The following is a 56,730-nucleotide window of genomic DNA, read 5'->3' on the forward strand; positions in this document are numbered from 1 at the left end:
GGCGTCGTCCTGGCCGATGATCCGCTTGTGGAGCTCGTCCTCCATGCGGAGCAGGCGCTGCGACTCCTCCTCGGTCAGCTTGAAGACCGGGATGCCGGTGGCGGTCGCCAGGACCTCGGCGATGAGCTCCTGAGTGACCTCGGCCACGACGTCCATGTCGCCGGCCTTCCACTCCTTCTCCCGCCGCTCGCGCTTGAGCTGGAGCTGCTTCTCCTGGTCGCGGAGGGCAGCCGCCTTCTCGAAGTCCTGCGCGTCGATCGCGGACTCCTTGTCGCGACGGACGTTGGCGATCTTCTCGTCGTACTCGCGCAGGTCCGGCGGAGCGGTCATCCTGCGGATGCGCATCCGGGAACCGGCCTCGTCGATGAGGTCGATGGCCTTGTCGGGCAGGTAGCGGTCGCTGATGTAGCGGTCGGCCAGCTGCGCGGCGGCCACCAGCGCGTCGTCGGTGATGGACACGCGGTGGTGCGCCTCGTAGCGGTCGCGCAGACCCTTGAGGATCTCGATCGTGTGGCTGAGCGAGGGCTCGGCCACCTGGATCGGCTGGAACCGGCGCTCCAGCGCGGCGTCCTTCTCGAGGTACTTGCGGTACTCGTCGAGCGTGGTCGCGCCGATCGTCTGCAGCTCGCCGCGCGCCAGCATGGGCTTGAGGATGCTGGCCGCGTCGATCGCGCCCTCCGCGGCACCCGCGCCGACGAGCGTGTGCAGCTCGTCGATGAACAGGATGATGTCGCCGCGCGTGCGGATCTCCTTGAGCACCTTCTTCAGGCGCTCCTCGAAGTCACCGCGGTAACGGGAGCCTGCGACCAGGGCGCCGAGGTCAAGCGTGTAGAGCTGCTTGTCCTTCAGCGTCTCGGGCACCTCGCCCCTGACGATCTTCTGCGACAGGCCCTCGACGACGGCGGTCTTGCCGACGCCGGGCTCGCCGATGAGAACCGGGTTGTTCTTGGTCCTCCGGGAGAGGACCTGCATGACCCGCTCGATCTCCTTCTCGCGGCCGATGACCGGATCCAGCTTGCCCTCGCGGGCCGCCTGGGTCAGGTTGCGGCCGAACTGGTCGAGCACCAGGGAGGTCGACGGGGCCGACTCCTGCGGGCCGCCTGCCGCGGCCGGCTCCTTGCCCTGGTAACCGTGGAGCAACTGGATGACCTGCTGCCGGACACGGTTGAGATCAGCTCCAAGCTTGACCAGCACCTGGGCGGCCACACCCTCACCCTCGCGGATGAGCCCGAGCAGGATGTGCTCGGTGCCGATGTAGTTGTGGCCCAGCTGCAAAGCCTCACGGAGCGACAGCTCGAGGACCTTCTTGGCCCGCGGGGTGAACGGAATGTGCCCCGACGGAGCCGACTGGCCCTGGCCGATGATCTCCTCGACCTGCTGGCGCACACCCTCAAGGCTGATCCCGAGGCTCTCCAGAGCCTTGGCGGCCACGCCCTCACCTTCGTGGATCAAACCAAGAAGTATGTGCTCAGTGCCGATGTAGTTGTGGTTGAGCATCCTGGCCTCTTCTTGGGCCAAGACGACAACACGCCTCGCTCGGTCGGTGAACCTCTCGAACATCTCGTCGCTCCTCACAGAGCGGTCAGTCAGGTCCGGTAAATCCGGGCCCGTCATCCCGCATGCTAGCCCTGGCTCGGCGAACCGTGCCCTCTGCCACTGACACGCTCTATAGCAGAGACGTTCCCCGAGAGCAGGGCGTTCACCCTCATCCAACTACTGTTCGGGGGTGACGTGTTCCCGATACGCCGCAAGCGAACGATGTTTAGGACGCTTCGCGGAAGCGTCAAAAATTACCCCCTGCGGCGCACGCGGTACACACGGATCGGCCATCGGACGCGCCGGGGCGGAGCCAGCGTTGGGGCGCCACTTCGCCCGCACATCTCAGATGCCGCGTCCGTATCGTTACGTAATCATCCTACGTAGCGGAGGGCCGCCGTCCAAACGGCCGCTCTACGCCCTGAGCACAACGCGGCACCGGCGGCACAGCAAGGGAATCTTGCATCCGGTCAGCCCGGTTACCAACTTCATCTCGCATGATGAGACCACGCCTCGCTCGGCGCGCGGGATTCGCGGCACTTCTGCGCAGTTGGGAAGGCACGGCATTGTGCGTAGATGCCGGGGAACGGGGATTCTCCGAGCCGTGCTCGGGTTCGCGGGTTTTGCCCGCCGGCGGGGGATCCCGGCGCCCGCGGTATTGCCCGCCGCCGCACATCCCGTCCGTCACCGCTTTACCTTGGAGCCGGTCGCGGGTTTACGCTCAGTGAGATCACCCGTATACACCCGGCGGCGCCCGTAGATCACTTCCGGGCTATACGGCGCCGGATTTTCCGTCATGGCGCGTTCCATGAGCGCGTGGGGCCACTCGTGACGTACGGACGCGAGCGTACGTTGAATGAGGTATGGCCGCCCCACGCGGCTTTCGGCGCGCGACTGCGGCACCGCCACATATGTGGACGACCGCCGGTGAAACAGCGCCGCGGACGAAGCTCAACCCGCAGCCAAAACGCCCGCATATGTGCACATGGAAGATCACAGTCCGGGCGTCCGGCTTTCGAGTTCCGGCCCGGATAACGATCATGCGCTTATGGCGGCCGCCGGGGTCCTAGGCGAACGGCATAAGCGCATGGTCGATCGTCGGCTTGATCAGTGGGCCGCTTCGTACTTCTCGACGACCGTGGAGGCGATCCGCCCGCGCTCGCTGACCGGGAGGCCGTGAGCCTTGGCCCACTGCCGGATCTCCGAGCTCTTCTCGCGGGTCATCGCCCTGCTGCCGCCGCGACCGCGGCGACGTGTGGTGACGGCGCCTGCCCTGCGCGCATGCTGCACGAAAGGCGTGAGTGCGTCCCTCAGCTTCTTCGCGTTAAGGTCGCTGAGGTCAATCTCATAGGACGAGCCGTCAATAGCGAAGCTGACCGTCTCATTGGCCTCGCCCCCATCGAGGTCATCGATGAGAATCTCCTGGATCTGCTTGGCCATCTACGCAATCCTTTCGCGGAGCATTGTTTCATTCGCCTGCCCAAACATATACCCGGAAAGGCGCGGAGACAATTCAGCGCAGCGGGGATTCGGCTGACTGGCCGATCAGTTCTGCCCCTCGGGCCGATCCTCGCGGTTTCGGCGGCCTCCCAGGGCCTCGGATCGGACCAACTTCACTACGCCAAAGATGAAGGCACCCCCGACCACCGCCGGTGGGATGAGCGCTGACAATACGTCTGTTAGGGCTTCCATTCGTCCTCGCCTCCACGGCTTGCGGGGTTTCCGGGGCGCATTATGCGGATGGGAGCGCGCCCAGGAGGGGCGTTGCGGCCCTCACGACGCGCTAGGTGACTACCGTTCGCACCCGACCATAGCGGCGCACAGATGCCGTGCGCCTCGCAGGGCACCAACATCCGGCAACCCGGATGCCCCATAGCCTAATGCCAGTCTCTCCAGGCTCCTTACCGGATCAAGAGAAAATTTTTGGAATTGGCGTCCTGCCAGGCACGGGATGGATCAGCGAAGATCTTTTACCACGCGCGTTCCGGCCAGCCTGTCGTGCGGCCCGCGTTCCAGGGGCTTGTCGATCAGGATGAGCAGCCCCACGCAGAACAGGAGCATTCCCGCGACCAGATTGGCCACTGGAATGCCCATCAGCATGACGGGGCCCGGATAGACCAGGGACCGTTTGAGCAGCGCCCTGGAGGCGACGTGGGGCGGCGCCAGGCGAATCCCCATGATCGCCTTGCCGAACGTCCTGCCGCGCCGGTAATGGGCCCACCAGTCGTAGCCCGTATAAGCCAGCCCCGCCGCCAGCCACGCGAACGCACCGGGCAGCCGGCCGTCGAACGCCTCCAGCATCCCGACAGTTCGGAAGATGCCCCACAGGGCGATGAACAGAATGTAATAGAGCACCCCGAAGACGAACGCCTCAATCGCCCGGGCGGCGAGCCGTTCCCACCATTCCGCGGGCGGCGCGTCCGCCTGAGGCGGCGACCCGGCCATAACCCCACCTCGCGTCATCAGCGGCTCAGGTTCCCCATTTTGGTACGGCCTGTGCACACAAAACAGGGGCCGACGCGAAGCCGGCCCCTGCTTTTACCTGACGCTTGGACTACTTGATCTTCACCACTACGGTGTTCGAGAACTTGTCCGCGAACGTCTGCTGCAGCGGCTTGTCCCACAGCTGCGAGGCACCGTTGACGCCCACGGCCGCGTAGGCGAGCAGCGTGCTGATGAAGCCCAGCGGGATGGCGCCGAGCACATAACCGCCCCAGGTCAGGCCGGCACGCTTGAGCGCCACGTCGGTCGGCAGACCGCCCGGCGGCAGGCCCTGGCCCACGGGGACGACCTTGATGCCCATGACCATCTTGCCGACGGTCTGGCCCTTCGCCTTCAGCAGGAAGAAGTCGTAGCCGACCCATATTGCGGTCACGATGATCGTCGCCAGGATGCCCACGATCACGCTCGAGAAGACACCGCTGCTGGCGCCGCTGCTCGAGACGTAGCTGGCCACGAAGATCGCCGTCATGATGGCGGTGATGACCAGGTTCACGATGAAGAGGATGACGCCGTCGATGAGCCTGGCCACCAGACGCTGCCACCACTCCGCCAGGGGGGCCGGAGCGCCGGGCGGCTGCACGCCCACGGGCCCGGGCTGGCCGTAGGCCTGACCGTAGCCGGGCTGGCCGTACTGCTGCGCCTGCCCGTAACCCTGCTGGCCGTACTGCTGCTGCCCGTACTGCTGGTCGCCGTAGCCCTGCTGGGCGTATCCGGGCTGGGACTGCTGCCCGTAGCCCTGCTGGCCGTAGTCGGGCTGCGACTGCTGCTGCTGCCCGTAGCCCTGCTGGCCGTAGTCCGGCTGGGACTGCGGCTGCTGGCCGTACTGCTGCTGGCCGTAGTCCGGCTGGGACTGCGGCTGCTGGCCGTACTGCTGCTGGCCGTAGTCCGGCTGGGACTGCGGCTGCTGCCCGTACTGCTGGCCGTAGCCCTGCTGTCCCGACTGCGGCTGCTGGCCGTAGCCCGGCTGGGACTGGGCCTGCTGGCCGTAACCGGGCTGGGACTGCTGCTGGCCGTACTGCTGCCCGTAGTCGGGCTGGGACTGGGCCTGCTGGCCGTAGCCCTGCTGTCCCGACTGGGGCTGCTGCCCGTAGCCCTGCTGCTGCCCGTACTGCTGACCGTAGTCAGGCTGGGACTGCTGCTGCTGGCCGTATTGGGGTTGCTGGCCGTAGCCCTGCTGGGCCTGCTGGCCGTAGCCGGGCTGGGACTGCTGCTGCTGCCCGTACTGGGGTTGCTGACCGTACTGCTGCTGCCCGTACTGGGGTTGCTGACCGTATTGCTGCTGCTGACCGTACTGGGGCTGCTGGCCGTAGCCCTGCTGCCCGTAGGCGTCGTCCGCCCGGTAGCCGATCACAGTCGCGTCCGGGTCGGGCTCGCCGGGGTGGCGGCCCTGGTTCTGCTGCCCGTAATAGGGAGGCGCAGAGTTGTCGCCGGATTCGTCCTGTGGATACGGCGGCTGTCCGGTGCTCACCGTGTCACCTCGCTTCGAGTGCGCATGTGGCACGTGTCAGGACACATGCCTGTGCTGCCCAACGTATCGACATAGGTATCAACAATCACCTTTCCATCTGGTCAAGGTCCACGTCACCCGATGTCAGGTGGAGCAGCATGCGGGTGTTTCCCAGCGTGTTCGGCTTGACGTGTTCAAGATCCAAAAACTCCGCCACACCCTCGTCGTACGAGGCCAGCAGTTCGGCGTAGACCTCGGGTGAGACCGGCGTGCCCTGAATCGGGCGGAACCCGAGCCGCGCGAAGAAGTCGACCTCAAAAGTAAGACAGAATACACGTCGCAGACCCAAATCCTTGGCCTGCTGGATGAGCGCGGAGACGATCCGGTGGCCGACGCCCATCCCCCGGCACTCGGGATCCACCGCCACCGTGCGGACCTCCGCGAGGTCCTCCCAGAGCACGTGAAGCGCGCCGCAGCCGACGACCTGCCCGCCTCGCTCGGCCACCCAGAACTCCTGTACGTCCTCGTACAGCGTCACCGTGGCCTTCTCCAGGAGTCGAGGCCCCGCCCCCGCGTAGGTGTCGACCAGGCGCCTGACCGTGCGTACGTCGGGCGTGCGGGCACGCCGGACCACCACCGCGGTCTCGGGCACTGTCAGCTCGGCCACCTGCTCCATGGTTCTCCAGGGTACAGATCTCATTACGGCTCAGCCCTAACTCCCATGTCTCGGCCCATCTTGTTACATCTCGTGGTCAGCTCGGCACGGGACGGGCGCGGCCAGCTCGCGCCCGCCGAAAGCGCGGACGAATGGGGCATAGGGCCTCTTCTGCACGGGTGCCCACGAGATCACCTTGTGACCCTTCGGTTGTGAAACCTCTACAGACTTGGCAGTTCTGGTTGAGCACGAACCCGGAGTGCATTAGTGTCCAGCGACAATGTTCCCCGCGTGTCGCGCGGGAGACACGCCCAATTCTCGCAAGGGAAGCCGGGGAACCGCCGGTGGCGACTGCGACGCCACCACCGGGGTGAATCCGAGTCTCTCGGTAGGGCTGCTCCGGCCCGAACCCGTCAGCTAACCCGGTAGGCGTCGACGAGAGGAGCTGGTTGGTGAAGCCCACGCTCAGCGGTGGGGGGAAGTCGGCGGGCAAGCACGCCCGCCCTCCGGAACGGGCTCGGCGACCGCGCCGCATCGGTGTGGTGAGTCTCACAGTCGCCGCGCTGCTGTTCGCCATCCCCGTCGGTCCGGCGTCCGCGGATCCCGAGCCCTCGCTGAAAGAGCTCGCCAACCAGGCCACGAAGCTGCACACCGACATCGAGACGCTGACCGAGCAGTACAACGGCCAGCGGGAGAAGCTCAAGACCGCCAAGAAGGCCGCTGAGGCGGCGCAGAAGACATTGACGAGCAGCGAGTCGGATCTGGCCACCAAGCGCGCGAGGGCCGTCGCGCTGGCCCAGAACGCCTACATCACCGGTGGCCTGAAGACCCTCGCCTTCGCCACCTCGGACGACCCCGAGGGCTTCCTCAACCGCGCCGCGACCTCGTACGCGCTGCAGACCGAGCAGGGCGAGGAGATCAACCAGCTCACCAAGGCGATGGACACGGCCACCCGCGCCAAGGAGAGCGCCACGGCCCGCATCGACGAGGTCCAGAAGCTCGTCACCGAGCTCGACGGCAAGCGCGACAGGATCACGAAGCTGGTCGCGAAGGTCGAGAGCAGCCTGTTCAGGCGGGCCCTGGGCGAGGCCGGGCGCCCCGGCACGCGGGCCGTGCGGGTCAACCTGCCGATCCCGGGCTCGGGGAAGGCCGCGGAGGCCGCGCGGTGGGCGCTCACGCAGCAGCTCAAGCCGTACGTCTGGGGCGCCGAGGGTCCCAGCTCCTACGACTGCTCCGGGCTCGTCATGGCGGCGTTCCAGCGGGTGGGCATCTCGCTGCCGCACTACACCGGCGACCAGTGGACGGCCGGCCGGCACATCTCGCGCGAGGAACTCCGGCCGGGCGACCTGGTGTTCTTCTACAGCGACCTGCACCACGTGGGCATCTACATCGGCGGGGGCATGATGGTGCACGCCCCGCAGACGGGTGACGTCGTACGGATCGCGTCGATCGCGAGGCGGCCGTTCGCCGGCGCGGTGCGCATCGCCGACTGAGCGCGGCACCCCGGCGGTCCGCCGCGGCTAGATCAGCTGGCGGCGGGCTGCCCAGGCCACGGCCTCGATCGCTGTGGCCACGCCTATGCGATCGCAGATGCCCCGCAATCTTCGGCGAACCGTGCGCCCGCTGATATCCAGCCGCCGCCCTACCCGATCGACCGTGACTCCCTTGGCCAACTCCGCCAGCAACGCCAAATCAGCATGGCTGAGCTCAACGCCTTCAGTGAGCACATCCATCGGGAGCCCTCCCCCCAACAGCAGAACTTGGACCTCACAGACGGGCCAAAGCCGCTCCTCGCAGACGGTAAACGCATCCTGGAAAGGTCGTCAAGCATGACAATGGCCGCACTTGACGAGCGCTATTGACATGATCCGTTATATATGACGTACTCGCGATATGTCAGAACGTAGAGTGATCACATTGGGGCTTCCGGAATGACCCTGACCTGCGTTCCAGTTTTCGATCAGCGTGGTATGGATATTCCCCATGATCGATACATCTATGGCGTGATCTTTCCACCATGGGATCAGCCACCAATCGCTCGCTTTGTACGGCGTGACCATGCGATCCGACAACCCAGGTCAGATGGTTGATTAAGGCGACGTGATCAATCCACTGGGGGAATCTCCACCCTGGGATCCGACCGTGTGGAGGGCCCCGAGTGTGCCGGGCGACCTCGATTCCGGGTGCGCGTGAGCGGCGCGGGGCGCGGTGGTCACAGGGGTGGCCGGAGCACTGCGGGCAGGCGCTGACCCGGGCCCCGGCGACCTTGACGCGATGCTTACAAGCGGCTTCGGATCGAGAACCGGGCGGCCCGGAAGCCGGATTCGCGACGGCGATGATCGCTCAGGCGTTGGCGGCGTCGTAGCGGCCCCTGGCGGCCTCGACGTCCTCCATGTGGGTCTCGGCCCAGCTCTTGATCGCGGCCACCAACGGCATCAGGCTCTCGCCCAGCGGCGTGAGCGCGTAGTCCACGCGTACCGGCACCGAAGGGGTGAGCGTGCGCGAGACCAGGCCGTCGCGCTCAAGGCCCCGCAGGGTCTGCGTGAGCATCTTCTGGCTGACGCCCGCGAGGCGCCTGGACAGGTCGCTGTAGCGGCGCGGACCCTCCGAGAGCGCCGTGAGCAGGAGGGTGACCCATTTGTCGCTGAGGGTGTCGAGCAGCTTCCTGGAGGGGCACTCGGCGAAGTAGGCGTCGAAGACCTGCCGGGCCTCGTCGCGCTGCTCCGCCGCCGTCTTCGTGGCCACTCGCACACCCCTTCCCCGGCTCCCACTTACCAGGAGAGAGTAGAGCGCCCGGGGCGGGCGCTCCAAGACGCGGCTCAGTGGGTGGGCTTGACCAGCGGGAACAGGATGGTCTCGCGGATGTTCTTGCCGGTGAAGGCCATGATCATCCGGTCGATCCCCGCGCCCATGCCCCCCGTGGGCGGCATCGCGTACTCGAGGGCCTGCAGGAAGTCCTCGTCCAGCTGCATCGCCTCGAGGTCGCCCCCGGCGGCCAGCAGGGACTGCTCCACCAGGCGGCGGCGCTGCTCGATCGGGTCGATCAGCTCCGAGTAGGCGGTGCCCAGCTCCGTGCCGAAGCCGATCAGGTCCCACTTCTCGGTCAGCAGCGGGTTGTCCCGGTGCTGGCGGGTCAGCGGCGAGGTCTCCAGCGGGTAGTCCATGACGAACGTGGGCTGGACCAGCGTGTGCTCCACCAGGGCCTCGAAGAGCTCCTGCACGAGCTTGCCCTGACCCCACTTCGGGTCCCAGTGGATCTCGCGCCGGTCGGCGATCTTGCGCAGCTCCTCCAGGCCGGTCGAGGTGGTGATCTCCTCGCCCACGGCCTCCGACACCGCGCCGTACAGGGTGATGCGCGGCCACCGGGCGATCCCGAGGTCGACCTCCACCCCGTCGTGGACGACCACCGTGGTGTCCAGGGCGGCCACGACGGCCTTCTGGTACATCCGCTGGGTCAGGTCGGCCATGTCGTTGTAGTCGAGGTAGGTGCCGTACGCCTCGAGCATCGTGAACTCGGGGTTGTGCGTGGAGTCGGCGCCTTCGTTGCGGAAGTTCCGGTTGATCTCGAAGACCTTCTCGATGCCCCCGACCACGAGCCGCTTGAGGTAGAGCTCGATCGCGATGCGAAGGTAGAGCTCCATGTCGTAGGCGTTGATGTGGGTCTTGAAGGGCCGGGCCGCCGCGCCGCCGTGGATGGGCTGCAGCATGGGCGTCTCGACCTCGAGGTAGCCCTCCTCGTGCCAGAAGTCGCGCACCGCGCGAACCGTGGCGCTGCGCAGGCGGGCCATCTTCCGCGACTCGTCGTTGACGATGAGGTCGACGTAGCGCTGGCGGACGCGCGCCTCCGGGTCGGTGAGCCCGACGTGCTTCTCCGGCAGCGGGCGCAGGCACTTGGCGGTGATCTGCCAGCTGTCGGCGAGGATGGACAGCTCGCCGCGCCGCGAGGTGATGACCTCGCCGGTCACGCCCACGTGGTCGCCCAGGTCGACGTCGCGCTTCCACGCGGCCAGCGAGTCCTCGCCCACCTTGTCGAGCGAGATCATGACCTGCAGGTCGGCGCCGCCGTCGCGGAGCGTGGCGAAGCAGAGCTTGCCGCCCACGCGGTTGAGCATGACGCGCCCCGCGACCGCGACCGTGTCACCGGTGGCGGTGTCGGGCTCCAGGCCCTGGTATTTCTCCCGGACCTCGGCGTTGGTGGCCGTACGGGGGAAATTCACCGGGTAAGGGTCGACGCCCTCGCTGCGAAGGCGGTCGAGCTTCTCCCTCCGGATGCGCATCTGCTCGGGAAGTTCGTCGCTCACAACAACAAAGGGTAGGGGATATGGCGACCTGCAAGGGTTCGTCGGCACGCTGCAGGACCGCTGCAAGAGCCCTCTTCTATCAATGTCTCACGAGCTCAGGGGGGAACCGGCAGGGAGCCGGTCCAAGGGGAGCTCAAGGAGAGAAGATGTTGAAGAAGATCGCGACAGGCTTCCTCGCCGTCGCCGCCACCAGCGCCGTGGCCCTGTCGTTGCCTTCCGTCGCCAGCGCCAGCACGGTCGGCGCCGCCGGCTACGACAACGACTACTCCGACTACTGGAGCCCCGTCTACTCCAAGAACGGCCTGGCGAAGTCGCAGGGCTGGATCGGCGTCAGCTGGGACGAGGACGGCGAGTCGAACGAGGTCACCGTCAGAGGCCGGCTCTACGACCTGGACAACCGTGACGAGGACGAGGGCGGCAAGTGCGCATTCGTGAAGTTCGAGGCCAGCGACTTCGACCACGACTGGTCACCGGTCTACTCCAAGAAGTACTGCGGCTTCCCCGGCTACAAGAAGTTCAGCTTCTCGGAGAACGACGTCTTCAGCGTGCGGGTGAAGGTCTGCCAGATCGGCCAGCACAGCAACTACCCCACGAAGTGCGGCCGCTGGGAGTACCTCTACACCGCCGAGAGCGAGTGACGAGTCGTCCCCGGACGCGCGAGCGGCCTCCCACCCCGGCGGGAGGCCGCTTTTCCGTGTCGGGGATCAGGTGGTGTTCCTGTTGTAGATCAGGCGCAGGCCCATGAGCGTCAGCCACGGCTCGTGCACGTCGATGGAGCGCGACTCGCCCACCACCAGCGCGGCGTGCCCGCCCGTGGCCACCACCGTCACCTCGTCGGGGTCGTCGGCCAGCTCGGCCGCCATCCGCTCCACGATCCCGTCCACCTGGCCCGCGAAGCCGTAGATGATGCCGGCCTGCAGGGCCTCCACCGTGTTCTTGGCGATCACCGAGCGCGGCCTGACCAGCTCCACCTTGTGCAGCTGCGCCCCGGCGGCGGCCAGCGCGTCGACCGAGATCTCGATGCCGGGAGCGGTCACCGCGCCGACGTACTCGCCCTTGGCCGACACCGCGTCGAACGACGTCGCGGTGCCGAAGTCGACGATGACGCAGGGGCCGCCGTACTGGTCGATGGCCGCCAGCGCGTTCACGATGCGGTCGCTGCCGACCTCCTTGGGGTTGTCCATGCGTACGGGCACCCCGGTGCGGATGCCCGGCTCCACGATCACCGCAGTCACGTCGCCGTAGTAGCGGCGGCACATCTCACGCATCTCGTTGAGCACGCTCGGAACGGTCGAACAGATGGCGATGCCGTCGATGTCGGCTCCCTTGAGCAGCGGCGACTGTGCCAGCAACCCTTGGAGGACAACCGCGATCTCGTCGGCGGTGCGGCGGGCGTCGGTGGCCAGCCGCCAATGCTCGATGACGTCCTCACCCTCGAACAGCCCGAGCATCGTGTGCGTGTTGCCGACGTCGATCGTGAGCAGCATCAATTACCCCCGCAGATCCAATGCGATGTCCAGAGCCGGCGCAGAGTGCGTCAGCGCTCCCACCGCCAGATAGTCAACGCCAGTTTCGGCCACACGACGAGCCGATTCCAAGGTCAATCCCCCGCTGGCTTCGAGCGCAACCCTCTTCTCTGCCCGATTTTTCACGACATGTACGGCGCGGGCCGTGTCCTCGATCGTGAAGTTGTCCAACAGGATCTCCTCGGCCCCTTCGTCGAGCACGGCCTCCAGTTGGTCGAGCCGGTCGATCTCCACCTCGATCGGCAGATCGGGGTAGCGCTCCCTGACCGCCCTGAACGCCTCGGCCACCCCGCCGGCCGCCACGACGTGGTTGTCCTTGATCAACGCGGCGTCCGACAGCGACATCCGGTGGTTCACGCCGCCGCCGCAGCGCACCGCGTACTTCTCCAGCGCCCGCAGCCCCGGCAGCGTCTTGCGGCTGTCCCGCACGCGCGCCGCCGTGCCGCTGATCGCCTCCACCCACCTGCCGGTCAGCGTGGCCACCCCGGACAGGTGCGTGAGCAGGTTGAGCGCGGTGCGCTCGGCGGTCAGCAGGGCCCGTACCGGTCCCTCGACCGTCATCAGCACGTCGCCGGCCCGCACGCGCTCGCCGTCCTTGGCCCTCCTCTCGGTACGGGCGGCGCCCAGCCGGACGAACACCGCCTCCGCGACCGCCAGCCCCGCCACGACGCCGTCCTTGCGGGCCACCACGTCGGCCGCCGAACGCTGCTCCGCCGGGATCGTGGCCAGGCTCGTCACGTCGCCGGCCTCCTGCAGGTCCTCGGCCAGCGCCCGGTCGATCAGCGCGTCCACCTCGGCCGGGTCCAGCCCGGCGGCGGTGAGCTCCTGCGCCAGGCGCGGCGGCATCACGTCGCCGTGAGGTGTGTACGTCATGCGGGGGCCCTCCTCGGTCAGGGTCACGTCCAGGTGGCCCAGCCATTCGTTGTCGTCACGGGTGTCGTAGTCCTCGCGCCAGTGCGAGCCGCGGGTCTCGAGCCTGGCCGCCGCCGCCCGGGTGAGCACGGTGGCGACGGTGAGCAGGTTCGTGGCCTCCCAGGACTCGGTGCAGGCAGGCACCTCGACCGGCGTCCAGCGGGCGTCGCGCAGCGCCCTGGCCGTGGCCAGCAGCGACTCGCGGCTGCGCAGCACGCTCGCCCCGGTGCTCATGTGCGCCTGGATCCTGGGCCTGACCCTCGGGTCCACCAGCCCGGAGGCGGCGCCCCCCTCGACCGGCTCGCCCGGCGCGGGGCGTACCGCCTGGATGTCCTCGGCGATGCGCTCGGCGAAGACGAGCCCTTCCAGCAGGGAGTTGGAGGCCAGCCGGTTGGCGCCGTGCACGCCGGTGCAGGCCACCTCGCCGCACGCGTACAGGCCCTCGATCGAGGTACGGCCGCGCAGGTCCGCCATGACGCCGCCGCTGGCGTAATGGGCGGCCGGGGCCACGGGGATCGGCTCGGTGGCCGGGTCGATGCCGTGCTCGCGGCAGACGGCGTAGATCGTGGGGAAGCGGGTCTCCCACTTCTCGCGGCCGAAGTGGCGCCCGTCGAGGAACATGTGGTCGCGGCCCGTCTCGCGTATCCTGCGCATGATCGCCTTGGCCACGACGTCGCGCGGCGCCAGATCGGCCAGCTCGTGCGCGCCCTGCATGAACCTGACGCCCTCGTGGTCGACCAGGTACGCGCCCTCGCCCCTGACCGCCTCCGAGATCAGCGGCTGCTGGCCCGTCGAGCCCTCGCCGAGCCACAGCACGGTCGGATGGAACTGCACGAATTCGATGTCGCGCACCACGGCCCCCGCCCGCAGCGCGAGCGCGACCCCGTCCCCGGTGGAGACGGCGGGGTTGGTGGTGGCCGAGTAGACCTGGCCCATGCCGCCGGTGGCCAGCACCACCGCCCTGGCGCGCACCGCGCCCACCCCGTCGCGGGCGCCCTCGCCCATGACGTGCAGCGTCACTCCCCTGGCCCGGCCCTTGGCGTCCTTGAGCAGGTCGAGCACCAGCGCGTGCTCGATCACCTCGATCTTCGAGGCGCGCACCGCCTCGGCGAGCGCCCGCTGCACCTCGGCGCCCGTGGCGTCGCCGCCCGCGTGCACGATCCGGTGCCGCCGGTGCCCGCCTTCCCTGGTGAGCTGGAGCTCGCCATCGGGGGTGCGGTCGAAACGGGCACCGCGGGCGATGAGCCGCCGCAGCGCGCCGGGCCCCTCCGTGACGAGCGTGCGCACCGCCCGCACGTCGCACAGCCCGACCCCGGCGATCAACGTGTCGTTCAGATGCTCATCGGGGGTGTCGCGGGGATCCAGCACGGCCGCGATGCCGCCCTGGGCCCACCGGGTGGAACCCGCCGACAGCACGTCCTTGGTGACGACCAGCACCTTGGCGGACGGCTCGAGCTCCGCGTGGCGCAGCGCCACGGTCAGGCCCGCGATACCGGAGCCGACGACGACCACGTCCGCCTCGACGGTCCAACCGGGCGCGGGCGCGGTCAACCGCAGGGGAATCGCCGGTGCACTCATCAGGGGTCTCCTCACTGAGGGATTTCGTCAATATGACGATAACGCCTCGTGCGGAGTGAGGAGTCAGCGGCCCTCTGTTTTCCTGATGAACGCCTCGTACTCGGCGAACGGCTCCAGCCCCACGGCCGCGCGGCGCTCGTCGAGCAGGCCGGGGTCCTCGATCGGCATGGGCTCCAGGCCGCCGGCGCCGTCGTGGAACTGGGTCCCGTAGAGCTGGGGACGGCCCGAGCGCACGCGTACCCGGTCCTCCAGGTACGCGAAGTCGCGCGGCGAGGCCTCCTCACGCTCGACCGCGTCGGCCATCGCCTCGTGGAAGACCCGCTGCGCCCGGCTGGAGGTGGCGTGCTGGGCGAGCAGCCAGGCCGCCCGCGCGGCCCGCTGCCCGACCTGCGAGCCCAGCGGCCAGCCGCGGGTGGAGACCACGGAGTAGAGCCAGGCGGTGTTGCCCTCGTCGAGCCTCTGCAGCCGCGCCAGCTGCCTCTCATCGGGAAAGCCCCTGGCCGGGTCGCGCATCGCCTGGTCCATCTGCATGCGCCGGAGCAACTCGTCCCGCAGCTCCTCGTCGGTCATGAACCGACGGTAATCCGCCTCAGGCGGGATTCAAGGTGAGGGTGACGTTGTCGATCAACCGGGTGGTGCCCACCGTGGCGGCGACCGCGAGCACGGCCATCCCCGCGTACGACTCGTCCACTTCGGCGAACGTCGCCGGATCGACCAGCGCCAGATAGTCGGTCGCGAGCCGGGGCCCGGCCGCGTCGAGCACCTCCTGGGCCACCGTACGGACCCTGGCCGGGGTGAGCTCGGCCGCGCCCGCCCGCAGGGCGCGGGAGAGCGCCAGCGCCACCTGGCGGTCGTCGTCGGACAGGTAGCGGTTGCGGCTCGACAGGGCCAGGCCGTCGGGCTCGCGTACGGTCGGCGCCCCCAGGATCTCGATGGGCAGGTCGAGGTCGGCGACCATGCGGCGGATGAGGGCGAGCTGCTGGGCGTCCTTCTGGCCGAAGACCGCGAGGTCGGGCTGGACCAGGTTGAACAGCTTGAGCACGACCGTCAGCACGCCGTCGAAGTGGCCGGGCCGGAAGGCGCCCTCGACGATCGAGCCCATGTGGCCCGCGGAGACGCTCACCTGGCGGTCTGGCGCGTACATCTGCGCGGCGTCCGGGTGGAAGACGACGTCCACGCCCTCGGCCCGGCACACGTCCAGGTCGGCGTCGAATGTACGGGGATAGCGTGAAAAATCCTCGCTTGGGCCGAATTGCAGGGGATTGACGAAGATGCTGACCACGACCTGATCGGCGCGGACGCGGGCCTGCCTGATCAGCGACCTGTGCCCCTCGTGCAGCGCGCCCATGGTGGGGACGAGAGCCACCTCATCACCACGACGCGCCTTGACCAGGTCTTCCCGGCCCCTGGCAACGATCAGCTCCATGAAAACGCCCTCCGCTTATGGCCTCCGCTCCACGGAGGCGGCTCGGTCGCTGGGGAGCCGTCGCCTTCCCTCGTCGCTCTGGTCGCTGCGCTCCCGACGCTCCTCAGTCCAGGCAACGGCGCTCCCTCGCGTCAGGTCCATATATTGCCCCCCAGCGCGTCGAGGAGCCGCTCCGCCTCCTCCGGTTTGAGCAGCCCCGCGGCCAGCGCGCGGTCGGCCGTGAGGCGGGCCAGCGCGATGTAGGCGTCGGCCGCCTCGGGCGCCGCCAGGATCAGCGCGTCCACGTGCTTGCGCACCGTGCCGGCGTCGCCGCGGACGACCGGGCCGGTCAGCCCCGTGATGCCCAGCCGCAGCACGTTGTCGAGCGCGGCGCCGAGCAGCGGGCCCAGCATCCGCCCCGGGTGCTCGACGCCGATGCGCCCCAGCAGCTCCTGCGACTCGGCGATGAGGGTGACCATGTGGTTGGCGGCCCCGGCCAGCGCCGCGTGGTAGAGCGCGCGGTCGGCGTCGGCGATCCAGACCGGCTCGCCGCCCATCTCGATCACCAGGGCCTCGGCGATCGGCCGCAGCACGTCGGGGGCGGTCACACCGTACGAGATGCCGGTGAGCTTGTTGAGGTCGTCGTCCCTGCCCGTGAAGGTCATCACCGGGTGCAGCGCGAGCGGCAGCGCGCCGGCCTTGGCCGCCGGTTCGAGCACGGACAGCCCGTACGCCCCGCTGGTGTGCACCAGCAGCTTGCCCTGGAGGTCGGCCCCCGTGGTGGCCAGCCCGTTGACGAGGTCGGGCAGCGCGTCGTCGGGCACGGTGAGCAGGATGAGCTGGGCCGCCGCGACCACCTCGTCGGGCCTGGACGGCTTGACGCCGAGCCGGTCGGCCGCCCATCGCTGTGAATTGTCCGACACGCCGCTCGCGGCGGCGATCCGGTGCCCCGCCTGAGCCAGTGCGGCACCGAGAGCCGAGCCGACCTTGCCCGCCCCGAGTACGCCGACAGTCAGCCGTGCCGGGCGATCCCCTGCGTCCATGACGTCACACCCCTGTCGACCTGCTGATGCGAAGCCTGCCGGGCGGACTGCCGCCCTGGCCTCAACCAGGCACGACGAGCAGGGCTCCGGTCCGACGAGCAGGCTTCTGTTGTGGCACTGCCGACCAGCGTAACGGCCTCTCAGGGCTGCGGACTGTAGGGCAGGTCCCGCGACTCGCCCGGGGGCTCCTCCGTGACCGCGGTTTTGCCGCCCGTTGAGTTAACGACAAATGCGACAAGGGCATACAAAACGTGCACCCCCTGTCGGAAGAGATGAGGAGAGGGGTTTCATCGCATGGCAGCGGGCGCCGAGTCCATTCATCCAGGACCCGACGCCCGCAGGATGGGACCTCTTTGGAGGTGCGACCGACTGGCCGCTCGCCGACCGACCAGCCGGAGTTGGAGCCCGGGCCGGACGAATGCCGGCCCGGGCTCTTTCTTCTTTCAGTGGTGGCTCGGCACGTTGGCGTAGGCGCCACCCTTGCACCCGGCGAACGCGGCGCCGATGACGGCCACGGCGTTGCCACAGACGTTGATCGGGATCGCGATGGGAAGGTGCAGCTGGTTGCCGCCGAGCACGCTGCCGTTGCCGCTGGTCGTGTCGGCGTGCGCCGGGGCCGCGAGCGACAGCATGGCGACGGCTCCTGTGACGACCATGACCTTCTTCAGCACGAGGGCTCCTCTCAGTTGGGCGGCCCGGGGCCGCTGGTGCTTGCGCGGAAGCGGTCGCTCGCACCAACTGGGGGATGACGCAACGCGACCGCTCGATGACATTAGGTAAACGTACCGCAAGTCGGCGACAATGAGTAGCCAAATGATGACGATGCGTGTCACACGAAAGTCATGAGATAGTCCTGGACATGTGGCTCACCTGGCGCGCCGCAATGGAGCGTGCGCTGTACGGCGAGGAGGGCTTCTACCTTCGCGAACGCCCTTCAGGCCACTTCCGGACCTCGGTCAGCGCCTCCCCGGCGTTCGCCGACGCCGTGCTGGCGCTGCTGTCGGAGGTGGACGTCGAGCTCGGCGGTCCTGACGTGCTCGACCTGGTCGACATCGGCGCGGGCGAGGGCACGCTGGTCGCCCAGGTGCTGGAGGCCGCCGAGCCCGCGCTGCGAGACCGGCTCCGCGTCACCGCCGTCGACCTGTCCCCCAGGCCGGAGGGCCTGCCCGAGCGGATCGCCTGGCGGCGCAGCGTGCCCACCGGCATCACGGGCCTGGCGGTCGCCAACGAGTGGCTCGACAACGTGCCGCTCGACGTGGCGGAGCAGACCGCCGACGGGCCGCGACTCATCATGGTGAACGTCCGCACCGGCGAGGAGCGCCTCGGCGAGCCGCTGCCACCGGACGACCGCGCCTGGCTCGACCGATGGTGGCCGCTGACCCGGGTGGGCTCGCGCGCGGAGATCGGCCGCCCCCGCGACGAGGCGTGGGCCTCTGTTGTGGGACGCCTCACAAAGGGCCGAGCGATTGCCGTGGATTATGCACACCCTGTGGATAACCGGCCCCTCTGTGGCACGTTGACCGGTTACCGCGACGGCGCGGTCGTTGCCCCGATCCCCGATGGGACCTGCGATATCACGGCTCATGTCGCACTTGACGCGTGTGCCGAGGCCGGGCGCGAGGCCGGCGCGATATCCACAGCCTTGTCCACACAGCGCGACGCGCTGAGGGCTCTGGGGATCACCGGCACCCGGCCTCCGATCGACCTGGCCCGCACCGAGCCGCGCGCCTACATCCGGGCGCTGGCCAGGGCGTCGGAGGAGGGTGAGCTGATCGACCCGGCCGGGCTCGGCGGGTTCGGCTGGCTCAGCCAGCGGCGGTGACCTCCAGCGCCCGCAGCCCTCTGATGATGAAGCCGGGCTTCCAGCTCGGCTCCTCCCGCAGTTCGAGCTTGGCCGCCCGGTCCAGGAGCGCGCCGTACGACTCCATGAGCTCGATGCGGGCCAGCGGCGCGCCCAGGCAGAAGTGGATCCCGGCCCCGAACGAGATGTGCGGATTGTCGGCCCGCCCTACGTCGAGCCGGTCCGGGTCCTCGAACACCGCCGGGTCGCGGTTGGCCGAGCCGAACAGCAGCGCCACCTCCGACCCGCGCGGGATCTCCACGCCGTGCACCTCGATGTCCTCCAGCACCCAGCGTTCGAACATCTGCAGCGGCGTGTCCCAGCGCATCACCTCCTCGACGGCCGTGGGCAGCAGCGAGCGGTCCTCGCGCAGCCGCGCCAGCTCGGAGGGGTTGCGGAACAGGGCCCACCAGCCGTTGCCCGTCACGTTCACGGTGGCCTCGTGGCCGGCGTTGAGCAGCAGCACGCACGTGCCGACCAGCTCGTCCTCGGTCAGCTCGTCGATCTGTGCGAGCGCGCTGATCAGGTCGTCGCCGGGGGCCCGGCGGCGCTCCGCTGCCAGGGTCTTGAGGTAGTCGGCGAACTCCGACGCCGCCCGTACCGCTGTGTGCTGGTCCTCAAGGCTCGGGTTGAGCTCGTACATGCCGCAGATCTCCGCCGACCAGGGGCGCAGCAGGTGGCGGTCGGCGTGGGGGATGCCGAGCATCTCCGCGATCACCGTCACCGGGAGCGGCTCGGCGACCTCGGCGAGGAGGTCGCCGCCGCCCTTCTCCACGAACGTGTCCACCAGGCCCTCGGCGATGGCGCGCACCCGGGGACGCAGCGACTCGACCATGCGCGGCGTGAACGCCTTGGAGACCAGCCGGCGCAGCCTGGTGTGCACCGGCGGCTCCACGTCGAGCATGCCCGCCCTGATCACGCGCCAGAACGGTTCCTGGAACTCCGGCTCCGGCGGCCTGCCGAACTCCTCGTGGCCGGCCACATGGAGGTAGGACCGCCCCAGGCGGCGGTCCCTGAGCAGGGCGTTCACGTCGGCATGACGTGAGATCAGCCACTGGTTCGTCGGCTCGAAGTAGCTGACCGGCGCCTCGCGCCTCAGCTCGTCGTACACCCGGTACGGGTGAGCCACGAAATCCGGATCCCAAGGGTCAAATCGCACTATTTCATCTTATGGAGTGGCGTCCTCCTGTGGCGCCGGTCGCTTGCTCCGCATCCGGATGTTCAGCAGCTCGACGACGAGCGAGAACGCCATCGCGAAGTAGATGTAGCCCTTGGAAATGTGCTGGCCGAAGCCCTCGGCGATGAGCACCACGCCGATCAGCACGAGGAACGCCAGCGCCAGCATCTTGATGCTCGGGTGCCGGTCCACGAACCTGCTGATCGGTCCCGAGGCGAACAACATCACCAGCACCGCCACCACGACCGCCGCGATCATCACGCCGAGCTCGTCGACCATGCCGACGGCGGTGATGACGGAGTCGAGCGAGAACACGATGTCCAGCACCATGATCTGGGCGATCACCGCAGCGAAGGAGGCGGCCGCGGCCTTCTTGCCGTCCTTGCCCACGGGGCCGTCCATGCTGTGGCCGATCTCGGTGACGCTCTTGCCCAGCAGGAACAGGCCGCCGAGCAGCAGAATCAGGTCACGTCCTGATATTTCGTGACCGAAGACGGCGAACAGCGGCTCGGTGAGCTGCACCACCCACGACAGGGCCAGCAGCAGGAGCAGCCGGGTGATCAGGGCCGCGCCCAGCCCCAGCACCCGGGCTCTGTCCCGTTGTTCGGGAGGTAGTTTCCCGGCCAGGATGGAGATGAAGATGATGTTGTCGATCCCCAGCACGATCTCCAGGGCGACCAGGGTGAAGAAGCCGATCCATATTTGAGGGTCGGTCACCCAGTCGAACATCTGCGCACCTCCATGACACGTTGGCGGGATTTCCGGTAGCAACGAGTCAGGGGCCGAATAAGTTCACCGACTTGCGATCGGTGGCGGGGATTGGGTTATAGTCTGCGCCGTAGGTCATGAGTGCCAGCGACAAGCCCCGGCTAGCTGGCCGGCAACCCTCGCGTCCGCGGCGGGGTGCCCCGGGTGAAGACCTGGTCCGCCACGAGGTGTGGCGGGCAAGCGCGGGCTCCGTGGCTGCTTCCAGGGGTCCGATGACCCTGAGGGAGATGTGCCATGTCCACATTGACGATCTTCAGCTCCGTCCCCGCCCGTGCCGCCGAGGCGGTTGCGGCCACCACGAGCAGGCCGATCCCCGCCGTGCTCGGGGCCGATCTCGAGGTGCCGGTCAAGGGCGGCAGGCTCGTCGGCTACGCCAACCTCGACTACGCCGCCAGCGCCCCCTGTCTCGAGCCGGTCAGCGCCGCCGTCACCGCCGCGCTCCCGGCCTACTCCAGCGTCCACCGGGGCGCGGGCTACGCCTCGCAGCTCACCACCGCCCGCTACGAGCAGGCCCGCCACACGGTCCGGGCGTTCGTCGGGGCCCGCCCGGACGACGCCGTGATCTTCACCCGCAACACCACCGACGCCACGAACCTGCTGGCCCGCTGCCTGCCCTCTGACACGACCACCGTGGTCTTCGACACCGAACACCACGCCTCCCTCCTCCCCTGGCAGAAGTCCGTACGGCTGGCGCCGCCCGCCTTCCCCGGCGAGGCCGTCCGCGCCGCCGACGAGGCCCTGGCCGGCATCGACGGCCCCAAGCTGCTCGTGGTCACCGCCGCCTCCAACGTCACCGGCGAGCTCTGGCCCATCGCCGCCCTGGCCCACGTCGCCCACCGGCACGGCGCCCGCATCCTGGTGGACGCCGCCCAGCTCGTACCGCACCGGCGCCTCAACCTGACCGCGCTCGACCTGGACTACGTGGCCTTCTCCGGGCACAAGCTGTACGCGCCGTTCGGCGCGGGGGTGCTGGTCGGGCGGCGGGACTGGCTCGCGGAGGGCGAGCCGTACCTCAAGGGCGGCGGCGCGGTGCGCTCCGTGGGCGACGACACCGAGTGGCACGACGACCCGGAGCCGCGACACGAGGCGGGCACCCCGAACGTGCTGGGCGCCATCGCCCTGGCCGCCGCCTGCGACGCGCTCACGGCCACCGGCTGGACCGCGCTGGTGCGGGAGGAGGAGCGGCTGATCGCGCGCCTGCGCTCGGGGCTGGCCTCGATCGAGGGCGTGCGGGAGCTGTCGCTGTGGGGGGATGACCACCCGCGCGTCGGCATCGTGTCGTTCACCGTGGACGGCTACTCGGCCCGCGAGGTGGCCGAGGTGCTGTCCGGCGAGTACGGCATCGGCGTGCGCGACGGCAAGTTCTGCGCGCACCCGTTCGTCCGGCACCTTCTTGGAGAGGCCGACGGCGGATGCGAGGACGGCACCGCCTCCGCGGTGCGGGCCTCCATCGGCATCGGCACCACGCAGGAGCACGTGGACCGGCTGGTCGAGGCCCTGCGGGAGCTCGTGGGCCGCTAGACGGCGTCGGAGCGGTTCGGCGGCTTGCGGTGCGGCGGCGGCTCGTCGGAGACCAGCGCGTCGATGTCCCTCATGTCGTCGTCGTTGACCGCTCCGGCCCGGTGCTCGGTCGGCTGCCTGGGCACCCGAGGCGCCTCGGCGGCCGGCGCGGGCGTCGTGGGGCCGGCGGTCCTGGTCGTGACGTTCGACGGCTCCGGACGCTGTGGCTGCGTGGCGCGTTCCTCCTCGGCGGCCCGGCGTGCCGAGCGCCGGCGGAACATCGCGGCGAAGATCCCGTCGATGCCGATCCGGCCGCCCCCGAGCGCCAGGAACAGCAGGGCCAGCGCCCCGAGCGCGCCGGGCAGCTCCCAGCCGCCGGCGCTGGTCAGCACCCCGTGCCCCGCGTGCACGTACGCGACGGCGCCCAGCATGTTGATCAGCAACAGCAGCCCTACCAGGCGCACCAGCAGGCCCAGGATCAGGAACAGGCCGCCGGCGGTCTCGACGACGGTCGCGAATGCGGCGGCGAGCTCCGGCATCGGGATCCCCATCCCCTTGAACGCCTGCCCCGTGGCCGCCAGGCCGCCCTGCCACTTCTGCGACCCGTGAACCACGAAGATCACGCCGGTCACCACCCGTGCGATCAACGCCGCGACATCAAACACAACTCTCTTCATGGTGTTATCTCCCCCCGTTCCTGGTATTCCTCCCCGTGTCCGAGTTAGGGATGCGTTTCCGTACCATTCCTTGACCCGGCCCCGCCCTGGATCAGCAACCGGCGCGGTGGCAGCATTGCCATATGACGGAACGTGTGGTCGGGATCGGCGCGGGTGCGAAAGAGCTGGCCACCGAGGACATGATCCTCAACATCGGTCCCCAGCATCCGTCGACCCACGGGGTGCTCCGGCTGAGGCTGACCCTCGACGGCGAACGCATCACCGCCGCCGAGCCGATCATCGGCTACATGCACAGGGGCGCGGAGAAGCTGTTCGAGGTCCGCGACTACCGCCAGATCATCATGCTGGCCAACCGGCACGACTGGCTGTCGGGGTTCGCGAACGAGCTGGGCGTGGTGCTCGCCGCCGAACGCCTGCTCGGCATGGAGCCCCCGGTCCGGGCCGTGTGGGCGCGCACGCTGCTGGCCGAGCTCAACCGGGTGCTCAACCACCTGATGTTCCTCGGCTCCTATCCCCTGGAGCTCGGCGCGATCACGCCGCTGTTCTACTCCTTCAACGAGCGCGAGCGCATCCAGGCCGTCATGGAGGAGATCTCCGGCGGCCGCATGCACTACATGTTCAACCGGGTCGGGGGCCTCAAGGAGGACCTGCCGCTGGGCTGGCTCGACCGGGTGTCGGAGGCCGTCGCGGAGACCCGCCGCCGCGTGCCCGACATCGAGGACCTCATCCTGCACAACGAGATCTTCCTCGCCCGCACCAAGGGCGTCGGCGTGCTCTCCCGCGAGCAGATCATGCAGTACGGCGTCAGCGGCCCCATCGCCAGGGCCTCCGGGGTGGACTTCGACCTGCGCCGCGACGACCCGTACCTGGCCTATCCCGAGCTGCCCGTCAAGGTCGTCACGCGGCAGGCCGGCGACTGCCACTCCCGGTTCGAGGTGCTGTTCGACCAGCTCAAGATCTCGCTCGAACTGGCCGACGCCTGCGTCGAGCGGCTGCGCTCGCTGCCTCCCGGGCCGATCAACCAGCGCCTGCCGAAGGTGCTGAAGGTGCCGGAGGGCCACACGTACGCGTGGACCGAGAATCCCCTCGGCATCAACGGCTACTACCTGGTCTCCAAGGGAGACAAGACTCCATGGCGGCTCAAGCTGCGCTCGGCCTCGTACAGCAACATCCAGGTGCTGCGGGAGATACTGCCCGGCCACCTGGTCGCCGACATGGTGGCCATCCTCGGCTCGATGTTCTTCGTCGTGGGTGACATCGACAAGTGAAAGTCGAGCGCGACAAGTACGTCGACTGGCTCCGGGCGCTGAGCCTGTGCGTCGTGGTGGTCTGGCACTGGGCGTTCACCATCCTGGAGTGGAAGCCGAGCGGCCCCGAGCCCACCAGCCCGCTGGGCTTCACCTCGGGGCTGTGGATCCTGACCTGGCTGCTGCAGGTGCTGCCGCTGTTCTTCTACGTCGGCGGCCACGTGCACCTGCTGTCCTGGGAGCGGGCCAAGACGCGCGGCGTCGGCATCGGCTCGTTCGTCTGGCGGCGCATCCGCGCGCTGGCTTTACCCGCCCTGTTCCTGTCCGGGGTGTGGATCGCCGTCGGGGCGGTCGTGACGTTCACGTTCCGGGTGGACTGGATGTGGCGGGTGGTGCTTTTGGTGCTCAGCCCGCTGTGGTTCCTGGGCGTCTACCTCGTGCTGATCGCGCTGCTGCCCGTGGCGCTCTGGCTGCACCGCCGCTACGACGTGCTGACGCTCATCTGGCTCGGCGGCGCGTCGCTGGTGGTGGACGTGGTGCGCTTCCGGTACGGAATCGACTGGGTCGGCTGGCTCAACATGATCATCGTCTGGGGGCTCGCCCACCAGGCCGGGTTCTTCTACGACCGGATCGTCATCCTGCCCAGGCGCTATGACGTCGCGCTGCTCTGGACGGGGCTGTTCGCCCTGTTCGGCCTGGTCTACTCGGGCATCTACCCGGGGTCGATGGTGGGCGTGCCGGGCGACAAGTGGTCCAACATGGCGCCGCCCACGTTCGTGATCGTCGCCCTGCTGCTGTTCCAGGTCGGGCTGGTGGAGGTGCTGCGGCCGTCGATGGAGCGGGTCCTGGAGCGTCCGGGCTGGCGGCGGGTGAACGGGTTCATCAACCGGTACTCGCTGCCGCTCTTCCTCTTCCACACGACCGGGATGGCCATCGCGCTGGGCCTGTCGTGGTGGCTCTTCGGCACCCTGGGCACCGAGATCCCGCCGGACCTGAAATGGTGGCTGGAACGCCCGATCGCCATCATCGGCCCGCTGATCTGCACCGCCCCGGTCATCTACCTCTTCGCGAGGGAGCGCCGTCGCCTGGACTGAGGAGCGGCGGGAGCGCAGCGACCAGAGCGACGAAGGAAGGCGACGGCTCCCAGCGACCGAGCCGCCTCCACGAAGTGGAGGCCATGAACACGCGAGGGAGCGCCGTCGCCTGGACTGAGGAGCGGCGGGAGCGCAGCGACCAGAGCGACGAAGGAAGGCGACGGCTTCCAGCGACCGAGCCGCCTCCACGAAGTGGAGGCCATGAACACGCGAGGGAGCGCAGCCCCGAAACCCGCGCTTAGTCCGGTTTGTGCTCGTCCGAGTCCTTGGGGATGCGGCAGGCGTGTTCCAGGTAGAGGGCGGCGCAGATCAGGACCACGCAGGACACGAACGACCCCGCCGCGACGAAGAACTCCGCCCTCGGCGTCTCCCGGTCCAGGATCTGCACCGTGTAGAGCCCGAACCCGGCGAACAACCCGGCGAACACCGCCCCGGCGTACGCCGACGCCTTGGCCAGCGCGGCCAGCCTGGCCACCGACAGCGGCTCCACCGGCTTGGTGCCGGGTTTCCTGGCGATCCTGGCCTTGGTCACCCAGGCGCTGTAACCCTCGCCGATGGCCAGCAGCAGCACGGTCGGGATCGCCGTCCACGGCATCAGGGGCAGGTCCGAGTAGAAGGGCCTGACGGCCGCCCACGCGATCAGCGCGACGACGGCGATGATGCCGACCAGGCGGCCCGGATGGGTGGGCTTCAATCGGGCCTCTGCAGCTTCAGGTCGTCGCGCAGGCGTACCCCCTGCTGGTCGATCTCCGCCAGGAGCTCCACCACCCGGCCGCGCCCGGGCACCACCGCGTCGGGGTCCGCCTTCGACCACGGCACGAGCACGAACGCGCGCTCGTGGGCGAGCGGATGCGGCAGTGTCAGCTCGGGCTCCTCGCAGACCGTGTCGCCGACCACGATCAGGTCGACGTCGAGCGTGCGCGGCCCCCAGCGCTCGGCGCGTACCCGCCCGAAGGCGTTCTCCACGCTCTGTGCCCGCTCCAGGAGCGTGCGCGGCTGCAGGCTGGTCTCCGCGATCACGATCGCGTTGAGATACGGCTTCTGTCCCGGTGGACCGCCCACAGGGTCGGTCTCGTAGACCGGCGACGCCTGGACGAACTCCAGCCCCGGGGCGTCGAACAGGGTGTCCACGGCGCCTTGCAACGTCTGGAACCGGGGCCCCAGGTTGCTGCCGAGAGCGAGGACGACTTTCATACGCGGCTCCGCTCTATGGTCACGACCACGTCGTCGAACGGCAGCGGGATGGGCGCCGCCGGTTTGTGCACGCTCACCTCGACCTTACGCACCAGTTCGCTGGCCAGACACACGTCGGCCAGCCGCTGCGCGAGCGTCTCCATCAACGCGACCGGCTCGCCCTCCACGACCTCGACCAGCGCCTCGGCCAGCTCCCTGTAGTGGACGGTCTTGGTGAGGTCGTCGCCGGCCGCGGCCGGCGCGGTGTCGAGGAACAGCGTCGCGTCCACGACGAACTCCTGCCCGAGCTCCCGCTCGGCAGGGAGTACGCCGTGCCTCCCCCTGGCCCGCAGGCCCTTGAGAGCGATGCGATCAGGGCTCAAGCTCGCCTTCCTCCTCCTCGTCGTCATCGCCTTGGAGCACCGGCGAACCGTGGTGCATCCACAGCCGCCAGCCCTGCGGGGTGCGGATGTAGACGTTGCTGGCCACCACCTTGCCCGCAGCGAAGCTGGACTCGCCTTCCTCGCCGGCGGTGAGGATGTTCTCGACGCAGGTGAGCACGGCCACGTCGCCCAGCACGGTCGTCTCGACGTCGGTCAGCACGAACTGGATGTAAGTGGTGTTGGCCATGATCAGGGCCCACGACCGCAGCACCTCGGACCGGCCGCTCAGCAGGGTCCAGCCCGGGTGCACGCAGCTGACCTGGTCGTCGGCGGCGTCCTCGGCCCAGATCTCGGTCATCTTGTCGAGATCCGCATTTTCGATCGCGGTGTAGAACTCCTGGTTGACCGTCTCGATCGCTACGGTGTCGACGCTCATGTGTTGGCTCCGGCTCTCTTCCATGCGGCTGCCACGCGTACGGCATCGGCGTTGGGGCCCACCTCGTGGACGCGTACGCACCAGGCGCCCGCCTGGGCGGCCAGCGCGGTCACGGCCAGCGTCGCGTCGTCGCTGCGGCTGAACGGCCGGGGCGTGCCGTCGGAGCCGGCCAGCAACCGTCCGAGGAAGCGCTTGCGCGACGCTCCGATGAGCAGTGGGTAGCCCAGCCCGGCCAGCTGGGGGATCCCGGCCAGCAGTGCCCAGTTGTGCTCGGCGTTCTTGGCGAAGCCCAGGCCGGGGTCGAGCACGATCTGCTGCTCCGTGACGCCTTCGGCCAGGACCAGGTCGACCCGCTTGCCGAGCTCCTCACGCACCTCGGTGACCACGTCGGCGTAGACCGCGCGGCTGTCCATGTCATGACTGTGGCCGCGCCAGTGCATCACGACGTACGGGACGCCGGTCGCGGCCACCACCCGCGGCATCTCCGGGTCGGCGAGACCGCCGCTCACGTCGTTGACCAGCCGCGCACCTGCCTCGACCGCGGCCTTGGCCACCTCGGCCCGCATCGTGTCGACGCTGACCGCCACGCCCTCGGCGTGGAGTGCCCTGATCACGGGGACGACCCTGGCCAGCTCTTCCTCCAGGGACACCCTGGCCGCGCCCGGACGGGTGGACTCGCCGCCCACGTCGACCAGATCGGCCCCCTCCTGGACCAGCTCAAGGCCGTGCTGGATGGCGGCCGCCTCGTCGAACCACAGGCCGCCGTCGGAGAAGGAATCGGGCGTCACATTGACCACACCCATGACGAGGCACCGATCCGCACCTCCCGGCACGCTGATGGGCACGCTAGTCATGGGCCAAGCCTAGGCGCTCCCCCACACATGTTGACATCGTGGGTACCCCGTTCGGTCATCAACGACCCAGGATGAGCGCCATCGCCTCAGATCGGGTCTTGTCGCTCGTGCGGAAATCGCCGCGAACCGCCGAGGTGACGGTCTTGGCGCCCGGTTTGCGGACGCCGCGCATCGTCATGCACAGATGCTCGGCCTCGACCACCACGATGACTCCGCGCGGCTCCAGAACCCGCATGAGGGCGTCGGCGATCTGGGACGTCATGCGCTCCTGGACCTGAGGGCGGCGGGCGAACACGTCGACCAGGCGGGCCAGCTTCGACAGGCCCGTCACCTGGCCGCGGTCATTGGGGATGTAGCCCACGTGGGCCACACCGTGGAACGGGACCAGGTGGTGCTCGCAGGTCGAGTAGACCTCGATGTCCCTGACGAGCACCATCTCGTCGTGATCGACGTCGAAGACCTTGGTCAGGACGTCTTCGGGCTTCTGGCCGAGCCCGGAGAACTGCTCGGCCATGGCGCGGGCGACCCGGGCCGGGGTGTCGAGGAGGCCGTCACGGTCGGGATCCTCGCCGATGGCGTAGAGGATCTCGCGTACGGCCTTCTCGATCCGGCCCAGGTCAACGTCGTACTGAGTCACACACTGTCCCCGGACGGGAGGGCGTCCTGGTGGCCCGCGGTGAGCGAGCCGTTGGCCGACTGCTCCTTGGGGGTCAGGATCGGCGGACGGTCGGAGGGGAGCCGCTTGCCGTAGCCCGCGTAGGACGGGCGGTGCGCCTTGACCACCACGGGGGCGAAGATCTCCAGCACCTGCTCGCGGGAGAGCGTCTCCTTCTCCATGAGCTCGAGCACCAGGTTGTCGAGCACGTCGCGGTATTCGACCAGGATGTCCCACGCCTGGTCGTGCGCCGTCTCGATCATCCGGCGGACCTCCTCGTCGATCGTGGAGGCGATCTTCTCGGAGTAGTCACGCTCGTGGCCCATCTCGCGGCCCAGGAACACCTCGGCCTGGCCGGTGCCGAACTTACGGGCGCCGAGCTGCTCGCTCATGCCGTACTCGGTCACCATGCGGCGGGCGACCGCCGTGGCCTTCTCGATGTCGTTGGAGGCGCCGGTGGTGGGCTCGTGGAAGACGAGCTCCTCCGCCGCGCGGCCGCCGAGCAGCATCGCGAGCTGGTCCATCATCTCCGACCTGGTGGCCAGGAACTTGTCCTCCATCGGCAGCGTCATCGTGTAACCGAGGGCGCGGCCGCGGGACAGGATCGTGATCTTGTGGACCGGGTCGGAGTTGGGCAGCGCGTGCGCCACCAGCGCGTGACCGCCCTCGTGGTAGGCGATCATCTTCTTTTCCTTGTCGGACATGACCCGCGACTTGCGCTCGGGCCCTGCCATGACGCGGTCGATCGACTCCTCGAGGACGTCCATCGTGATCAGCTTCTGGTCGGCCCGCGCGGTGAGCAGGGCGGCCTCGTTGATCACGTTGGCCAGGTCGGCGCCGGTGAACCCGGGGGTGCGGCGCGCGATGACGTCGAGGTCGACGTTGGGGGCGAACGGCTTGCCGCGGCCGTGGACCTTGAGGATGCCCTTGCGGCCCTCGAGGTCGGGGCGGTCGACGGTGACCTGCCGGTCGAAACGGCCCGGGCGCAGCAGCGCCGGGTCGAGGATGTCGGGCCGGTTGGTCGCGGCGATGAGGATCACGCCGCCCTTGACGTCGAAGCCGTCCATCTCGACGAGCAGCTGGTTGAGCGTCTGCTCGCGCTCGTCGTGACCGCCGCCCAGGCCGGCGCCGCGGTGGCGGCCGACGGCGTCGATCTCGTCGATGAAGATGATCGCCGGGGCGTTGGCCTTCGCCTGCTCGAACAGGTCGCGCACCCGCGAGGCGCCGACACCGACGAACATCTCGACGAAGTCGGAACCGGAGATCGAGTAGAACGGCACACCCGCCTCGCCGGCCACGGCGCGGGCCAGCAGGGTCTTACCGGTGCCGGGCGGGCCGTACAGCAGCACGCCCTTGGGGATCTTGGCGCCGATCGCCTGGAACTTGGCCGGGGCCTGCAGGAACTCCTTGATCTCCTGGAGCTCCTCGATGGCCTCGTCGGCACCTGCGACGTCGGCGAAAGTCGTCTTGGGGGTGTCTTTGGTGATGAGCTTGGCCTTGGACTTGCCGAAGTTCATCACTCGCGAGCCGCCACCCTGCATCTGATTCATGATGAACAGGAAGATCAGCACGATGAAGACGATCGGCAGGAAGCTCACCAGGATGCTGACGAGGAAGTTTTCCTGCGGCACCTCGGTGGTGAAGCTCTTGGTCTTGCCGGCCTCGTACTGAGCCTGGAGCTCGTCGGTCAGCTTGCTGCCGTAACCGGTGACCCAGTTGGACTGGATCAGCTTCGTCGGGGCGTCGCCGGGCTTGACCGTGATCGGGTTGGTCAGCGTCACCTCGATCCGGTTGTCCTTGTCGACAATCTTGGCGTTGCTGACGTTTCCGGCGCGAATCTGCTGGAGAACCAGGGACGTGTCGGCTTGCTTGAAATTGCCACCGCCACTCCAAAGCTGGGTGACGAGGAGGAGCAGCACGACGATGCCCAGGATCCACAGCAGTGGCCCACGTGTAAATCGCTTGAGATCCATCCGATGCGGAACCCCTTGCGGGCCCGTCCCTTCCTGACCATGGCCTGGAACCCCGGGCTGGCCCGGGGCCGCGGCATCCGGCACCGCGACTTCTGACTACCCGAGGGGGACACGCGGTCACCCTCCAGGAGTCTGAAGGTACACCGGCAGAGCGCACGGGGGGACCCGCCCGCTACACCGGTCTTGCCCTATCAACGTACGTCACCTTGTGCGGTGTTCCCGGCCGCGGTCCAGATTGCTACTTGTAAACGTGCGGGGCCAGTGTGCCGATGAACGGCAGATTGCGGTATCGCTCGGCGTAGTCGAGGCCGTAACCGATGACGAACTCGTTGGGAATGTCGAACCCCACGTATTTCACATCGATCGGCACCTTCACCGCGTCCGGTTTCCGCAGCGCGGTGCAGATCTCAAGTGAGGCGGGATTACGCGACTTCAGGTTTTCCAACAGCCAGTGCAGGGTCAGGCCGGAGTCGATGATGTCCTCGACTATCAGCACGTCGCGGCCCATGATGTCGGTGTCGAGGTCTTTCAGCACGCGTACGACGCCGGACGACTTCGTGCCCGCGCCGTACGACGACACCGCCATCCAATCCATTTGCACCGGCACGTGCAGGGATCTGGCCAGGTCGGCCATCACCATGACGGCGCCCTTCAACACGCCCACGAGCAGCAAGTCTTTGCCCGCGTAGTCCTCGTCGATCCGCCCGGCAAGCTCTTTGATCTTGGCCTGGAGCTCGTCCTCGGGAATGAGGACATTTTCCAGGTCATTGCCCATGTCGGCAGCGTCCACCTGTGGTTCCTTATGCGATGGGACTGATGGCGAGTATCAGGGTGCCATACCGCCGGACGGCGGTCAGACCCCCGGGCAGGTCCACGGCCTTCTGCCCGCGCCAGCTCGTGACCAGCCGATCCACGGCCACCACGTGCGTGGCCGAGAGGGCCCCTGACGGCGCTCCCGCCGCAATGGCCGCCCGCCGCAACACCCGCCGCCTGACGGCGCCGGGGAGCTTCTCCAGCTCTGGTACGGCCAGTGTCACCGATCCCGGAATATCGCTAAGAGCGCAATTTTGGTACGCCGATTCTGCCCACTCGTCGAGGGCGTCCGCGTCCTCCCGCGCCATCCCCGCGGTCCGCGCGAGCGCCTCGGCCACTCCCGGGCCCAGCTCCGCTTCGAGGACCGGCAGGACCCTTCTCCGCACGCGAACCCGCGTGTAGCGGGGGTCCTCGTTGTGAGGATCGTCCCAGGGGTCCAGCCCCATGGCCGTGCAGGCCTTCACGGTGGTGGCCCTGGGGATGCGCAGGAGCGGCCTGCGATAGCGCCCGCTGCGCGCCGCCATCCCGGACAGCGACCTGACGCCGCTCCCCCTGGCCAGGCCCAGGAGCACCGTCTCGGCCTGGTCGTCGCGCGTGTGCCCGAGCAGTACCGCCTCCGCCTGGAGCCGGTCCGCCGCCCGGGCCAGCGCGGCGTACCTCGCGTCCCGCGCCGCCGCCTCGGGTCCGCCCTCGGTCCCGACCGTGACGGTGAGCACCTCGGACGGGCTCAGCTCGAGCCGCCGGGCCCCTATCTCCGCGACCGTCCTGGCCCGCTCGGCCGAGCCTTCCTGGAGCTGGTGATCCACGGTGAGCAGCCCTGCCCTGAGGCCCAGCCGGGGCGCCACGAACGCCAGTGCCGCCGCCAGGGCCAGGGAGTCCGCGCCGCCGCTGCAGGCGGCCAGCACGAGTGCGCCCTTCTCGACGTCGGCCAGCGCCTCACGCACTGCCCGGCGCACGTCGGCTACAGCTGGATGTGGACCCACGGGTGCCATTCTCACCCTCCGCCACCGATCCCGCCGCCACCCGACCGCCGGCTGCGCCGCACCCGCCGCCCTAGTACACCAGGCGAGCAGCCGCCCACCGTCACAGAGCGCCGAACCCCACCGCACCACGACCCGCCGCCGCGGCACTCCGATGGGACAGGGCGCCGCCCGCGCCACGGCCGCGCCGGCCTGCGGGCGCACCGCCCCGGTTGTTCAGCGGTGGTGCGCCCGTCGGGCGGCTGTCGGCGGGGAGGGTCAGGCCGGGAGGGCCGGGGTGCCGATGACGCGGCTGATCCAGGCGTCCGGGTCGGAGATCTCCGCCGTCGTCGGAAGCGTCTCGGGAGAGGTCCAGATCTTGTTGAAGCCATCCATCCCGACCCGGTCCACCACCTTCCGCACGAACGCCGACCCCTCGGCGTACTGCTTCATCTTGAGGTCGATCCCCAGCAGCCGCCGCACCGTGCGGTCGAGGCGGGAGCCGCCCTCCCGGCGCTGGGCGAACTTGGCGCGGATCTCGCCCACCGAGGGCACCACGGACGGGCCCACCGCGTCCATGACGTAGTCGCCGTGCCCCTCCACCAGGGTCATCACGGCCGTCAGGCGGTCGAGGATCTCCTTCTGCCCCGGCGACTGGATGGCGTCGATGAGGTTGCCCTCCCCGCCGCGCACCACGTCGGCCACCGTGTCGGCGGCGTTGCGGAGGCGTTCGAGCAGCGTGGGCAGGTCGAGGTCGGAGGCGAGCAGGAACTCGGTCATCTGCGACCGGACGTATTCGCGCAGCCACGGCACGCCCGTGAACTGCACCCGGTGCGTCTCCTCGTGCAGGCACACCCACAGGCGGAAGTCGTGCGGGTCGACGCCCAGCTCGCGCTCGGCGTGGACGATGTTGGGCGCGACGAGCGTCAGCCGGCCCGCGGGCTCCTGGCCCGTGGGGTCGGGCGGGAGGAACAGCTCGTACTGCCCGAGGACCCGCGAGGCGAGGAAGGCCAGGACGGCCCCGACCTCCACGCCCGTGATGCGCGAGCCCACGGCGGTGACGATGGCGGGCGGCTGGTTGTCGCCGCTGCCCATGCGCTCCGTCAACGGCTCGAGCACCACGCGGAAGCCCTCGACGTTCGCCTTGATCCAGCCGGGCCGGTCCACGACGGTCGCGGCCTGCGGCGCGGCCTCTGCGTGGATCTTGGTGAACTCGCGCACGTGGCCCTCGGCCTCACGCGACAGGGTACGGAGCTCGGTGACGGCCTGCCTGGCCTCCTCCCGGCTCACTTGAGGACCGGGGCGCACCAGGCGCGTGCCGGTCGTGACGGCCAGATCCCAGTCGATCACCTGCATACCGTCCACCGTACGTGCTCGATGCCCAACCTGCGAAGGAGCGCCGGTGTCTGGACTGAGGAGGGAGGGAGCGAAGCGACCGAGTGACGAGGGAAGACACCGGACCCCAGCGACTGAGCCGCGATCCAAAGGATCGCCAAAAGCACGCGAAGGAGCGCCGGTGTCTGGACTGAGGAGGGAGGGAGCGAAGCGACCGAGTGACGAGGGAAGACACCGGACCCCAGCGACTGAGCCGCGATCCAAAGGATCGCCATAAACACGCGAGGGAGCGGGGTCAAGATCTGGCGACGATGGCGGCGAGGCGGTCGAGTACGGGTTCGGCTGAGGCCGGGACGCGGTCCGCCATGAAGGCGAAGGTCACCAGCCGCCCGTCCTTCGTGGTGGCCATGCCCGCCAGCGTGTTGACGTTGTTCAGGGTGCCGGTCTTGGCGCGTACGAGGCCGACCTGCCCCCTGCTGTCGCTGCCCGTGAACCGCCGGCCGTTGCCCAGCGTGCCGGAGAAGCCCGCGATCGGCATGCCCGAGGCGACGGCGTGCAGGTCGGGCTGGCTCGCGGAGCCGGACATGGCGATCAGCTTGGCCAGGGCGCCGGCGCTGATGCGGTTGCGGGTGGACAGGCCGCTGCCGTCGGAGAGCGAGATCCCCTGCGCGGCCCCGAGTCGCTGGAGCACCGCGACCACGGCCTTGGTGCCCCCTTCGAACGACGCCTCCTGGCCCTCCTTGATGGCCACGTGCCTGGCCAGGGCCTCGGCCAGGTCGTTGTCACTTCGGGTGAGCGCGTGCTCGACGAGGGAGTAGATCGGGGCGGAGTCCACCCGGCCCAGCTCCGGGGCGCCCGCCGGGGCCTTGCCGGGCTTCACGGACCTGGACACCGTGATCCCCTGTTTGGCCAGCAACTTGGCGAAGGCCACGGCGGCGTACTGGGGCGGGTTGGAGACCCGGGGCTGGTGGAAGCGGGGGTTCTGGCGGCCTTCGTCGATGGTCAGGGCGTAGACGGGCGCGACCTCGCCGTCGGGGACGTAGTTCGGCTTCCAGCCAGGGGCGATCGGCGAACCGACAAACAACGAGGTGTCGTACGAAAGGGTGATTTTTCGAATGTTTTGCGACTTGAGGGTGGCGGCCGTGCGGGCCGCCAGGGTGGCCAGGCTCGCCTGCTTCGGGTAGGTCGGCTTCGCCGACGGGCCGGCCAGCATCGGGTCGCCGCCTCCGACCAGGACGGCGGTGCCCGGCTGCGGGCCCTGGACGACCCTGGTGGAAAGACGCGCGTCCGGGCCGAGGGAGGCGAGGGCCGCGGAACAGGTGACGATCTTCGTGGTCGAGGCCGGGACGATGGGGGTGTCGGCGTTGGAGGCGAAAATCCGTTCGCCGGTGGCCGCGTCGAGCACCACCGCGCCCACGTGGGAGCCGAGCGCTTCGTCACCCAGGGCACTGGTGAGCTGGCGCGTCAAAGTACCCTTGGTCGGGAGAGGTCCGTCCCCCGACTTCACCGAAAGCTGGGCCAGCACAGGCCCCGAGGTGACCACGGGGACGGAGGGAGACCCTTCCGGCGGGGACGCCGTCGGCTTGGTCGGTGGAGACTGCCTCGTCAACGCGCCCAGGCTGAAGTCGGTGGTCATCGCGTAAACGCCGATGACGATCGTCAGGGCCTGCAGCACGGCGAGAGTGGTCAACATCACCCACCGGTCGTGCCGCGCCACGTCGTCTGCCTCTCTTCTGTGTTCGCCTACGAGACATTAACGCCCAACCGGGGGTTCCCGGGGGCTTGAGTACGGGAGACGAAGCCGAACCAGGCACTGCCCGGTGAAGCGGAATCGGCCCATGAGAAAGGACCGCGGTGGAGTTCGACGTCGTCGTTGAGATTCCGAAGGGAAATCGGAACAAGTACGAAGTGGACCACGAGACCGGGAAGATCAGGCTCGACAGGCTCCTGTTCACCTCCACGCAGTACCCCGCCGACTACGGCTTCATCGAGAACACCCTCGGCGAGGACGGCGACCCGCTGGACGCGCTGGTGCTGCTGCAGGAGCCGACGTTCCCCGGTTGCTACATCACCTGCCGGGCGGTCGGCATGTTCAGGATGACGGACGAGAAGGGCGGCGACGACAAGGTCCTCTGCGTCCCCTCGACCGACCCGCGGATGCACCACATCCAGGACATCCATCACGTGTCGGAGTTCGACCGGCTGGAGATCCAGCACTTCTTCGAGGTCTACAAGGACCTGGAGCCGGGCAAGTCCGTCGAGGGCGCCAACTGGGTCGGCCGCATCGAGGCCGAGGCCGAGATCGAGCGTTCCTTCCGCCGGGCCAAGGAGGAGGGTCACCACTGACCCCCTCAGCGGGGCCTGGTGGCGCCCACCAGGTCCCCGCGCCAGATCGAGGCGACCCGCACCACGTCGCCGGTCTGCGGCGCGTGCACCATCTGGCCGTTGCCGACGTACATCCCGACGTGGTGGATGGTGCCCGGGTCGCTGCTCACGTAGCCGAAGAACAGCAGATCGCCCCGTCTGAGCTGGTCCAGCGGCACGTGCGGGCCCGACGTCCATTGGGTGCCCGTCCAGTGGTCCAGCTGTACGCCCACCTTCTCCCAGGCCCGCATCACGAGCCCTGAGCAGTCGTACGTGTCCGGGCCCGCGGCTGCCCACACGTACGGCTTGCCCAGCTGGGTCAGCGCCCAGTCGGCCGCCACGTCTCCCATGGCCGAGCCTCCGGTGGCCATGCTGTTGAGTGCCGTCGCCCGCTGCCTGGCCAGCAGCTCCGCGCGGGTGCGCGCCTCGTCCACCCGGCGCTGGAGGACCACCGTACGAGCCTGCAGCTCCGACGTCTCCTGCCGCTGCCGGGCCACCGCCTGCTCGGCCACGCTCCTGGCCAGCGCGACCCGCTCCGAGAGGACCCGGTGGGCGGCGTAGGCGTTCGCGGCCTGGGTACGCAGGATCGCGGCCACCTCCTGCGCGTCGCGCATGCTGCCGAGTATCGCCGCCTGTTCGCTCCTCATCTGCGCCATCAGGCCCGCTCTGCGCAGGACGCCCTCCCTGTCGCCCTGATCGACGAGCATGCTGACGACCGGGGTCATCAGCCCCAGCCCGGCGTAGCTCTCCGCCGCCAGCAGTGCGACGGCCTGCCTGGCCCGCTCGACCTCCGCGTCCGCCGCCGCCAGCCGCGCCCTGGCCTGCGCGTACGTCTGGTCGGCCTGCTGGAGCCTGACCAGCTCGCCGTTGTACGCCTCCACCAGCCGCTCCACCGCGGCCGCCATCCCGTCCAACCGCGCCTGCGCCGTGGCCAGCCGGGCACTGGCCGTCCCCAGCTCCCTCGAACGGTCCCGCGCGGCCTGCCGGGCCTTGCGCACCTCCCGCGAGGACGGGACGGGGTCGGCCATGACGGGCGGGCACAGAGTGACGACCAGGCAGCACACGAGGAGCCCGGCCCGGAATGCGCGCATTGGTCCCCCCGGAAACGCATGGTTACTCTATGCACACAGTTCCCGGCAATTCACTCACGTAACGTGATCAGCCATACCGGCCTCGATATCTCGCACGGCGCGGCGGAACTGCGGGGTCGGTGGCACGACGTGGCGCAGGGCGGGCGAGCAAGCGGTGCGGCACTCACCAGTGGTGCGGCGCGAGAGGCGGCGGGTGGAGGGATGGGGTCAGCCGGTGGTGGTGGCTGAGGGGGTGTCGCTGGGGGTCGTTGTCGTGGGTGGCGTGGGGGTTTGGGTCGGTGTTTGGGCCGGGGTGGGAGTCGGGGTGGGGCAGGGCGTGCGGGTGCGGGGGACGGATGGTGGGGGGTTGCCGACCGGTGAGTCGCGAGGCGGGTCGCCTGCTTGTGGGCGATGGGTCGGCGGGTCCGGCAGGGGTGGGGGGACGTACGTCGGGGGTTGCGCGTCCGGGGACCGAGGAGGGCCGGAGCGGTCGGGGGCGGAAGGCGCGGTGTCCGGCACTGAGGAGCGGGCGGCGTCGCGGGCTCGCGCGACGGACGGCACCAGCATCGGGACTGCGGTGACGCCGATCGGGCGGCTGGTCGTGTTGTCGAGGACGGGATCGCCCGTCACCGCCACGTCCGGCGGCTTCGAGCGCCAGGGCAGGCGGATGGCGGGCGGTTCGCCCGTCGCCGGGAACGCGGCCGTCGCCACCCCCGACACCCCGCTCCCCTCGGTCTCGAGCTGCTGGAGGATCAGTGCTATCGCCACCACGGCCGCGACCGCCGCCACCGCGCCTGCCAGCGCCTTATGCCACCCTCGAACGTTCTTGTCCGTGGGAACGGGAAATCCGGCGGCGCCCAGGTTGCCCGTACGTCTGGCGACGTAACGGCGGTACGGCAGGAGCTCGGGGTCGACGAAGCAGCTCATCACCCGCAGGCGGAGCGCGTCCGGCAGCGTCTGCTGGGGCAGCAGGCCGAGGACCTTGGCGGGCGAGACCTCGCGGTTGCGGTGCGGCGCGCAGGTCTCGCAGCGCCGCAGGTGCCGGACCAGGCGCTCGCGCATCTCCTGGGTCAGCTCGCCGGAGAACCCGGTGAGGATCGCGGCCCGCTGCGGGCAGTCGTACGGGCCCTTCAAGGCGAGGATCTCGGCGGTGATCGCCTCGCGCAGCCGCTCGCGCGCCCCCTCCAGGACCTGCTCGACCTGTCGCGTCCCCAGCACCTGGGCCAGCTCGGGCGCGGGCAGCGAGTGCCGGTAGGTGAGCTCCAGGGCCTCGCGGTCGGCGACGGGCAGGCTCTGGACGGCGTTCCAGGCCATGACCCGCAGGTCGGCGTCGGCCGCGTCATGCGGCGGCGGCGCCTTGGCCAGGGCTTCGGCGGGCCCCGGCGGCGCGGCGGCCCGGCGGCGCAGGCACTCGGCGCGGGCCAGCGCGTACAGCCAGGCGCGCAGCCGGTCGGGGTCGGCCAGCGCGCCCGCGTGCGCCTCCGCCGCGATGAGGGTGTCGCGGAGCGCCACCTGGGCGCTGTCCGCGTTCAGCAGGAGGGACCAGCAGTAGCGGTAGACGCTCTCCGCGTACGTGTCATAGAGCGCGGCGAGCGCGCCCGGGTCACGGGCGCGGAGTGCTTCGACCAGGACGCGGTCATTCATATGACCGAAGGTAATTGATTGGTAACTAGTAGTTCTACCGCTTTCGGGGTGTCGGTATGACAACGCCTTTGGATTTTACCCAATTCATTGTTTATGCTCCGACACGACCTGTGTGCTCCGGTCTACGGGGAATGGTTCGGTCACCGGCTTGACGGTATGGACCGGCACGGCTCCGGCGAGGGCCAGCTCCTCGTAGGGACGGCCGGTCGAGCCCCAGGTCCTGGCGGTGATGTCGGTCCTCGCGACCTTTGCGCCCTGCGGCAGCCCTGACACGGTGAGGATGAATCGCGGCGGACTTCCGGCTTTGACGTCGTCCACGAATGTGCTCCCACCGCCGAGGAGTTTGCCCGCTTTGTCGCGCAGCAGCGCGTTCACGACGAGGCTGCTGGCCGACATTTGATAGGGATTGCCGACATATCCAGTAATAAGGTATGAACCGTCTTTCTGGGGCAATGTCTGGACGCGGCTAATAGGGAACCGCTGGAACGCGGAGGGAATTCGCGCCGCCGACCGCCAACGCGCGGGACGGTACTGGATCGTCACCTTCGCCGGCTTCTCGGAAGCGGTGGCCTGGCCGGTGAAGGCCAGCGACCCGCCCGGCGGCACGGCGTCGAGCGGCTGGTCCATCCGGACCACCTCGGTGCCCTTGGCGTCGTGTCCGACGATCGTGGCCACCACGTGCTCGCCGAAGTGCCACGGGTTGGCGTTGCTGAGCACGCCTGCCCAGGTGACGGCGTACCCGTCGGCGGACTTGACGATGTTGGAGACCTGCTCCTTGAGCGCAAGGGGCTTGAGCTCTTGCACGGGCCGTTTCTCGCTCGCGCACCCGGAGAGGCAGATCGCCCCGAGTGCGCAGAGTGCGAGCAGGCTGACGGTTCGGCTGCGCGGGATCACTTTGCCGTGATAACCCGTGCATGGGCACGGCTGGCAGATGACACGCGCCAGGCGTACCAACTCTTTAACGGGGACGTACGACCCTGGCCTCGTCCCAAACCGGCTCGGACGACTCGTAGACCGTGCCGTCGGAGCCGAAGACCAGGTAGCGGTCGAAGTCGGCGGCGAACCAGCGGTCATGGGTGACCGCCAGGACCGTGCCGTCGAACGCTTCGAGGCCGGCCTGCAGCGCCTCCGCGCTGGCCAGGTCGAGGTTGTCGGTCGGCTCGTCCAGCAGCAGCAACGTGGCCCCGGACAGTTCGAGCAGCAGGATCTGCAGCCGGGCCTGCTGACCGCCGGAGAGCGTGTCGAACCGCTGCTCGGCGATCAGCCCCGCCAGCTCGTAGCGGGCCAGCGTCTTCATGGCCTCGTTCTTGAGCTTGGCGTGCTCGGTCATGACGATCTCGACCGGAGTGCGGCCGAGCAGGTCGGGCCTGGCGTGCGTCTGGGCGAAGTGGCCGGGGACCACGCGGGCGCCGAGCTTGGCGACCCCGTCGTGGCTGACCGGCTCCCCGGCCAGCAGGCGCAGGAAGTGGGACTTGCCCGAGCCGTTGGAGCCGAGGACCGCGACGCGCTCGCCGTACCAGACCTCCAGGTCGAACGGGCGCATGAGACCGGTGAGCTCGAGAACCTCGCAGCTGATCGCGCGCTTGCCGGTGCGGCCGCCCCTGAGGCGCATCTTGATGTTCTGGTCGTTGGGGGGCGCCTCGGGCGGGCCCGCCTCCACGAACTTGCGCAGCCGGGTCTGGGCGGCGTGGTAGGCGGCGGCCATGCCGTCGTTGTATCTCGCCTTGTTCTTGAGCATGTTGACCAGGGCCTTGAGCTTGGCATGCTCTTCGTCCCAGCGCCTGCGCAGCTCGTCGAGGCGTTCGTTGCGGGCCTTGCGGGCCTCGGCGTACGTGCGGAACCCGCCGCCGTGGATCCAGATGTTGCCGGACTCGACGGTCACGATGCGGTCGGCCGCGTTCGCCAGGAGCTGGCGGTCGTGGCTGACCAGCAGCACGGTCTTGGGCGTCTCCCTGAGCTGCTGCTCCAGCCACTCCTTGCCGGGGACGTCGAGGTAGTTGTCGGGCTCGTCGAGGAGCAGCGTCTGGTCGGGGCCGCGCAGCAGCGCCTCCAGGACGAGCCGCTTCTGCTCGCCGCCGGACAGCGTGGACACGTCCCGATATTTCATCTTTTCGTACGGGACGCCGAGCGCGGCCACCGTACAGGTGTCCCACAACACCTCGATGTCGTAGCCGCCCGCGTCGGTGTAGTCGCTGATGGCCTGCGCGTAACGCATCTGCGTCTTCTCGTCGTCGCGCTCCATCATGGCCAGCTCGGCCTCGTCGAGCCGCTCGGCCGCCCCGCGCACCGCCGGCGGGGCGACACCCAGCAGCAGGTCGCGCACGTTGCTCCCGTCGCGCACGCTGCCGATGAACTGCCGCATCACGCCCAGCCCGCCGGAGCTCGCCACGCTGCCGTCCACCGGCTGGAGGTCGCCGGCGATCAGCCGCATCAGCGTGGTCTTGCCCGCGCCGTTGGGCCCGACGAGCGCCGCTTTGACGCCTTCACCGATCCGGAAGGACACGTCGTTGAGCAGGGGCCGCCCGTCGGGCAGCACGTATGTGAGATGTCCTACTTCGACGTGGCCCATCCCGGCAGGCTACCGGGCGCCTTCCGACGCGGTCACCACATTTTCCGTCGCCGCGCAGGCCGGCGGTTCGTCAGACGAGGGCGGACTTGTAGAAGATGCTGGCCTTGCGGGCCCCCGCGGCGCCGGAGGCGAGGCCGAGGCACAGTCTGGGCCGTCCGGAGACGATCTGGATCGCCAGGCCCTCCGGCTCCCGGTAGTCCAGGGACTTGCCCGCCTGGCTGAGCGAGCGCTGGACCTTGGCGCCCGTGCGCAGGTCGACGCAGGTGAGGTACGTGTTGCCCGGCGCGGGGTTGGAAGCGCCGTACGCCGTGCCGTCGAGCAGGTAGAGGTAGTTGCCGTAAGCCGTGTAGCCCTGGAAGACGCCCAGGCCGGACGGCTGCGCGACGTCGTACAGCTTCTTGGCCGTGCCCGCCTTGACCGCCGCCAGCGAGTGCGCCACGAACCGGACCTGGCCGCCGACCCGGCAGCGCATGATCAGCCGGTTGGTGGACGGGTCGATGGCGCACGTGGTGCTGGTCGCGCCCGAGATCAGGGTGTACTTGGTGAGCGCCGAGGACGACGGCGTGAGCGTCTGGCCGTTGACGAACTTGAACCTCGCCAGCCGGCGCCCCCAGGAGTTCCCCGAGCCGTCGGCGACCGCGTCGGTCTCCGTCCACAGGTAGGCGGAGCCGCCCGACGGCTCCACGCCGATCTGCACGCCGTGGCCGAAGCCCTTCAGGTACATGTGGCCGAGCACCGAACCCGACAGGCTCAGCTTGGTCACGCAGAGATCCCCGGCCGCCGCCGAGCCCGAGCCGTTCTTCAGCTGGGCCAGGTAGATGTGCCCGTGGGCGTTGTCGAAGGCGAACGACTGCAGCACGGTCTCGTCGTAGAGCGCCTTCTTCCAGATCAACTGGGTGGCGGGCGCCGCCAGGTCGAACCGGCCCGCTGCGGCGGCGGCCGCCGCCGTCTCCGTGCCCGCCAGAGCAGCCGCCGCGGCTCCGGCGCCGACCTTGAGCAGATCTCGACGAGTGACCGGCATACGACCCTCCATAACGGATATTTACGGATATTTCAGGAAGTCATCACCATAGTGCAGCCCACCCGAGGATCTCCTCCGAACTCCAACGATCCGATTCGGCCGACTGTGAGAGGGCCCTAGACAGTAAGTGATCTAATGACTAGAACTGTAGGGAACTTCCCTCCCCAAGGACGAGTGATGACGCGATTCCGCTCCGCCTTAGCACCCCTCGCCATCGCGTTGGCCGGCCTGACGGCCGTACCGCAGCAAGCCTGGGCAGCCCCGCCCCAACCCGTCCCCTCGGTGGCACCGCAACAGCAGCAGCCGGCCGCGCCGAAGGCCGCGTGTGGCCCGACTGTCAAGGGAACCACCACCGACGCCCGCCTGACCAGCCTTTTCACCAACTACGGCAACGACAACAGCCGGCTGGACGACTGGACGGGCGCCGACGGCACCTACTCGGTCAAGCTGCCCAGCGGCAAGGAGCTGTGGATCTTCTCCGACACGTTCCTCGGCCGGGTCAACACCGACGGCTCGCGCCCGCCCGTGGTCGGTGAGGGCGGCGACACGGTCTTCCTGAACAACTCCTTCGCCGTCGAGCGCGACGGCAGGCTGTCCACGATCCACGACGGCACCGCCACCAAGCCGACCGCCGTCATGCCGCCGCGCGACCAGAACCACTGGTACTGGGCCGGCGACGCGACGGTGGCCGGCGGGCTCGTGGAGGTCACCTACCAGGAGTACGAGCGGTACGGCACCGGCGCGTGGGACTGGCGCTGGCACCGCAACGTGGTGGCCAGGTTCGCCCCGGGCCGGCTGAACGAGCCCATCAGCGTCACCGACCTGCCGTCCGGGCACGGCGTCGCGTGGGCCTCCGCGGTCCTCAAGGACGGCGGATACACCTACGTGTACGGCGTCGAGGACCTCGGCTCGCCCAAGTACATGCACGTCGCCCGGGTCAAGGGGCAGAGCCTGCTGGGCGCGTGGGAGTTCCTGAAGGCGGACGGCACCTGGTCGCCGAACGAGGCCGACTCGGCGCGGGTCATGAGCGGCGTCGCGAACGAGTACAGCGTCACCAAGGTCGGGTCCGGATATGTCCTGATCACGCATGACACGACCGAAGCGCTGAGCCCGAACATCGTGGCCTACACCTCGTGCTTCCCCTTCGGCCCGTTCACCGGCAAGCAGCACGTCTACACGACCCCCGAGACCAAGGGGAACATCTTCACCTACAACGCCCACGCGCACCCCGAGGTCGCGGGCAACGGTCTCGTGATCTCGTACAACGTCAACAGCTTCGTGAACACCGACCACTACCGGGACGTGACCATCTACCGGCCGAGATTCCTGGATGTGACCTTCCAGTGAGGCGTAACTGGGCGGCCCGCCTGCGGCCCGTCACCATCGACGGGCTGCGGGCGGTCGTGCTGGAGAACGAGCGGCTACGCGTGACCGTCGTGCCGGATAAAGGCGGCGACGTGCTGGAATTTCTGCACAAGCCCACTGACACGGACTTCGTCTGGCTCTCCCCGCAGGGCCTGCGCAACCCGCACGACCACCTCCAGGGCGCGGCCGACGACGTCGCCCAGTTCATCGACCACTACGAGGGCGGCTGGCAGGAGATCTTCCCGAACGGCGGCGCGCCCAGCGACTATCGGGGCGCGCGGCTGGCGCAGCACGGGGAGGTCTCCGGGCTGCCGTGGCGCTGCGAGGTCGTGGCCGACTCCGAGGAGGAGGTCGCGGTACGGCTCAGCGTACGGACGCGGCGCCTGCCGTACCGGATGGAGAAGGTCTTCAGGCTCAGGTCGGGCACGGCGGCGCTGGAGATCGAGGGCCGGGCCACCAACGAGGCCGGCCTCCCGCTGCACGCCATGTGGGGGCAGCACATCGTGTACGGCCTGCCGTTCCTGCGCCCCGGCGCCAGGATCAGGCTGCCGGAAGGCGTCAAGGTGATCCCCCACGAAAGTGCGATAAATCCGGCGGGCCGTCGGGTCCGGGTGGGCGGGCCATGGGAGTGGCCCGTCGTCCCGGCCGACGGCGGCGGCGAGACCGACCTGAGCGTGGTGCAGGAGCCGGGGTCGCCGAGCGACATCGTCTACCTGACGGGCTTCGACGAGGGTTGGTACGAAATTTCGGGGGATATCGGTATGCGGGTGGAGTGGGATGCGACGCTCCTCCCATACCTGTGGATGTGGCAGGAGCTCGGCGCGTCCACCGGCTATCCCTGGTGGGGACGGGCGTACACGCTGGGGCTCGAGCCGTTCTCCAGCATGCCGACCGACGGCCTGGCCGCCGCCGTGGACAACGGCACGGCCCTCGTCCTGGGCCCGCACGAGACGAAGGTGTTGAGGTTGCGCGCGGAGGTTCTGGCATGAGTGAGTTCAGCGGGAAAGTGGCGCTGGTGACGGGCGGTTCGATGGGCATCGGGCGGGCCGTGGTGGACCGGCTGGCCGCCGGCGGGGCGTCCGTGGTGTTCTGCGGCGTCGACAAGGACGCGGCGCTCGACAACCAGAGCGTCACCGGCGTGGTCGCCGACGTGCGCCGGGCGGGCGAGATGCGCGACCTGGTGGACCTGGCCGTGACCAGGTACGGCGGGCTCGACATCGTCGTCACCTGCGCCGGCGTGCAGCGCTACGGCACGGTCGAGGACACCCCGGAGGAGGTCTGGGACGAGGTGCTCGACATCAACCTCAAGGGCGTCTACCTCACCTGCAAGGCGGCCGTCCCCAAGCTGAGGGCCCGCGGCGGCGGCTCGATCGTGATCATGTCGTCGGTGCAGGCGTTCTCCTCGCAGGCGCAGGTGGCCGCCTACACCGCGAGCAAGGCCGCGCTCAACGGCCTGACCAGGGCCATGGCGCTCGACCACGCCGCCGACGGCATCAGGGTGAACGTGGTCTGCCCGGGCTCGGTGGACACCCCGATGCTGCGCTGGGCGGCCGACCTGTGGCGGGGTGACCTGTCGCAGGAGGAGCAGGTCGCGCAGTGGGGCCGTTCGCACCCGCTGGGCCGCGTGGGCCGCCCCGAGGAGGTGGCCGAGCTGGTGGCGTTCCTGGCGGGGCCGCGCTCCTCGTTCATCACCGGGGCCGAGCACCGGGTGGACGGCGGCCTGCTCGCGCAGAATCCAGCCGCCCTTCCCGAATAGCCCACAGGTTCCCCTGCAGGCCTACCAAAGCTGGCAAGTGTTGCGTCAACGCGACGAACTTGCAGGTCGTCCCACTGATACCAGTGGTCCTCGGCGTGCCGGGCACGCGACCCGATCCGGGCGCGCAGCCCTTGATCGTGCGGCGAGTCATAGCGACTCGTGATCGATCTTGCACGCTAGGTTACGAGGTCGAAACGACTCACCGATCGAGGAGAGACCTGTGAGGCTATCGAGAAAGGCCGCCGGCATCGCCGCCGCGGCCGCGATGTTAACCGCGGTCGTGCCGGCCACCGCAGCGGTGGCCAGCCCCCGCTCGACCTGCTACGGCGGTCGCGTCTGCCTGTACGCCAGCTTCGACTACAACCGCGGTCAGGTCGACCACTGGCGCGACTTCATCCAGGACGACTCGGACTTCTCCGACAACAACTGGCTGAACTGGGACTTCAGCAACTCCTGGCAGACCATGGACAACGAGACCAGCTCCGTCAGGAACCGTATCGGCTGCAGCGCCACCCTCTGGCAGCACCCGGGTTACACCGGAGCCCACAGCACGTTCACGCACAACTCGAACGACGGGTTCCTGGCGAACAACGCCATCGGCAACAACCGCGCCAGCGCGCTCGACATCTGGTGCCGCTGAGCAGTTACGGGAGTGCCGGTTTCCGGGCTTGGCCGCCGGAAACCGGCTGCCGCGGACTCCTCGCGGGCGCACTGCTGCTGACCACGGTCACGGCCTGCGCCGCCGACGAGCCCGCGCCGCGGGCGCCGGTGAAAGGCGTCTCCTCGGTGTCGGAGCTGGTGCTGCCGTTCGACGCCTACAAGACCACTCCCGAGCAGCGGGCCGTCCTGGGCAACGCCCACAACCAACTCGTCGTGCAGTGCATGCGCAAGCAGGGCATCACGATCGACCCACCCGCGGAGGACCCCGCCGCCATCGCCGCGGTGGACCCCGGCAACTCCCGCCGTTACGGTGTCGCCGACATCGAGGCGGCCAAGACCTACGGCTACCACCTCGCCCGGCCGCCCTCGCCCGACACCACGGGCGCCTGGGCCGGCAAGCTCCCCAAACCCGCCCGGCACCGCCTGTACGGCACCGCCGCCGACCGCGGCTGCCTGGACCGGGCCACGCTCACCCTGGACAAGGACGCGACCAAGGCCGACTGGCCGTGGCTGGCCCTGCAGGACTCGCTCACGCTGGAGCAGGCCGCCAAGGATCCCTCCGTGACGGCGGCGGCCAAGCGCTGGGAGTCGTGCATGGGCCAGGCGGGCCACTCCTACCCCGCTCCCGAGGCGGCCATCGCCGACAGCCGCTGGAACCTGGACGAGCAGGCCGTCAGCGAGGACGAGAAGCAGACCGCGACCGCCGACACCACGTGCAAGTGGTCGTCGGGCCTGGTGGCGGCCTGGTTCGCGGCCGACGCGGAGCTCCAGCGGGCGATCGTCCGGGACAACCCCGACCGCTTCGCCGCGCTCCGCGACAACCTCAAACAGCGCCTGGCCCGTGCCTCAGCCCTGCTGACCGAGCACGAAAGCGGCCAGGTCCGCTGACTGCCGCAGCCTGCTCGGCTCGTGGACGTACATCATGTGGCCAGCCTCGTAGTACCTGAACTCGACGTTGGCGGCCAGCTCCGCGGGCACGGGCAGGTGCGCGAACGCGTGCTCGGCGGCGTAGTACGGCGTCGCGCCGTCGTGGTAGCCGCAGGCCACGTGGACGCGCAGGTGCGGGTTGGCCCGCATCGCGCCGGCCAGCTTGTCGACCACCGTGACGTGGGCGCCCTCGAACTCCTTGAACGACCACGGCCACACCCGTGACGTGAGCACCTCGTACGGCAGGTCGTTGGCGTAGTCCAGATCGGTGCGCAGGTAGTGGTTGAGCGCGGCGCTGTAGGGGCCCATGATCGCGTTCATGCTCGGGTCGGCGGAGAAGTGCTCGCGCCCCGAGTCGGGGTCCCAGCCGGTGAACCGGCCGTCGAGGCGGCCGACGGTCAGGCGGCGCGAGCGCAGCACCTCGGTGAAGAACCTGATGTGCTCGATCCTCAGGTCCACCCGGTCGACGTAGTCCTCGCTCAGCCCCGTCAGCCCGGCGACCCTGGAGACGGCGGCCGCGCGCTCCTCGCGGGTGAGCCGGTTGCCGCGGGCGAGCGCCCACGGATAGTCGCGCTCGGCGTAGGCCTCCGCCTCGCGCAGCACGTCGGCCAGCGGCCGGTCACCGTGCAGCCCGTGATAGTGCGCAATAGCGGCATAAGTCGGCAAATAGAGGGCGTAGGACAGGTCGTTGCCCTGGTTGAAATCACCGGTGATGAAGTCGAGCACCGAGGAGATCAGCATCACGCCATTGAGGTACATGCCGTACCGCGACTGCAGGTGGTCCGCCAGCCCGGCCGCCCTGACCGTCCCGTACGACTCCCCCGCCAGGAACTTCGGCGACATCCACCGCCCGTTCCTGGTGGTCCACAACCGGATGATCTCCCCGACGGACTCGATGTCGCCGGTGAAGCCGTGGTACGGCTCCGGCTTCTCGCCCTCGGCCGCCCGCGAGTATCCCGTCGAGACCGGGTCGATGAAGACCAGGTCGCTCACGCTCAGCAGGCTCTCCTCGTTGTCGGTCAGCCCGTAAGGGGGAGGCAGGAGCGCGCCCGCGTCCCCCATCACGACCCGCCGCGGCCCGAGCACGCCCAGGTGCAGCCACACGCTCGACGACCCCGGGCCGCCGTTGAACGCGAACGTGACCGGCCTGCTCAGCGGCTCGGCCCCGTCGAGCGTGTAGGAGGTGACGAACATCTCGGCCTTGGGCCGCAGCCCCCCGAACTTGCCGTCGTCGATCACCTCCTCGCGCAGCACCATGGTGCCGGTGGTGGCGGTGTACGCCTGCCCGGACGGCAGCGTGTGCGAGGTGGTGACGAGATTGTCAGCCGGCGGGGCCGGCTGGGTTTCTTCCGACATATCGCTCAATTATGGAGCTATATCCAGGGACACGGTGGGATCGGCGAACCGTTCGTTCGGCACCGTGGCGTACCAGCCGGGCCGCCCGGGGTCCCGGTCGTACGGGTAGCCGCCCGTCTCCCGGTAGAACTCGGCATAACGGGCGACCCGCTCGGGATCCAGCCGCACCCCCAGCCCGGGGCCGGGCGGCACGGCGATGGCGCCCTCCGAGTACGCCAGCTTCCCGCCCTCGATCACGTCGTCCCTGAGCTGGTGGTAGTGCGCGTCGGCGGCGTAGGTGAGGTTCGGCAGCACGGCGCCGAGGTGCAGCATGGTCGCCAGCTGGATGCCCAGCTCGCCCGAGGAGTGCACGGCCACCCCGAGCTGGAACGTCTCGCACACCCCCGCCGCCTTCACGCACGGCCGGATGCCGCCCCAGAACGTCGTGTCCAGCAGCACCACGTCGGCGGCCCTGCGCATGACGTTGGAGGCGAGCTGCTCGAAGTTGACGACGACGGTGTTCGTCGCCAGCGGCACCCTGACCTGCTCGCGGATGGCCCTGAGCCCTTCGAGCCCCCAGACCGGGTCCTCCAGGTAGTCGTTGTTCAGCCCCTCGATGGCCCGGCCGAAGCGCAGCCCCTCGGCCACCGACAGCACGGCGTTCGGGTCGTACCTGAGCCGGTCGCCGGGGAACGCCTCGGACAGCGCCCGGTAGCACTCCAGCTCGTGGTCCGGCGGGAACACGCCGCCCTTGAGCTTGTGGACGGTGAACCCGTGGGCGTCCTTGAGGTGCTTGGTGTGCTCGACGAGCTGATCGGGCGTGCGGATCTCGCCGTACCCCTCGGCCGCGTACCGGAAGAACAGGTACGAGGCGAACGGCACGGCGTCACGGATCCGCCCGCCGAGCAGGTCGTACGCGGGCACGCCCAGATGCTGCCCGATCAGGTCGACACAGGCGAACTCGATGGCCGCGAGGAGCTGCGTCCTGTTGTTGTAGAGCGAGGCCGTCGGGTTGGCGATCTTGAAGCGCAGCGCCTCCAGCTGGAAGGGATCATGGTCCTTCAGGTACGGCATGAGCGCCCGGAACGCCGCTTCCGCGCTCTCGCCCCCGCCGCCCATCTCGCCCAGGCCCACCAGCCCGTTGTCGGCCTCGACCTCGACGATCGTGCGCACGAACCGGCCCCAGTGGGCGCCGTTGCTGTGCCGCAGCGGCGCCTCCAGCGGGACCGCGACCGTCGTGGCCCTGATGTCAACGATCTTCACGAACACGTCCCCCAAACAACGGCCACCCCGCAGGCGGGCAGCCGTACCTTGACCGTCTCGTCCACCACGTCGAGCCCGCGGGCCGAGCGCAGGCCCGGCAGGTCGACCGTCACCTCGACCGGCTCGGCGGCCAGCGACTGCAGCCGTACCACACGCTCGTCACCCGCCCGCCCGAGGGACGTGACGAGCACGTCGGGGTGGTCGACGGACACGTACGTCTCGGTGACGTCCGGGCTGTCGGTGATGAGCGCGCCGACGAACGGCTCGGTCAGCCCCGAGGCCGCCGCCGCGCCGAGCCGCCGCGCCTGGGCGCCGGCAGTCGTCGCGGACCCGGCGACATTGAGAGTCGAGGTCACGGCGTAGCGGAACGTGGTCTCGCCCTGCTGCTGGGCCGGGAAGTTGGTGTCCCAGATGTTGTTGAGCGCCCACGAGTAGACCGTGCCGTCCTCCTGGTCGAGGGTCGGCGGGAACGGCGCGTACGGCATGTGAATGGTGCCGAGCTGCACCAGCGGCGCCTCCAGCGTGGCCCAGGCGACGGTCAGCTCGGGGTCCTCGAACGCGATCCAGTGCCTGATCGGCAGCATGTACTCGGCCGAGCCGGGCACGCGCGGCACGTCGGGACCGCCGACGCCGCCGGTCAGCTCCCAGGCGGTGGGCACCCCCGTGGCGAACGGGAAGGCCAGGAAGACGGCCTCCTTGGCGGGGGTGCCCTGCTTGGCGAGCTGGTAGGTCAGGTCGACCCTGGGCACGCCGCCGTGCAGCTCGATCGTCGTGCGGATCCAGTCGACGCCCTTGCCGTGCAGCTCGACGACGAGCTTCTCGCCGACGGCCGTGCGCTGGGCCTTGGTGATCGTGGCGCCCTTGCCGATGGCCCGGTCGCCGAGGAGCGTGCGGTCGTGTGCTCCGACGTGTCCCGACAAATGGTTGAAATGTGGGGCGGTGGCGTACTGGTCGTAGACGTACTGGCCGAAGCCGGCCGCCGCGTCACCGTTGACCAGCTCGCGGCCGGCCCGCTTGTCGAAGATCGAGCCGATGTAGCCCTCGCGGACGTCGTAGGCCACGCGGTAGAACTCGTTCTCGATCACCCCGCTCAGGTCCAGCTCGACCGGCTCGGGAGCCTGGTTCACGCCGGGCACGACGTCGAGGCGGGCGTAGCTGAAGCCGGGGACGTCGGGGACGACCGCGTGGACGTGCCGCCCGATGGGCCGGGTCGGCCAGTCGTCCGGGTGCACCAGCTCCTCGTGATGCGGGAGCGTCTCCCCGGTCCGCGAGTCCACCAGCGCGATCGGCACGTCGACGCCCACCACGTCCCTCGGCAGGAACGCGCGTACGACGTCGGTCCGCGTCCACGTGCCGGGGTTGAAGACGGCGAACGACGCCAGCGCGCCGCCCTCGGTGCCCGCCTCCGACAGCGCGGCACCGAACCTGCGGACCGCGGCGTGCAGCAGGTCGGCCGCGTCGTCCTGGGCGTCGTAGGCGCCGGAGGACTTGCGCGTCCACTGCAGGCCGCCCGAGTCGCCCGCCTCCTCGGCGTCCTCCCACGGGTTGGCCGCGCCCCAGGTGTGCTCGTTGAACAGGGCGACCTTGTCGTAGGCCGCGTCCACCAGCTCGGTCGCGTCCACCCCGGCCAGCGTGTGCAGCGTCTCGGCGACCCGCAGGGCCGACTGCGCGCGGCGCACGTAGCCGAGCGGGCGCGCGCCCGAGCCGAGCCCGTCGGCCCACCAGTCGGTCCAGTCGCCCTCGTGCACGGCCAGCCGGTCGTGGTAGCGCTCCTCGACGTGCTCGAAGAAGTCGCTGTTCACGGCCGAGCGCAGGCGCGGGTAGGCCCACTCCTCGTTCCACCGGCGCGCGATCGACGCGGGCACGATCGACGGGCCCGCGTTGTCGGCGTGCGCGCCCTGCACCCGCAGGTGCAGCACGTCCAGCTCGTACGGCTCCTTCGGCGCGTCCGGCCCCTGCCAGCCGAACGTCCCCGGCCCGTACGGATAGCCCCGCGTGGCCAGCGCGGACAGGTAACGCGGCAGCAGGTCGTCGGCCAGCTCGTAGGAGTCGGTCAGCCCGACCGTGTTGCCCTCCATGTACGCCATGCCGTGCGGCGTGTCCGTGAACCAGACGATGATCTCGTTGCCGCTCGGCGCCCGCCAGCGGAACGGCCTGGTCAGCTTGTCGCCGCCGTGCAGGTAGGGCACGGAGCGACCGGCCCAGTTGTGCGCCGCGGCCAGGTAACGCACGCCGTGCGCGTGCAGCGCGTCCACCAGGCCGACGACCGCGCCCGGCACGTCGGTGTGCATGGCGGACCTGGTGGCGAAGCCGTACTTCTGCTCCAGCTGGGTGGTGAAGCGGAGCTGGCGGTGCAGCTCCTCGGTCGAGCACGCCTCCGTGTGGAGCTGGAACGGCAGCGCGGTCACCTCGATCACGCCCTCGCGGGCCTTCCGCGCGAAGGACTCCACCATCTCGGCAGGTCGCGCGGCCAGCCACTTCAGGGCGGGCATCGACGACTCGACCGTCCAGCGGAACTTCGCGTCGTCCGGCCAGGACGCGGTCTCCTCGGCCAGCCGCAGCGCCGCGTCCAGGTAGTCGAGGTGGTGGCGGAGCACGGTGCCCTGCGGGTCGGTGTAGCCGATGTCCAGGTGCGAGTGGTGGACGACGAACACGCTCCACTTGCGCTGCGGGGTCACCGTGACCTGCGCGGTGCCGACCACCCCCGCGTCGTCGCGGCACTCCAGCGTGAGCGCGCGCGGCGCGTCCACCTCGGGCACCAGCAGCGTCACGTCGCTGCCCGACGCGCTGTCCACGCCGACCAGCACGTGGGTCAGCGGCTCGGTGCTCGACACCCGGACCGCCTGCCGGCCGTCGTGGGTGAACAGCGGCAGCACCGCGACCCGAACCTCCAGCCCGCGCACGCTGATCACCGGTGTCGAGGTGTCGTCGCGCAGCGCCTGCCTGATCCCGTCATAGTCGGGACTGCCCAGGCTCCGCTGGAGCAACCGGCTCGTCATCACACACTCCCTAGAGACAGGCCCCTGGCGAAGAGGCGCTGGGTGGCGAGGAACAGCACGACGGTCGGCAGCGAGACCACGAGCCCCGCGGCCAGGCCGACGGGCACGGGCGTCCCGGCGTACACGTCGGTCATGAGACCGGCGATGGCGGTCATCACCGGCCGCACGTCCTCGGTCTGGGTCAGGGTCAGACCGAAGATGAGGTCGTTCCAGACGAAGGTGAACTCCAGGATGAACACCGCCGTCAGCGCGCTGAGCGAGATCGGCAGGTAGATGCCCCAGAAGATGCGCCAGGTGGAGGCGCCGTCCATCCTGGCCGCCTCGAAGATCGAGAACGCCACGCCAGTGTAGAAGTTGCGCAGCACGAAGGCGGCCAGCGGCACGTTGATCGCCGTGTAGATGAGGATCATGCCGAGGCGGCTGTCGTACAGGCCGGCGTCGCTGTAGCCGACGAACAGCGGCACGAGCAGCATCTGCGAGGGGAAGACCGTGCCGCCGAAGATCAGGATGAACCAGAAGAACCCGTGCCGGAGCCGCAGCACCACGATCGTGTACCCGGCCAGCGCCCCGATGATCACCGCGAGCAGGGGCGAGACGACGGCGTAGAGCGCGGTGCTGGCCAGGCTCTGGGTCAGGTTGGCGCTGTCGAGCGCCCGCGCGAAGTTCTCGAACAGCGCGAAGTCGGACGAGGGCTCCCACGCCCGGCCCGGATCGTACGAACTGGCCGGGCGCGCGGCGTTCACGAGCAGCAGGTACGTCGGCCCGAGCCAGACCAGCCCGAGCACGATCAGGACGGCACGCCGGATCACTGGGCCACCTGCCGCTTGAGATAGAGGTAGGACGCCAACCCGGTGACCAGGGTCAGCATCACCGCGACGGCCGAGCCGTAGCCGTAGTCGCTGGCCACGAACGTCTCCTTGTACATGGTCACCGCCAGCGTCTCCGAGTTGCGCCCCGGGCCGCCCTGCGTCAGCACCCACACGATGTCGAACGTCTTCAGGCCGGCCACCAGCGCGAGCCCGACCACGACCGCCGTCAGCGGCCTCATGAGCGGCCAGATGACGTACCTGAACAGCCGCCACCCGCCGGCCCCGTCGAGCCGGGCGGCCTCGATCGGCTCCTTCGGGATCGACTGCAGTCCCACCACGAACAGCAGCATGTTGACGCCGAGCTGCTGCCACGTCCAGACCAGCAGCATCGCCAGCGTGTTGACCGGCGCCTCCTGCAGGAACGCGGTGTCCACGCCGAGCAGCTTGTTGGCGATGCCGTCGTGCGACAGGATCGGGCTCCACACCATGGCCAGGCCGGCGCCGCTCAGCGCGTACGGCAGCAGGAACGGCACCCGGTACCACACGCCGCCCTTGATGTCGTACGACAGCACGGCGACCAGCAGGCCGAGCCCGACGGGCAGCACCATCGTGCCGATGACCCAGAACAGCGTGTTGCGGACCGAGGTGAGCAGGGCCGGGTCGTCGAGCAGCTTGCCGAAGTTGTGCACGCCGATCCACTGGGCCGGCTCCAGGCCGTCATAGCGGGTGAGGCTGAGGTAGGCCGTCCACAGGAACGGCGCGTAGAGCAACCCCGCCACCAGTAAGACCGCCGGCGCCACATAGCCGTAACCGAACCGCCCGAGTATGGGAGCACGCGTGCTCATGGCCTCACTCCGTTCGGCGGCGCTCCCTCGCTCACTGATGGGTGCTCCAGTACTCGTCGGCGGCCTTCTGGATGGTGTCCAGGACCTCCTTGTAGCTGCCGGGCTCGGTCACGAACTTGCCGAAGCCGTCCAGCGCGGCTGTCAGGACCGGCGGCGGCGTGGCCTCGAAGTACCGGTTGACCAGGCGGTACTGGCCGCTGCCCGCGTCCTTCGTGACGGTGCTGAGCACCTTGTCCGAGATGCTCACCTTGGGGTTGGCGCTCACGTCTCCCCTGCTGGTCGCCCACTTCTCCTGCGCCTGCGGCGTGGTCCACCACTTGAGGTACTTCTGGTTGGCGGCGGGGTCGGCGCCCTTGGTCAGCGAGCAGAGCGGGCCGCTCTCGAAGATCATCGAGGTCTTGGGCAGCGAGGGGTTGACGTTGGGGATGACGAAGAAGTCGTAGTCCTCGCCGGGCTTCATGTTGCGCTGGGTCATGCTGGTGTTGAACCAGGTGCCGAAGGAGACCATCGCCGCCTTGCCGTTCTTCAGCACGTCACCCGGGTCCGTTTTATCGCCAGGGTTGATGAAATATCCGGCGTCGATGAGGGACTTCCACTTCTCCATCACCTGGACCACGCCCGGATCGGTGTACTTGGCCTTGCCGGTGGCCAGGCGGTCGTACAGGTCGGGGTCGGAGCCGGCCATGAGCTGCTCGAACCAGACGAAGGAGAACAGCACGCTGGTGTGGTAGAAGGCCTTGACGCCGTTCTTCTTCAGCGTGTCGGCCACCTTGACCAGGTCGTCCCACGTCTTCGGCGCCGTGAGGCCGTACTTGTCGAAGATCTTTTTGTTGTAGAACATGCCCCAGTAGGCGACGTTCATCGGCACGCAGTACTGCTTGCCGTCGATCGTGTAGTACGGCGCGAGGTCCTTCGACAGGTCGCCGGCCTGGATCGCCTGCTGCCAGATGTCCGTGGTGTCGGCCACCTGCTTCTGCTTGACGATCTCTTCCAGCATCCCCCCGGTCTGCCAGGTGAACAGGTCAGGCTTGACGTTCGTGCGGAACGACGCCTTGATGAACGCCTGGTACTGGGCCGAGTCCGTGTATCCCGTCGGCTTCATGCCCAGGCCGATGCTCTGCTTGGACAGGGCGCCCATCTCGTCGAAATACTTCGTCCAGGCGCCCTTGTCGTTGTACAGGGTCAGCTCGCTCTTCTTCTGCGTCTCGGCGCCGTTTCCGCCGCAGGCGGTCAGGACGAGCGCCGCCACGCCGAGCGTGACCACACGTGACCGGAACATGGACCGGCCTCCTTGTTTCTTCAGGGGTCTTACGTCAGGGGTGATTGCAACCTGTGCTCTATAACCGTCTTCACGTCCACCAGGTGGGCCCGCATGCGCTCCTCGGCCTGCGCCGCGTCGCGTGCTTCGATGGCCTCCAGGATCGCCAGGTGCTCGTCGTAGTCGCGGCGCCGGTCGTCGAAGATCTGCAGGATCTCCTGCTGCTCGGGTCCGTGGACGGTGAGCAGCGAGTCGACGACCTCGTGCAGCACGCTGTTGCCGGCCAGCCGGGCCGTCGCCCGGTGGAAGGACATGTTCGCGTCGTGCAGGAGGGCGTCGTGGCCGCGCAGGTGCCTGCCCGCCTCTTCGAGCACCCGCTTGAGCGGGGCCAGCTCCTCGGGGCCCGCGTTCTGCGCGGCCATCGCGGCCAGCGGCGGCTCGATCACGATCCGCGCGCCGAGCAGCTCCAGGAGCTGGGCGGCGTGCATATCGCGCATGTTGGGGTTGGGCAGGACCACCCGCTCGATGTCGGCTCCGACGTAGATGCCGGAGCCGTGCCGCATCTCGATGGCCCCGGTGGCCTCGAGCCTGCGGAGCGCCTCGCGCAGTGTCGGGGTGGTGACGGCGAAACGCTGGGAGAGCTCCCTGGTCGAGGGCAGCCTGTCGCCGGGCCGGTGCCCTCCTGTACGGATGAGCTCCAGCATGCGCTCGGTCAGAGCGTCGGACAGTGTCGGCCGCGTTACCTCGGACATATCAAGTGATCTAATCACTTATTCGTGTGGGCGTCTATGATTTCGTCATGAGACGTGTGCTGGCGTGGATCGCGGCCGTTTTGGCGGTCCTGGCGCTGGTGGGGGTGGGTGGCGCGGGCTGGTATTACTCCGGCCTGGTCATCGATCCCTCGCATGGCGGATCGTACCCACTGGAGGTCGTGGCCTTCGACGGCTCGAAGGTCACGCTCAAGGGCGGCTCCGACACCGCGGCGCCCGGCACGTACGGCCTGACCTGGCGCGACGGCAACGCCACGCTGGGGCCGGTGGTCTCCGTCTCCGGCTC

Annotated in this window: 53 protein-coding genes and 2 riboswitches (1 of these 55 only partly in view); of the genes, 13 read left to right on the forward strand and 40 right to left on the reverse strand. The window is 69.2% G+C overall.

The genetic code is table 11. The features are described 5' to 3' along the window. The 5 genes from ACFKCF_RS13305 to ACFKCF_RS13325 all read right to left on the reverse strand — a co-directional run. Positions 1–1,560, reverse strand: a 1,560-nt coding sequence (locus ACFKCF_RS13305; RefSeq protein WP_394493404.1) for a Clp protease N-terminal domain-containing protein, incomplete at its 3' end; no start/stop codon positions are given. Positions 1,561–2,643: 1,083 nt separating this feature from the next. Then, positions 2,644–2,976 (reverse strand): Lsr2 family protein, encoded by a 333-nt coding sequence (locus ACFKCF_RS13310; protein WP_394493405.1) that lies wholly within the window; start codon positions 2,974–2,976, stop codon positions 2,644–2,646. A 516-nt stretch (positions 2,977–3,492) separates the two neighbouring features. After that, complete coding sequence (locus ACFKCF_RS13315) at positions 3,493–3,981, reverse strand: RDD family protein (RefSeq protein WP_394493406.1); 489 nt, start codon at positions 3,979–3,981, stop codon at positions 3,493–3,495. Between the two features lie 109 nt (positions 3,982–4,090). Beyond that, positions 4,091–5,506: an RDD family protein gene (locus tag ACFKCF_RS13320; RefSeq protein ID WP_394493408.1), complete on the reverse strand. Its 1,416-nt coding sequence runs from the start codon at positions 5,504–5,506 to the stop codon at positions 4,091–4,093. Positions 5,507–5,591: 85 nt separating this feature from the next. Then, complete coding sequence (locus ACFKCF_RS13325; protein WP_387573472.1) at positions 5,592–6,161, reverse strand: amino-acid N-acetyltransferase; 570 nt, start codon at positions 6,159–6,161, stop codon at positions 5,592–5,594. A gap of 277 nt (positions 6,162–6,438) precedes the next feature. Further along, positions 6,439–6,587, forward strand: a riboswitch (cyclic di-AMP (ydaO/yuaA leader). Between the two features lie 95 nt (positions 6,588–6,682). Here ACFKCF_RS13325 and ACFKCF_RS13330 point away from each other — a divergent pair. After that, on the forward strand, positions 6,683–7,633 hold the full coding sequence (locus tag ACFKCF_RS13330) for a C40 family peptidase (RefSeq protein ID WP_394493410.1): 951 nt from the start codon (positions 6,683–6,685) through the stop codon (positions 7,631–7,633). A 27-nt stretch (positions 7,634–7,660) separates the two neighbouring features. On the opposite strand, the gene ACFKCF_RS13335 is transcribed toward ACFKCF_RS13330, so the two are convergent. The 3 genes from ACFKCF_RS13335 to lysX all read right to left on the reverse strand — a co-directional run bounded on the left by ACFKCF_RS13335 (position 7,661) and on the right by lysX (position 10,441). After that, complete coding sequence (locus ACFKCF_RS13335; protein ID WP_043615366.1) at positions 7,661–7,873, reverse strand: LuxR C-terminal-related transcriptional regulator; 213 nt, start codon at positions 7,871–7,873, stop codon at positions 7,661–7,663. 610 nt (positions 7,874–8,483) lie between these two features. Continuing rightward, positions 8,484–8,885 (reverse strand): winged helix-turn-helix transcriptional regulator, encoded by a 402-nt coding sequence (locus ACFKCF_RS13340; protein ID WP_394493412.1) that lies wholly within the window; start codon positions 8,883–8,885, stop codon positions 8,484–8,486. Between the two features lie 74 nt (positions 8,886–8,959). Next, complete coding sequence (gene lysX / locus ACFKCF_RS13345) at positions 8,960–10,441, reverse strand: bifunctional lysylphosphatidylglycerol synthetase/lysine--tRNA ligase LysX (protein WP_394493414.1); 1,482 nt, start codon at positions 10,439–10,441, stop codon at positions 8,960–8,962. Between the two features lie 146 nt (positions 10,442–10,587). On the opposite strand from lysX, the gene ACFKCF_RS13350 reads away from it, so the two are divergent. Beyond that, positions 10,588–11,079, forward strand: coding sequence for a hypothetical protein (locus tag ACFKCF_RS13350; protein ID WP_394493415.1), 492 nt, complete (start codon positions 10,588–10,590; stop codon positions 11,077–11,079). A gap of 66 nt (positions 11,080–11,145) precedes the next feature. Here the strand turns inward: ACFKCF_RS13350 and ACFKCF_RS13355 are convergent, their stop codons facing one another. From ACFKCF_RS13355 to ACFKCF_RS13380, 6 genes are all read right to left on the reverse strand, one after another. Then, positions 11,146–11,928 carry a type III pantothenate kinase gene (locus ACFKCF_RS13355; RefSeq protein ID WP_394493417.1) on the reverse strand — a complete coding sequence of 261 codons (783 nt, stop codon included), beginning with the start codon at positions 11,926–11,928 and terminating at the stop codon, positions 11,146–11,148. A gap of 3 nt (positions 11,929–11,931) precedes the next feature. After that, complete coding sequence (locus tag ACFKCF_RS13360) at positions 11,932–14,457, reverse strand: L-aspartate oxidase (RefSeq protein ID WP_394493419.1); 2,526 nt, start codon at positions 14,455–14,457, stop codon at positions 11,932–11,934. 63 nt (positions 14,458–14,520) lie between these two features. Further along, on the reverse strand, positions 14,521–15,027 hold the full coding sequence (locus ACFKCF_RS13365; RefSeq protein ID WP_394493420.1) for a DUF6624 domain-containing protein: 507 nt from the start codon (positions 15,025–15,027) through the stop codon (positions 14,521–14,523). A gap of 19 nt (positions 15,028–15,046) precedes the next feature. After that, entirely contained in the window at positions 15,047–15,883 is an 837-nt protein-coding gene (gene panC / locus ACFKCF_RS13370; protein WP_394493422.1) for a pantoate--beta-alanine ligase, read from the reverse strand. Between the two features lie 131 nt (positions 15,884–16,014). Continuing rightward, the gene (locus ACFKCF_RS13375; protein WP_394493424.1) at positions 16,015–16,905 is read right to left on the reverse strand and encodes a Rossmann-like and DUF2520 domain-containing protein; all 891 of its coding nucleotides are present in this window, start codon (positions 16,903–16,905) and stop codon (positions 16,015–16,017) included. Positions 16,906–17,348: 443 nt separating this feature from the next. Continuing rightward, positions 17,349–17,576 carry a chaplin family protein gene (locus tag ACFKCF_RS13380; RefSeq protein ID WP_394493426.1) on the reverse strand — a complete coding sequence of 76 codons (228 nt, stop codon included), beginning with the start codon at positions 17,574–17,576 and terminating at the stop codon, positions 17,349–17,351. 188 nt (positions 17,577–17,764) lie between these two features. Between ACFKCF_RS13380 and ACFKCF_RS13385 the strand changes: the two genes are divergently transcribed. After that, positions 17,765–18,727, forward strand: coding sequence for an SAM-dependent methyltransferase (locus ACFKCF_RS13385; protein ID WP_394493427.1), 963 nt, complete (start codon positions 17,765–17,767; stop codon positions 18,725–18,727). Here ACFKCF_RS13385 and ACFKCF_RS13390 read toward each other — a convergent pair. After that, positions 18,711–19,904, reverse strand: a complete 1,194-nt coding sequence (locus tag ACFKCF_RS13390; protein ID WP_394493428.1) for a cytochrome P450 — start codon at positions 19,902–19,904, stop codon at positions 18,711–18,713. The genes ACFKCF_RS13385 and ACFKCF_RS13390 overlap by 17 nt on opposite strands. Before the next feature lie 9 nt (positions 19,905–19,913). Beyond that, entirely contained in the window at positions 19,914–20,651 is a 738-nt protein-coding gene (locus ACFKCF_RS13395; protein WP_394493430.1) for a TerC family protein, read from the reverse strand. A 112-nt stretch (positions 20,652–20,763) separates the two neighbouring features. Further along, a riboswitch (SAM riboswitch) is annotated at positions 20,764–20,879 on the forward strand. A 45-nt stretch (positions 20,880–20,924) separates the two neighbouring features. Between ACFKCF_RS13395 and ACFKCF_RS13400 the strand changes: the two genes are divergently transcribed. After that, a complete protein-coding gene (locus ACFKCF_RS13400; RefSeq protein ID WP_394493431.1) occupies positions 20,925–22,211 on the forward strand; it encodes an aminotransferase class V-fold PLP-dependent enzyme in 1,287 nt (428 codons plus the stop codon). On the opposite strand, the gene ACFKCF_RS13405 is transcribed toward ACFKCF_RS13400, so the two are convergent. Further along, positions 22,208–22,867 carry a DoxX family protein gene (locus ACFKCF_RS13405; protein ID WP_394493433.1) on the reverse strand — a complete coding sequence of 220 codons (660 nt, stop codon included), beginning with the start codon at positions 22,865–22,867 and terminating at the stop codon, positions 22,208–22,210. The genes ACFKCF_RS13400 and ACFKCF_RS13405 overlap by 4 nt on opposite strands. 122 nt (positions 22,868–22,989) lie before the next feature. On the opposite strand from ACFKCF_RS13405, the gene ACFKCF_RS13410 reads away from it, so the two are divergent. Then, the gene (locus tag ACFKCF_RS13410; protein ID WP_394493434.1) at positions 22,990–24,135 is read left to right on the forward strand and encodes an NADH-quinone oxidoreductase subunit D; all 1,146 of its coding nucleotides are present in this window, start codon (positions 22,990–22,992) and stop codon (positions 24,133–24,135) included. Next, on the forward strand, positions 24,132–25,208 hold the full coding sequence (locus ACFKCF_RS13415; RefSeq protein WP_394493436.1) for an acyltransferase: 1,077 nt from the start codon (positions 24,132–24,134) through the stop codon (positions 25,206–25,208). The genes ACFKCF_RS13410 and ACFKCF_RS13415 overlap by 4 nt, the downstream gene beginning before the upstream one ends. A gap of 238 nt (positions 25,209–25,446) precedes the next feature. Here the strand turns inward: ACFKCF_RS13415 and ACFKCF_RS13420 are convergent, their stop codons facing one another. The 11 genes from ACFKCF_RS13420 to dacB all read right to left on the reverse strand — a co-directional run bounded on the left by ACFKCF_RS13420 (position 25,447) and on the right by dacB (position 35,506). Next, a complete protein-coding gene (locus tag ACFKCF_RS13420; protein ID WP_394493438.1) occupies positions 25,447–25,902 on the reverse strand; it encodes a DUF3180 domain-containing protein in 456 nt (151 codons plus the stop codon). Next, on the reverse strand, positions 25,899–26,402 hold the full coding sequence (gene folK, locus ACFKCF_RS13425) for a 2-amino-4-hydroxy-6-hydroxymethyldihydropteridine diphosphokinase (protein ID WP_394493439.1): 504 nt from the start codon (positions 26,400–26,402) through the stop codon (positions 25,899–25,901). Before folK ends, ACFKCF_RS13420 begins: the two co-directional genes overlap by 4 nt. Continuing rightward, positions 26,399–26,764 carry a dihydroneopterin aldolase gene (folB, locus tag ACFKCF_RS13430; RefSeq protein ID WP_394493441.1) on the reverse strand — a complete coding sequence of 122 codons (366 nt, stop codon included), beginning with the start codon at positions 26,762–26,764 and terminating at the stop codon, positions 26,399–26,401. Before folB ends, folK begins: the two co-directional genes overlap by 4 nt. Next, positions 26,754–27,200, reverse strand: coding sequence for a nuclear transport factor 2 family protein (locus ACFKCF_RS13435; protein ID WP_394493442.1), 447 nt, complete (start codon positions 27,198–27,200; stop codon positions 26,754–26,756). The genes folB and ACFKCF_RS13435 overlap by 11 nt, the downstream gene beginning before the upstream one ends. Next, a complete protein-coding gene (folP, locus tag ACFKCF_RS13440) occupies positions 27,197–28,003 on the reverse strand; it encodes a dihydropteroate synthase (protein ID WP_394493963.1) in 807 nt (268 codons plus the stop codon). The genes ACFKCF_RS13435 and folP overlap by 4 nt, the downstream gene beginning before the upstream one ends. Before the next feature lie 109 nt (positions 28,004–28,112). Then, positions 28,113–28,691: a GTP cyclohydrolase I FolE gene (gene folE, locus ACFKCF_RS13445; protein WP_394493444.1), complete on the reverse strand. Its 579-nt coding sequence runs from the start codon at positions 28,689–28,691 to the stop codon at positions 28,113–28,115. Further along, entirely contained in the window at positions 28,688–30,682 is a 1,995-nt protein-coding gene (gene ftsH / locus ACFKCF_RS13450; protein WP_394493446.1) for an ATP-dependent zinc metalloprotease FtsH, read from the reverse strand. The genes folE and ftsH overlap by 4 nt, the downstream gene beginning before the upstream one ends. Before the next feature lie 238 nt (positions 30,683–30,920). Beyond that, a complete protein-coding gene (gene hpt / locus ACFKCF_RS13455; RefSeq protein ID WP_313043709.1) occupies positions 30,921–31,472 on the reverse strand; it encodes a hypoxanthine phosphoribosyltransferase in 552 nt (183 codons plus the stop codon). Positions 31,473–31,482: 10 nt separating this feature from the next. Beyond that, a complete protein-coding gene (gene tilS / locus ACFKCF_RS13460) occupies positions 31,483–32,487 on the reverse strand; it encodes a tRNA lysidine(34) synthetase TilS (RefSeq protein WP_394493448.1) in 1,005 nt (334 codons plus the stop codon). 246 nt (positions 32,488–32,733) lie between these two features. Then, positions 32,734–33,810: a zinc-dependent metalloprotease gene (locus ACFKCF_RS13465; RefSeq protein WP_394493450.1), complete on the reverse strand. Its 1,077-nt coding sequence runs from the start codon at positions 33,808–33,810 to the stop codon at positions 32,734–32,736. A gap of 274 nt (positions 33,811–34,084) precedes the next feature. Beyond that, positions 34,085–35,506 carry a D-alanyl-D-alanine carboxypeptidase/D-alanyl-D-alanine-endopeptidase gene (gene dacB, locus ACFKCF_RS13470; RefSeq protein ID WP_394493451.1) on the reverse strand — a complete coding sequence of 474 codons (1,422 nt, stop codon included), beginning with the start codon at positions 35,504–35,506 and terminating at the stop codon, positions 34,085–34,087. Positions 35,507–35,643: 137 nt separating this feature from the next. Here dacB and ACFKCF_RS13475 point away from each other — a divergent pair, with 137 nt between their 5' ends. After that, a complete protein-coding gene (locus ACFKCF_RS13475) occupies positions 35,644–36,135 on the forward strand; it encodes an inorganic diphosphatase (protein ID WP_185069348.1) in 492 nt (163 codons plus the stop codon). 5 nt (positions 36,136–36,140) lie between these two features. Here ACFKCF_RS13475 and ACFKCF_RS13480 read toward each other — a convergent pair whose 3' ends face one another. The 5 genes from ACFKCF_RS13480 to ACFKCF_RS13500 all read right to left on the reverse strand — a co-directional run bounded on the left by ACFKCF_RS13480 (position 36,141) and on the right by ACFKCF_RS13500 (position 42,457). Beyond that, on the reverse strand, positions 36,141–37,244 hold the full coding sequence (locus tag ACFKCF_RS13480; protein ID WP_394493453.1) for an NlpC/P60 family protein: 1,104 nt from the start codon (positions 37,242–37,244) through the stop codon (positions 36,141–36,143). Between the two features lie 207 nt (positions 37,245–37,451). Continuing rightward, positions 37,452–38,867 carry a hypothetical protein gene (locus ACFKCF_RS13485; protein ID WP_394493455.1) on the reverse strand — a complete coding sequence of 472 codons (1,416 nt, stop codon included), beginning with the start codon at positions 38,865–38,867 and terminating at the stop codon, positions 37,452–37,454. A gap of 84 nt (positions 38,868–38,951) precedes the next feature. Further along, positions 38,952–39,671, reverse strand: coding sequence for a hypothetical protein (locus ACFKCF_RS13490; protein WP_394493457.1), 720 nt, complete (start codon positions 39,669–39,671; stop codon positions 38,952–38,954). Between the two features lie 154 nt (positions 39,672–39,825). Continuing rightward, positions 39,826–41,436, reverse strand: a complete 1,611-nt coding sequence (locus ACFKCF_RS13495) for an ABC-F family ATP-binding cassette domain-containing protein (protein WP_394493459.1) — start codon at positions 41,434–41,436, stop codon at positions 39,826–39,828. A 70-nt stretch (positions 41,437–41,506) separates the two neighbouring features. Continuing rightward, entirely contained in the window at positions 41,507–42,457 is a 951-nt protein-coding gene (locus tag ACFKCF_RS13500; RefSeq protein ID WP_394493460.1) for a teichoic acid biosynthesis protein C, read from the reverse strand. Positions 42,458–42,634: 177 nt separating this feature from the next. Between ACFKCF_RS13500 and ACFKCF_RS13505 the strand changes: the two genes are divergently transcribed. From ACFKCF_RS13505 to ACFKCF_RS13525, 5 genes are all read left to right on the forward strand, one after another. Next, a complete protein-coding gene (locus ACFKCF_RS13505) occupies positions 42,635–43,804 on the forward strand; it encodes a DUF4185 domain-containing protein (RefSeq protein ID WP_394493462.1) in 1,170 nt (389 codons plus the stop codon). Continuing rightward, positions 43,801–44,811, forward strand: a complete 1,011-nt coding sequence (locus ACFKCF_RS13510) for a DUF4432 family protein (RefSeq protein ID WP_394493464.1) — start codon at positions 43,801–43,803, stop codon at positions 44,809–44,811. The genes ACFKCF_RS13505 and ACFKCF_RS13510 overlap by 4 nt, the downstream gene beginning before the upstream one ends. Beyond that, the gene (locus ACFKCF_RS13515; RefSeq protein WP_394493466.1) at positions 44,808–45,578 is read left to right on the forward strand and encodes an SDR family NAD(P)-dependent oxidoreductase; all 771 of its coding nucleotides are present in this window, start codon (positions 44,808–44,810) and stop codon (positions 45,576–45,578) included. The genes ACFKCF_RS13510 and ACFKCF_RS13515 overlap by 4 nt, the downstream gene beginning before the upstream one ends. A 220-nt stretch (positions 45,579–45,798) precedes the next feature. Continuing rightward, the gene (locus ACFKCF_RS13520) at positions 45,799–46,218 is read left to right on the forward strand and encodes a peptidase inhibitor family I36 protein (protein ID WP_394493468.1); all 420 of its coding nucleotides are present in this window, start codon (positions 45,799–45,801) and stop codon (positions 46,216–46,218) included. After that, complete coding sequence (locus ACFKCF_RS13525; RefSeq protein ID WP_394493469.1) at positions 46,209–47,126, forward strand: hypothetical protein; 918 nt, start codon at positions 46,209–46,211, stop codon at positions 47,124–47,126. The genes ACFKCF_RS13520 and ACFKCF_RS13525 overlap by 10 nt, the downstream gene beginning before the upstream one ends. On the opposite strand, the gene ACFKCF_RS13530 is transcribed toward ACFKCF_RS13525, so the two are convergent. From ACFKCF_RS13530 to ACFKCF_RS13560, 7 genes are read right to left on the reverse strand one after another with little or no spacing between them, the layout of a single operon-like run. Further along, positions 47,085–48,521 carry a S10 family peptidase gene (locus ACFKCF_RS13530; protein WP_394493470.1) on the reverse strand — a complete coding sequence of 479 codons (1,437 nt, stop codon included), beginning with the start codon at positions 48,519–48,521 and terminating at the stop codon, positions 47,085–47,087. The genes ACFKCF_RS13525 and ACFKCF_RS13530 overlap by 42 nt on opposite strands. A gap of 9 nt (positions 48,522–48,530) precedes the next feature. Continuing rightward, positions 48,531–49,763 (reverse strand): enolase C-terminal domain-like protein, encoded by a 1,233-nt coding sequence (locus tag ACFKCF_RS13535; RefSeq protein WP_394493472.1) that lies wholly within the window; start codon positions 49,761–49,763, stop codon positions 48,531–48,533. Then, positions 49,760–52,762, reverse strand: a complete 3,003-nt coding sequence (locus tag ACFKCF_RS13540; RefSeq protein WP_394493474.1) for a glycoside hydrolase family 38 C-terminal domain-containing protein — start codon at positions 52,760–52,762, stop codon at positions 49,760–49,762. The genes ACFKCF_RS13535 and ACFKCF_RS13540 overlap by 4 nt, the downstream gene beginning before the upstream one ends. Further along, positions 52,762–53,571, reverse strand: coding sequence for a carbohydrate ABC transporter permease (locus ACFKCF_RS13545; RefSeq protein WP_394493476.1), 810 nt, complete (start codon positions 53,569–53,571; stop codon positions 52,762–52,764). Before ACFKCF_RS13545 ends, ACFKCF_RS13540 begins: the two co-directional genes overlap by 1 nt. Further along, positions 53,568–54,416 (reverse strand): carbohydrate ABC transporter permease, encoded by an 849-nt coding sequence (locus ACFKCF_RS13550; RefSeq protein WP_394493478.1) that lies wholly within the window; start codon positions 54,414–54,416, stop codon positions 53,568–53,570. Before ACFKCF_RS13550 ends, ACFKCF_RS13545 begins: the two co-directional genes overlap by 4 nt. A 31-nt stretch (positions 54,417–54,447) precedes the next feature. Next, complete coding sequence (locus ACFKCF_RS13555; RefSeq protein WP_394493479.1) at positions 54,448–55,695, reverse strand: ABC transporter substrate-binding protein; 1,248 nt, start codon at positions 55,693–55,695, stop codon at positions 54,448–54,450. A gap of 29 nt (positions 55,696–55,724) precedes the next feature. Then, positions 55,725–56,426: a FadR/GntR family transcriptional regulator gene (locus ACFKCF_RS13560; protein ID WP_394493481.1), complete on the reverse strand. Its 702-nt coding sequence runs from the start codon at positions 56,424–56,426 to the stop codon at positions 55,725–55,727. Positions 56,427–56,473: 47 nt separating this feature from the next. On the opposite strand from ACFKCF_RS13560, the gene ACFKCF_RS13565 reads away from it, so the two are divergent. Beyond that, positions 56,474–56,730, forward strand: the 5' portion of a protein-coding gene (locus tag ACFKCF_RS13565) for an alpha/beta hydrolase (protein ID WP_394493482.1). 856 nt of this gene lie beyond the right edge of the window; 257 of the gene's 1,113 nt are visible here — the first part of the coding sequence; its start codon is at positions 56,474–56,476; its stop codon lies beyond the right edge, outside the window.

The sequence above is a fragment of the Nonomuraea sp. JJY05 genome, assembly GCF_043496855.1.
GTDB lineage: Bacteria > Actinomycetota > Actinomycetes > Streptosporangiales > Streptosporangiaceae > Nonomuraea.

Coding starts and splice junctions, on each gene's coding strand:
- ACFKCF_RS13310 (WP_394493405.1), bottom strand. CDS start 2,976: ATGGCCAAGCAGATCCAGGAGATTCTCATCGATGACCTCGATGGGGGC.
- ACFKCF_RS13315 (WP_394493406.1), bottom strand. CDS start 3,981: ATGGCCGGGTCGCCGCCTCAGGCGGACGCGCCGCCCGCGGAATGGTGG.
- ACFKCF_RS13325 (WP_387573472.1), bottom strand. CDS start 6,161: ATGGAGCAGGTGGCCGAGCTGACAGTGCCCGAGACCGCGGTGGTGGTC.
- ACFKCF_RS13335 (WP_043615366.1), bottom strand. CDS start 7,873: ATGGATGTGCTCACTGAAGGCGTTGAGCTCAGCCATGCTGATTTGGCG.
- ACFKCF_RS13350 (WP_394493415.1), top strand. CDS start 10,588: ATGTTGAAGAAGATCGCGACAGGCTTCCTCGCCGTCGCCGCCACCAGC.
- ACFKCF_RS13355 (WP_394493417.1), bottom strand. CDS start 11,928: ATGCTGCTCACGATCGACGTCGGCAACACGCACACGATGCTCGGGCTG.
- ACFKCF_RS13360 (WP_394493419.1), bottom strand. CDS start 14,457: ATGAGTGCACCGGCGATTCCCCTGCGGTTGACCGCGCCCGCGCCCGGT.
- ACFKCF_RS13365 (WP_394493420.1), bottom strand. CDS start 15,027: ATGACCGACGAGGAGCTGCGGGACGAGTTGCTCCGGCGCATGCAGATG.
- panC (WP_394493422.1), bottom strand. CDS start 15,883: ATGGAGCTGATCGTTGCCAGGGGCCGGGAAGACCTGGTCAAGGCGCGT.
- ACFKCF_RS13375 (WP_394493424.1), bottom strand. CDS start 16,905: ATGGACGCAGGGGATCGCCCGGCACGGCTGACTGTCGGCGTACTCGGG.
- ACFKCF_RS13385 (WP_394493427.1), top strand. CDS start 17,765: ATGTGGCTCACCTGGCGCGCCGCAATGGAGCGTGCGCTGTACGGCGAG.
- ACFKCF_RS13395 (WP_394493430.1), bottom strand. CDS start 20,651: ATGTTCGACTGGGTGACCGACCCTCAAATATGGATCGGCTTCTTCACC.
- ACFKCF_RS13400 (WP_394493431.1), top strand. CDS start 20,925: ATGTCCACATTGACGATCTTCAGCTCCGTCCCCGCCCGTGCCGCCGAG.
- ACFKCF_RS13405 (WP_394493433.1), bottom strand. CDS start 22,867: ATGAAGAGAGTTGTGTTTGATGTCGCGGCGTTGATCGCACGGGTGGTG.
- ACFKCF_RS13410 (WP_394493434.1), top strand. CDS start 22,990: ATGACGGAACGTGTGGTCGGGATCGGCGCGGGTGCGAAAGAGCTGGCC.
- folK (WP_394493439.1), bottom strand. CDS start 26,402: ATGAAAGTCGTCCTCGCTCTCGGCAGCAACCTGGGGCCCCGGTTCCAG.
- ACFKCF_RS13435 (WP_394493442.1), bottom strand. CDS start 27,200: ATGAGCGTCGACACCGTAGCGATCGAGACGGTCAACCAGGAGTTCTAC.
- folP (WP_394493963.1), bottom strand. CDS start 28,003: ATGGGTGTGGTCAATGTGACGCCCGATTCCTTCTCCGACGGCGGCCTG.
- ftsH (WP_394493446.1), bottom strand. CDS start 30,682: ATGGATCTCAAGCGATTTACACGTGGGCCACTGCTGTGGATCCTGGGC.
- tilS (WP_394493448.1), bottom strand. CDS start 32,487: ATGGCACCCGTGGGTCCACATCCAGCTGTAGCCGACGTGCGCCGGGCA.
- ACFKCF_RS13465 (WP_394493450.1), bottom strand. CDS start 33,810: ATGCAGGTGATCGACTGGGATCTGGCCGTCACGACCGGCACGCGCCTG.
- ACFKCF_RS13480 (WP_394493453.1), bottom strand. CDS start 37,244: ATGCGCGCATTCCGGGCCGGGCTCCTCGTGTGCTGCCTGGTCGTCACT.
- ACFKCF_RS13485 (WP_394493455.1), bottom strand. CDS start 38,867: ATGAATGACCGCGTCCTGGTCGAAGCACTCCGCGCCCGTGACCCGGGC.
- ACFKCF_RS13495 (WP_394493459.1), bottom strand. CDS start 41,436: ATGGGCCACGTCGAAGTAGGACATCTCACATACGTGCTGCCCGACGGG.
- ACFKCF_RS13500 (WP_394493460.1), bottom strand. CDS start 42,457: ATGCCGGTCACTCGTCGAGATCTGCTCAAGGTCGGCGCCGGAGCCGCG.
- ACFKCF_RS13505 (WP_394493462.1), top strand. CDS start 42,635: ATGACGCGATTCCGCTCCGCCTTAGCACCCCTCGCCATCGCGTTGGCC.
- ACFKCF_RS13515 (WP_394493466.1), top strand. CDS start 44,808: ATGAGTGAGTTCAGCGGGAAAGTGGCGCTGGTGACGGGCGGTTCGATG.
- ACFKCF_RS13530 (WP_394493470.1), bottom strand. CDS start 48,521: ATGTCGGAAGAAACCCAGCCGGCCCCGCCGGCTGACAATCTCGTCACC.
- ACFKCF_RS13540 (WP_394493474.1), bottom strand. CDS start 52,762: ATGACGAGCCGGTTGCTCCAGCGGAGCCTGGGCAGTCCCGACTATGAC.
- ACFKCF_RS13550 (WP_394493478.1), bottom strand. CDS start 54,416: ATGAGCACGCGTGCTCCCATACTCGGGCGGTTCGGTTACGGCTATGTG.
- ACFKCF_RS13555 (WP_394493479.1), bottom strand. CDS start 55,695: ATGTTCCGGTCACGTGTGGTCACGCTCGGCGTGGCGGCGCTCGTCCTG.
- ACFKCF_RS13560 (WP_394493481.1), bottom strand. CDS start 56,426: ATGTCCGAGGTAACGCGGCCGACACTGTCCGACGCTCTGACCGAGCGC.